Origin of the sequence: Kangiella japonica (genome assembly GCF_039523535.1) — a bacterium.
In the GTDB taxonomy this organism is placed as follows: Bacteria; Pseudomonadota; Gammaproteobacteria; order Enterobacterales; family Kangiellaceae; genus Kangiella; species Kangiella japonica.
This window is the reverse complement of the sequence record NZ_BAAAFM010000003.1, coordinates 519044-576461: the sequence shown is the minus strand read 5'-3', so window position 1 is coordinate 576461 and position 57418 is coordinate 519044. Positions and strand designations below refer to the sequence as shown.

Sequence of the window (57418 nt, the reverse complement as noted above, 5' to 3'; positions counted from 1 at the left end):
GTTACCGTTGGCAATTTAAAGGTATCGACTAGCTTTTTTAATAACGCCGAAGCTTGCGCAATGCCAACACCGCCTCCGGCATACACCAGTGGCTTGGCGCTAGAAGCTAATAGGCTTGCTGCTTTGCTGATAACCTCAGATGGCTGAACTAGGACTTGATGATCGTCTTGATGGGGCGAAGACTTTTCACAATAAGCTAAAGTTGCAGCCGGCATTTCCGCCATTTGTACATCCTTAGCGATGTCGATTAGAACAGGCCCTGGGCGACCACTCTGCGCCAAAGAAATTGCTTCGTTCAACATTCGCGGTAAATCCTCGATGTTGGTCACCAAGTAACTGTGCTTAACAACAGACAGCGATAAACCATAGGTATCAATTTCTTGAAATGCATCAGTACCAATAAGGTTTGAGGCAACTTGCCCAGTGATAGCCAGCAAGGGCACCGAATCCAACTGAGCATTTGCAATACCGGTAATTAGGTTAGTCGCTCCCGGCCCTGATGTTGCAATGCATACCCCGAGTTGACCACTAGAGCGGGCGTAACCATCTGCTGCGAACACGGCACCTTGCTCGTGTCGACACAGTATATGGCGAAGGCCACTTTCGTATAGAGCGTCATAAACCGGCATAATGGCACCGCCTGGGTAGCCAAAAACCGTTTCGACCTTATGGTCTTTTAAGGTTTTCACTAAATAATCTGCACCACGCATAATTCCACCCTTATTAATTTATGGCTTGATCAACCAGCGGTTTCTTCTTTATCCAAGGCATCATGTCACGAAGTTTTTCACCAACGGTTTCGATTTGATGCTTTGAATGAAAGTCACGAAGCTGGTGCAGTTTTTGGTAATTGTTGCGGCAGTCATCGACATACTCTTTTGCGAACTGGCCACTTTGTATTTCTGACAAAATACTCTTCATGGCTTGCTTGGTATCATCTGTGATTAAGCGGTTTCCACGAGTTAAATCGCCATACTCTGCGGTATTAGAGATAGAGTAGCGCATGGTGTTGATACCGCCTTCATACATCAAGTCAACGATCAGTTTTAGTTCGTGTAAGCATTCGAAGTAGGCCATTTCAGCAGAGTAACCCGCTTCCGTAAGTGTCTCGAAACCTGCCTGAACTAGAGCCGTAACGCCTCCACAAAGAACCGCTTGCTCACCAAACAAGTCGGTTTCGGTTTCTTCCTTGAAGCTCGTTTCTATCACACCTGCACGGCCGCCACCGATGGCACTAGCGTAAGCGTAAGCGAGCTCTTTAGTGTCGCCAGTGACGTCTTGGTGAACCGCCACTAAACAAGGCACACCACTGCCTTCGGTATGGGTTGAGCGTACGGTATGTCCCGGTCCCTTTGGCGCAACCATAAAAACATTAAGATCTTCACGCGGTTTGATTTGATTGAAATGAATATTGAACCCATGGGCGAAACCTAAACTGGCGCCAGGCTTTAGGTGTGGCTCTAGATACTGACGATAAACTTCGGGCTGGTTTTCATCTGGTAGTAGTAGCATCACCAAATCAGCATCTTTTACTGCTTCTTCAAGTTCTGCGCAGGCTAAGTTACTATGTTCTAGCTTACTGAAAGTGCTCGAGCCTTTTCGTAGCGCTACCTTAACATTGAAGCCACTGTCCTTCAGGTTGTTAGAGTGAGCGTAGCCTTGAGAACCATAGCCTATGACCACTATTTTTTTATCCTTTAAGACCTCGGTATTGATGCTGCTGTCGTATTGTACTTGCATAATTGCTCCTAAATAGTTGTTTAAATTAGATAAAAAAAGCCCCCGGACTTTTCAGTGCGGGGGCTTGAGTATTGGTATATTTTTTTAGCTCAATAGCGTCCCCCTTGCGGTAAAATAATCACCACAATAATGAAGACGATAATAATGCTGGTTAAAATATTCATAAGTAAAAAAGCTATATAAACATAGTCTTGGCGCCGCTTCGTGTTAGGTCTTGCTTTGCCATACTTTTTTAATTGTCAGTTAGCTTTTATCTCCTTAAGTTAAGTTCGTATTAATATTCATTAAGCCAAAAAAAGCCCCCGGACTTTTCAGTTCGAGGGCTTCGGTATTTTTTAAATTTATAAACTCACACGCGCCCTCGTTGCGGAATTAAAATGTCCACAATAATAATCACAACAGCAATAATTGATGTTGGGTTAATTGAAAATGTATTTAGGGCTTGTTTTATCATGTATAAATTCTGATTGAGTTTATCTCGAGGGGAATGCCCTCACTAATGCAGAAAGCCTACCACAGTGTTCTGGTACTGCAACTGTTTTTTATCATAAGCTTCGTGGTCAGAGGTGATGGTGAGTCCATGTTACTTTGTTGCTTCTGACTGATTCATTGTTATAAAAAGTTAAATTTAAAGTTGTATGCTTGTGTGAACTGGGTTGTAAAAGGTAGGCTATGATTTGCACTTGGCATCGACTATTCATAATAATGTTCGATAATTTTTAGTGGTGTGATGACAACGATAAGGAATGTATGGGACGTATTATAGGACTGTTGCTATTAGCGCTTAGTTTATCAGTGGCTGAGGCAGCTAAGAAAAGCAGTTATCGTATTAACGATATTAAAGTCGTGATTCACCCTATTTTCAGTGAAGAAGAACGGACTGGCTGGATCTATGAAACTGCCGATGAGCTCCATATTGATACTAAACCTTATGTTATAGAACGCTTACTACCTTTTAAGAAAGGGGAAACCGTCAATAAACGCTTATTGAAAGAAGCGGGGCGGATTTTAAGGCGACAAGGATTTTTACGTGATGCTAAGGTGAGTTGGAAGCCTGCAAGCAAAGGCGAGGGCATTGATGTCACTGTAGAGACTTGGGAAACCTGGACATTGGTTCCTACTGTCGATATTAGCCGTGAAGGTGGTGTTACTGAGTATGCTTATGGCATTGAGGATGACAACTTACTCGGTCATGGTATTCGAGCAACCTTAGAGTATTTTAAAGAAGACGACCGCTCCGGTTATACCTTTATCATGGCCTCGGATGTTTCCACCGAGCATCACATTCAAGCAGCGGTTGCCTTATCTAACAATTCCGATGGCGAACAATACTCTCTTTCTGTACGCAAGCCTTTCTACACCTTAGAAGACAAGTGGACGGCTGGTGTTTTTTACAATTCACAGCGCTTGAGAGATACCATTTATAGTAATGACGAGGCGGTCAATATCTTCGAACAGGAAGTGGATGAGTATGATTTGAGTTACGGTATATCGCATGGTTTACGGGGTGATCATTCCTTACGTTACTTATTTGGCTACAGCCATGAAGAGAACTATTTCGATCCTTTAACCAGCACCCAAGTATTGCCCTATGACCGTGGACTTGAGTATTTTTGGGCAGGACTTGAGTATCAGCAAGATAAATTTATTGAAACACAAAACTTGTACTTGATCGGGCGTAGGGAAGACGTCCAACTTGGCTGGTATCAGCGATTAAAGCTTGGTTATAACACTTCTGAGCTGGGCAAAGAAAAAGGTGCCGTAGGGGTTTGGAAAGGGCGCTACGTTTCTAAACCTAACGATAAACATTTAGTGCACCTATTCGCGAACTTGAGCGCAGAAGGTAAAAGTAGAGATAATCTCGGAAACTATTTGGGGCGTACTTCTTATTACAGCGCAGGTGTTGAGCATTTCTATCATTCTCGTCCAGAGCATATTTGGTACACAAAATTTCATTACCGTGGCGCCGATAATCCCTATATTGACAAGCCAATTTCATTAGGTGGTGAGTCTGGACTGAGAGGGTATCCTTTAGAGTATCAGCATGGTGAAAACAGTTACTTACTCAATCTAGAGCGCAGGTACTATCCAGGCACTACTTGGTTTAAGCTTCTTAACGTCGGTTATGCAGCTTTTGTGGATGTTGGACACGTCAGTGGTGAAACACCCTATCCAAATCAAGAGGACGGGGTACTAGCGAGTGCTGGTGTTGGCTTAAGACTCTTTATTGCTCGCTCAAGCGGTCGTAAAGTGATAAACGTTGATTTAGCCACGCCACTCAACTCAGACTACTTGAGTGGCATTGATGTAAGCATTACCCTAAAAACAAGCTTTTAACCTTAAAATAAATGCCTAAAACTTTGTGTTTTGACATATTTTGAAAGGGTTTGAGGCTAAGTGGTTGATTGTTTTCTCTAATGTAAGCGTGCGACACAGCTATTTACATTTATAAACACCCCCTTCACTAAAAATAGTGTTTGATGGATTCATGGACTGAAGAAACTAGGCAACACCTTCAGTAAATGTAATCATCAGTAGGGGATGACGTTATGAAAAACAAAAGCGAATTAGGTACTGAAATCGACCACGAATATGACGTAGAAGGAATCTTCCTTGATGTCTGTAAAGCGGTTATTGGGATCCTGTTAATTGGTATGGTGTTGTACGCAGCGCTTTAATTACTCAGGTCTTAACGGCTCAGCCTCTGGTTGCTCTAGCCCGTAAAAATCTATGGCCTGATCGATAAGTGTTTTGACTTGTTCAACACTGATAGCATCCATCAGGTTATCTCCCTTGAGGCGATAACCCCAAGGTATTTGTTGACGCTCCACGCCAAGCTCCTTGCAGGCAAGTGCCGTGAAAGCATCTGCGGTAAACCTTTGATAGAGGTAAGGCCCCGTGCGACTAGGGTTGCTGTGAGCATAGAGTCCAATGACTGGTGTGCTCTGTGTGACCGCCATGTGGGCTGGTCCAGAATCAGGCGCGATAACGAGTTGGGCTTTTTGCAAAGTTAGTAGCAACTGCTTTAAGTTTGTTTGACCTGCCAAATTAATCGTGTAGGCTCGCGATGCTTTAGATATGTCGGCGCACAACTGTTTCTCAAATGGAGTTGGCCCACCAGTCAGTAACACTTGGTAGCCAAGCTCGTGGCAATAGTCTGAAATAGCAGCGTATCGCACGGTCGCCCAGTTGCGTTCTGCTTTACTAGCTGCCGGTGAGATCACCACAAAGGGATCTTTCGGTAAAAAATTTGTCGCCCAGGCTTTCGCTTCATGCGGGATAGGAATATCCCACTCGGGCAATCCTTCATCCACACCAATAGCGCGCGCAAAGTCTCGAAAACCATCAAGCACGTGGAAGCCACGGCTATCACTGATGTGTTGATTGACGAAAATGGAGTGCAACTCTTTGCTACGGTTTTTGGCGAAACCTATTTTAGTTTTAGCGGGTATGAAAAAGGCAGCTAAGTTTGCTCGAAAAGCCAGTTGCATGTGAAGTAACACATCAAAGCGATGATTTTTCATGGACTGTCTGAGCTGACGGTAAGCCTTCCACCCCAAACTCTTGTCAAACACTATAAATTCAATTCCCGGTAAATCGCCAATCAACTTTTCTTCAACTTTACCAATGATCCAAGTGATTTTAGCCTTGGGATAGGTTCTTTGAATGGCTTGTACTGTCGAAACTGCATGACAAACATCGCCAATCGCGGACAGACGTAAAACACAAATGGAGTCTAGTGTGTTGGATGGTGGTGATGGCAATGTTGAGTCCAGGAGTTCATTGTGATTATTCGTATGTTATCACCGTCGCAAATAAAATAAAGTTAGAGCGTTATTTCTATTCTAAAAAAGCAATCTTGTTGAAAAAGGTTCTAGGCTGAATACAAGAGCTTCTAGGGATCACAAAGATTTTGCGGTATAGTATCCGCTAAACCAACCGCGTCATTGATTGAGTTTGAGTGAAAATTCAGCAAATTGATAACAACCATTACCTGGTAGCTATCAAAAAGTACCGTGACAGGATCACAAAGGATTGGTTTGACCCAAAAAAATTACAACAAAATAAAGAAGTTATCGGTCAATCTGTAGGACGCAGCACCACATACTTTTTTGAAAAAGAAGGTGAAGGTTTTGTATTAAGACAGTACTTTCGTGGCGGCCTATTATCAAAATGGGTCGAGGATAGCTATTTCTTCTTAGGGATCCGTAAGACGCGTGCGTATCGCGAACAAGCGATGTTGAAAAAAATGTATAACCTTGGTTTGCCGGTTCCACAGCCGGTGGCCATGCTGGTTCATAAAAAAGGTCTAGTATATCAAGCTTCGATCATTATACGCTTAATCAAAAACTCTAGAGACCTATTCCATATATTACGTGAGCGAGCACTTACTGATGATGAATGGGTTCGTGTCGGTGCCTTAATAAAAGAGTTTCACAATAAAGGCGTTTATCATTCAGACCTCAATATCCATAATATCTTACTTAGTGATTCAGGAAAGATGTGGCTCATTGACTTTGATAAAGGCCACTTTGTCGAGCCTAATGCTTCCCACTTGGAAGGAAATCTTAGCCGACTAAAACGTTCCTTGCTGAAAGAGAGCCGTAATCAGGCTCAATTTCATTGGCGTAGCCCAGACTGGGATTTGCTGATGAAAGGCTACGCGAGCGGATAATGACAGGCTAAGTCTTAAACAGTAATCATTGCCTTCATTAAGGCTAGAATCATAATAAAACTGAAGACGATGGCGTATATAGCGCTAAACACGACAAATTTAATTACTGTCCATAGGTGGCTTTGCTGATAAAGGCGTTTCATAGACAAATAGAGATAAACAACCGCCCATATCAATAGCGCCCAGCTTACTGGAATATATGCCAACCATTCGAAAGCTTCCTCGAGTTGATGCCAGCCTAGATAAGTCAAGATGGCTGCAAACATGAAGCTGTGAGAATGTATCAAAAGCACCAAATGTTCGACGTAAAGGTGATTGCGGCGTAAATAGAGAAGCTTTAGGGCTAGAGCCAATAGGGGGAGGGTCAATAAAAAGGCTTGCGGCAACGACTCAATAGCATTTTGTAGCAAAGTTAGGCCAAATTGTGCTTTTGCATGAGTTTGCTTGTAACGAGGTAGATAGCTGATATTGTCATAGGAGTCGCAAAGAGCAGCTATTTTTGCATCAAAGTAACTGTCTAGCCACCCTGGCCACGCGGCTAACAAATCCCCTGGATTATCACAGCCTCCAAATAACTCTCCATTTCCAGTAACCTCTGCGCTTTGCTCGATTGTGTTTGGCTCGCCATTTAAATTATCGTCAACGTCCTGGTCATTATCTAGCTTAAGATCAGATTTTGATGCTTCATCCAGTAATGGATTAGCATCTACTGCCTGATTGATTTCTTGTTCAATTTTATTGGCCGGCTGAGTTGTAATGTCGATAGAAGCAACATTCAGACCACCAAACGATGTTAGTAAGAAGAAAATAATGGATAAGAAGATATAGAGCCGAATTGGCGTGACGTAATGAATATGATGATGAGAGTTGCGAAAATAGTCTAATGTTAAGGCTGCGGGGCGGCAAAGGGCTCGCGCTGTTTTATAGGCTTTGGAATCATAACCAAACCAGTTTTCAACAAACTCCCATACCAATTCACGTACACTGCGGTGCGGACGAAAGTTTTTTTGCCCGCAGTGCTGACAATATTTTGTATTAGGAGTAATTTCTGACTTATCGAGGCTGTTGTTGCTCATCGTTTGGACTGTCTATAGTGGATTGTTGTTGTGTTTGGTCGACAGGAAGCACACTTTGACGTAGATTAATCACCTCAAAGTAGTGTAGCAGAAGAATGGTGATGAACAGTAAAGCACTGAGGCCGAGACGCCAGGCTAAACTTTTTAGAAGTTTTTTGCTGTTTTCTTCGCCGCCTTTTGTTAAAAAGAACAGTCCACGGAAAAGGCTGAATAATATAGCCAGTATTAATATAATAACGACAACTTTAATCCACATAACGATGCTCGAGGGCGATTAGAAACTTTGTGAGATTCATTATACGAGAAAAGATGGTGAGTGAAAGTGAATCTTAATAGGTCAGCCTTTTAGCGAACAAATAACGAAGGAAGTGCTTTGCGCAAACCCTCAGAAACACTGAAATTTTGGCAGAAACCGTTATTTACAATAACCCTAGGTGGTCGAACCTTTTCGCCAAGTATCGTACCGACGCTTGTCTTTCTGCTATTGCTTCCAGTATTGTTGCGCTTAGGAGTTTGGCAGCTCGATCGAGCTGAAGAGAAGCGACAGTTGATTCGCGATTTAGAAAAACAGTCCCAAGCGGAAGCTTTGCCACTAGTGACAGCGTTAAAGCAGGAAAAGCCTGACATGATGCCGGTGACAAGCGAAGGGCAGCTAATCTCTAACGTAACGTTGGTGACCGACAATCAAAACAAAAACGGGCGACTCGGCTATGAAGTCTATGGTCTGTGGCAAGCGAAGAATTTTAATAAGCCAATCATTATTAGTAGAGGTTGGTTACCGCGTAAAGATTTTTACCAAAAAGTGCCCGAGATACCTGAGTTTGAAGGTAACACAGTCGAAGGAAGTTTATATTATTCAAAAGGGCATAATCCGGTCGTAGCGAATAATGCCGTGTGGCAACAGTTCGAGGATGTTTGGCTTATCGGGCAGTTCGACTTTCAGACATTGGCAGAAAAAGTAAAGCAGATGGGGTATGATAGCGCCCCGTTTATCATCAGACTTAAAGCTGATGATAGGAGTGAGTTTGTGCGTCAGTGGGAGTTGATTGCGAGCCCACCAGAAAAGCATATTGCCTATGCAATTCAATGGTTTGCCATGGCTTTGGCCTTGGTCCTATTATTTATCATACTGAACTTGAAGCGAGTAAAGAATAATGAGTCAACAAGCAGTTGATCCAAAGCAACGAGCGCAGAATCGTCGAGTAGTATCGGGGTTAGTTTTACTATTTGCCGCGCCTGTAATTTTAGCTTATGTCGCCCACTACATGGGGTGGTTTAATGTTGCGACACAAAATCATGGGACCTTGTTAGAAGCTCCTTATCCACATTTTGAACAGTTTGAATGGGTCTCAGCAGAAGATGAGCAATTACACTTCCGTGATTTCGAAACTTTGTGGTGGTGGATTTATCTGCCTGAGTCTAATGAGTGCGCGGAAACATGTGATCTGACGGTAAAGTGGTTAACGCGTAACCATCTTGCCTTAGGTAAGAATGCCGATAAATTAAAACGGTTGGTGGTTTTCCCAACGGCCGTTAGTTATGTAGAAAAAGTTGAGGATGCGGAGAAAATCATCCTCGCCAAAGGGAGCGCGAAGGCTAGCCGCAACAGTCTTGAGCGCGGTAAGGTTTATCTGATGGATCCACATGGCAACGTGTTTATGCAGTATGAACCTGTGAACAATCAAGAAGAGGCGATTGCTAGAAGCAAAGGCTTGCGTGATGATGTGCGTAAAGCGATGAAGGTTACTGGACTTTAAGCGTTAAGAAAAATTGTCAGTGAACAAGTGGTGGGGTAGAAACAAGTAAATAACCCTAAATAATAAAAAAATAGAGTAAGCGGGAGAGCAATGCAAAAAAGAACATTACGCCGTTTGGCAATATTTGGCTGCTTCTTAGCCCTGTGCGTGATTCTATTAGGCGCATGGACACGCTTGAGTGATGCGGGGCTGGGGTGTCCAGATTGGCCTGGTTGTTATGGTCACTACACAGTGCCGAGCGACGCGGAGTTTATCAATGCCGCAGAATTAAAGTATAACCAGAAGTTTGAAGCGGAAAAAGCTTGGCCGGAGATGATCCATCGCTATTTTGCCTCAGGCATTGGGTTAGTCATTGTGATTTTATTTATTGGAACACTGATGGGGCGACGCAAAGATCCCAGTATTCCAGTTTTATTACCTTCTATTCTCCTACCCTTAGTTATTTTCCAGGGCCTGCTAGGCATGTGGACCGTTACTTTAAAGGTTCACCCTTTTATCGTCATGGCGCATTTACTTGGTGGTTTTTCAATTCTCAGCTTACTTTTCCTTTATGTGCTTCAGTTACGGCCAAAAATAGTGTCATTATCACAAGTCGTGGCTAAGAAGTTTAAAAAGTTTGCAATGGTTGGCCTAGTGTTGGTGATTGCACAGATCGCGCTTGGTGGCTGGACTGCTTCGAATTATGCGGCCACGGCTTGCACTGAGTTGCCCTTCTGTAACAGTGGATGGACGGATAATGCTGATTTTTCGGGTGGCTTTGATTTGTGGCAAAAAGGCTTCGACTTTGATGAATTTAAGCTTCATGAACTCGAAAAAATGGAGGCCGATTTAGCACATGCACGAGGCGAGTCCTTTATAAACTATGAAGGTGGTGTGCTTGATCATAGCGCCAAGGTAGCGATCCATGTGACTCACAGAATTGGCGCTTATGTTGTATTTTTGCTGGTTGGTCTACTTGCTATATTGCTTATTCGTGAGTGGGATAGTGTCTTGTTACGCCATATCGGACGTGCCGTTTTATTGGTATTGATGGCTCAAATGTTACTAGGTATAAGCAATATTGTATTTGGCTTACCGCTTTACGTGGCGGTGGCACATAATGGCGGTGGTGCCATTTTATTGTTGGCGCTTATCACCGTGAATTTTGTCGTCAACTGGCAATTTAGGGGGAAGAATGTCAGCTGAATTAAATTATCCAAATCCGCGTCCGATCACGTGGCGCGATTACTATGAGCTGACAAAACCGAAAGTGGTCTACCTGTTGGTGTTTACCGCTGTGGTTGGTATGTTTTTAGCGAATGATGTGACCCAGAGTTGGTTGCCACCTATTAATGCCTTGATCTTCGGCACCATTGGAATTGCTTTTGCTTCGGGTGCTGCGGCAGTGGTCAATCACGTGGTTGATGCGAAGATCGATACGCTAATGGCTCGAACTCAGCAACGCCCGGTGGCGCAAGGGCGCGTTAGTTCAGGAAAAGCGATTATCTTTTCTGCGACTTTGGCGGTTATTGCCATGGTGTTGTTGTGGTTTTTAGTTAACCCACTAACAGCGGTGCTGACGCTAGGTGGCTTGGTTGGTTACGCCTTTGTTTATACCATGTTTTTAAAACGTGCAACGCCACAAAATATTGTAATCGGCGGGCTGTCTGGAGCGATCCCACCATTGTTAGGTTGGACGTCCGTTACAGGCAGTGCGGATCCGCATGCATGGCTCCTGGTTTTAATCATCTTTACTTGGACTCCGCCGCACTTCTGGGCCTTGTCGATTCACCGCATCGAGGATTACGCTAAAGCAGAGATTCCGATGTTGCCCGTGACCCACGGCGAAGACTTCACCAAAACCTCGATTGTCTTGTACACCATACTACTGATTCTATCGACCTTACTGCCTTATTTGACGCAGATGTCAGGGATTATTTATTTGATTGGTGCGGTTGGGCTTGGTTTATGGTTCCTGTATTACACCATTATATTGAAGTACCGGGAGAAAGAAGGCGTGGCGATGAAAACCTTTGGCGTTTCTATCGGCTATCTGACGCTGCTGTTCGCGGTATTATTAATTGATCATTACGTCGATCCATTTATTTAATCGATTATATAGGCGAGTTTGATTATGAAAAAACAGCTAGGTTCTGCGCGTTTAATTATCATCCTAGTGGCGTTACTGTCGTTAGTGGCTGGTGTCTTGAGTTATCAAGTGCTGTTCGCTGAAAAGCGTATGGAGATTATTCGCACCTTTGATCAGGCGCGCTCAGTGGATGCATTTGAAGGGAAAACTCATAACGGTGAACGCTTCACTGAAACCGACTTTTTAGGCAAGTGGAGTATTGTCTTTTTTGGTTTTACCACCTGCCCAGACGTTTGTCCGACGGCATTAAGCAACATCAACGGCATGATGAAGAACATCGAGCCAGAGTACTTAAAAGATACTCAGGTAGTTATGGTCTCGGTGGATCCAGAGCGTGATACTCTAGATAAATTATCAAAATATGTACCAGCGTTTAACCCGGACTTTATTGGCATTAATGCAGGGCTTGAAGAAACTCAAAAGCTAACCAAGTCGATAGGCGTCAGTTTTTTTAAGGTTCCTGGCCACGACGATCCTGACAACTATCTGGTCGAGCATACGGCGCGTTGGTTCGTCATCGATCCACTAGGCCGTCGCTATGCGTATATTTCTCCAGACCAAACGCCTAAGCATAAAGATTTAGTCAAAACAGTTTCTGAAGATTACAACATCATGCGCGATCAAGCGGGCGACATCCACGCCGCTGGTCGCTAGACTTAAAGTACATCTAAAAAATCGTTAAGGCCTCAATGTGAGTATTTGGTCGCTGCGAGACATTAAGCATGATTTAAGCGACAAGCAGCAACATAGAAATACCTGGCGTATCGCGGCGCCTATGCTGTTGTCGAATATGACTGTGCCACTGGTGGGGCTTGTTGATTCTGCGGTTATGGGGCATTTGCCAGAGCCCTATCACTTAGCAGCCGTTGGCCTTGGCGCGGCCTTGTTTACCTTTATTGTCTGGACCATGGGCTTTTTGCGGATGATAACCACCGGTCTTGTGGCGCAGGCCTATGGTGCCGGTAACCATTACGACATTCGCCAATGGCTCTACCTTTCTTCAATTCTCGCCTTATCCGTAGCGCTCATCACTTTAGTATTTAACCCCTGGATAATTGATGCCATTTTATGGTGGGTCGATGGCTCGAGAGAGGTTGAACAAGGCGTATTAACTTATTGGAATACCCGTATTTGGGGTTTGCCATTTACCCTGCTTAATGCAGTGATGATTGGTTGGTTTATCGGTATGCAAAATGCGCGTATTCCTTTTGTTATGTTACTCATCATTAACTTATGCAACGTGGTTTTAGATTTGGTTTTTGTCTTAGGACTAGGCATGACAGTGGAAGGCGTCGCCATTGCTAGCGTCATATCTGAAATCCTTGGCTTTATTTATGCTGCGATTTGTCTAAAAAAGCTACTCAGCGAGCACCCCATAACTGAAAAGCTACAATTAGCATGGTTAAAACTTCGCAGGTTGCTCGGCTTAAATGGCGACTTGTTGCTAAGAACGCTATCGCTAGAGTTAGTATTTTTTACCGTACACGCGCGCGGAGCCGAGCTTGGTAACGAAGTGATGGCGGTTAACGCTGTGTTACTTAACTTCTTATTGGTCATTTCAAACGGTCTGGATGGTTTTGCAAACGCGGTAGAAGCACAGGTGGGACGAGCACTGGGACGCAATAAGTGGCAAGATTTCCGTGCCAGCGTTAATGTCGGTGGTTTTTGGTCGATTGTTACTAGCGTCTTATTCTGTGTGGTGTTTTTGTTGTTTACGGAAACATTCATTGGGTGGATCACCGACATTGAAGCAGTCAGACAACAGGCAGAGCCGTATCATATTTATATTATTCTCATTCCACTGGTTGCTATTTGGGGCTTTTGGCTAGACGGTATTTTCATTGGAGCTTCAGCCATAAAAACCATGCGTAACTCCATGATACTGGCTGTATTTATAGGCTTTGTCCCTTTGTACTTCTTAACTAAAGATTTTGGCAATCATGGACTCTGGTGGGCTTTTATCGCCTTCCTTGGTATGCGAGCGATAACCTCATTCTGGTTCCTGCGTCGCGGAATTCTAACTGGTGATTATATACCGTTAGAAAAGATTAGCCTGTATGTTAGGAGTCGATGATGAATATCTTGGTGGTGAGGCTCTCAGCGATTGGGGATTGCACCCTCGTATTGCCAGTTATTCGAGCAATTCTGGAGCAAAAGCCTGAGGTGACGCTTACCTGGTTAATCGGTAATGATGCCTATCAACTGCTCAAAGACTCGACACATCCTCGCTTGCGATTTATAGCCGTTGATAAACCAAAATCCATAAAGGATTATCGAGCTATCAAAAGCAAACTAAGTGAAACTTTCGATGTATTACTGGCAATGCAGGCCAGCACCCGTGCCAACTTGATCTATCCTATGGTCAAAGCGAGGCGAAAAATAGGCTTCGATAACACGCGTGCTAGAGAGCTGCATTGGCTGTTTACCAATGAAACTATCGACTTTAAGAATGAACATTTGCATGATAGCTTTTGCCAATTTGCACAAAAGCTCGGCGTTAAGACAACCGACTTAGATTGGAGCATTGTGTTATCCGAGAGTCACCAAGCGTTTAAGCTGCCTCAGCGGTATATAGCAATTAACCCCGCCGCCAGTAAGCTGGAAAGAAGCTGGCCTGCGCAAAGATATGCTGAGCTGATAGAGTACAGTGTTAAACAGTTAAACTTATCAATAGTCTTAACTGGGGGGCCCGCTAACTTCGAGCAAGAGCTCGCAAGAGAGATTGCTCGTCGATGCTCTACCGAAGTTATAAACTTAGTGGGGAAAACCAGTTTGCAGCAGTTAGCGGCTATTTTAGGTAACGCTCTGCTGTGCATTGCGCCAGATACAGGCCCTGCCCATATCGCCAATGCCATGGGGACACCTGTTATTGGACTGTATGCTGTGGCGCCAAGTCGCTTGTCTGGCCCCTATTTATCACGAGAGCTAACCATTGATAAGTTCGAATTCGCGGTTCAAGCCCTGATGAAAAAAGATCCTAAACAGGTGCCGTGGCGAACCCGGGTTCATGACCGACGGGCGATGGAGTTAATTACTGTGAGCGAGGTTATCGCTAAGATTAAGCAGGTGTTCGCTAACCTGCAATCCTTCTAGTCATTAGGGCTGTCAACTTGATTCAGTCGGTTTAATTGGTATTGCTCTCGGAACATTTGCTGGCTGGTTTCATCCTGTTGAATAAAGCCAATGGCGTTAATAAAGGCCACAATATCCTTTTCTCTTAAGGTCTCTTTAACTTCACGGTTGTAAAACTCGCAGTTACGAGGATTCAGTAAAATAGGACTACCGTTTGGGAGAAGCTGAATGTTGGCTTCTCGAATATCTCCAAGGCGAACCCCTTCATTATGCAGTTGTGCTAACCAGTTACCTAAAACGATGGCGGTCGGATGACGACGACTTTGTGGAATATGATGCAAAGCAACACCAGGCGCTTCTTGGTAGCGAATCATGTAAGCATTGCGCTCGGAGCAAAAAGTGAACTCTTTCGGTGATATGGTGTAAAAACCACGGAAAGTGAGCATGGCGCACTTGTCGAGCATGGTGCGGAGCTCTTTGCGCGTTAGGTCAATACCGAGACTGGTTCCACGATAAAACACATTCAGTAACTGACCATCCACGGTACGTACCAGTTTCGGCATACCGTCGTTTCTCGACAAAATTTTACCGGAGTACAAGGCTCCATCATGCTGCTTGCTATCGATAAACTTGAGTTTTGGCGGCTTCTGATAATAAATGCTGCGCTGACCTTCGGGTAAAGTTTTAAAACGTCGGTGAACCCAATAATACTGTTCTGGCGCTTGCATGATACAAGCCTCGAGAATCTTGTTAGTCATGGTGCAGTCGATATAGTCGTCACCGGTAAATTCAATTTCGGGAAGCACCTCGACCTTCATCACGCCTTTGTCATCTTTGTGATAACTAACAGGTAATACCTTGGCTTTGCCCAATTTAGCGATGCGCTGTGGCGAAGTAAGCGTGCTGGCGGGATTGCCAAAGAAGGGTGCAAACTCGGTGCTATGACGCCCCATATCTTGATCCGGCATAAGCCATAAGCCTTCACCACTTTTGAGCCACTTACCAATGGAGCGGATGTCATTGCGCCCCATGGTTTTGCTGCGGTTATTACGACCAGCTTGGATATGACCATCGAGCACAAGATTTTTATTGGGTCGATAAAAAGCAGCAAAATCTAAATAACGTGCCATGATGGCGCCAGCCAGCTCAAGGCTTGTAGTGTGGTAGCCTAAAAATAGGATTCCTTGACCACTTTCTTTAGCTTTTTGATAATGCTCTAAGCCTTTAATCTCATGATACTTTTCGAGCTTCTTAAAGGGTTTATACCAGGCCAGGGCTAACTCAGCGAAACCTTCGCCCAATGCTAAAAAGTGTTTTTTAGTCATCTCTTGGCGCTGGTTAAAGTCTTTTTTGCCAAAACAATAGCGCAGGTTAGCTTCGACAATCAGGCGTCGGCTCTTGATGCGATAGAGTAAACGTCCCAATAAACGACCGGTGGCTAGAACCACTGGATAGGGAAGTTTGGCAAATAACTTGAGGAGGCCGAATGCGAAGCCTAAGCCGATGCGCGAGCTGAGTGAACCTTTGGTGTTTGACAAAATAGGTAAAAAGTTAGTGTTTTCGCTATTTTACCGCGTAAGATGGCAATTACAACGACTGTAAATTTTGTCATAATGCGAGTCACTTTAAATCACCAGAAAACATCATGAAGAAGAACTTTTTGCTGCACGGCGCTATGTTCATGGCGTTAGCGGTGGCATTGGGGGCGATTGGTTCCCACGCGCTATCAAGTAAGCTAACCGAAAAGTCGATGTATCTGTTTAACCTTGGGGTTAATTATCAGGTATATCATGCGATTGGCTTATTGGCGATAGGCATCATCTTTGCGCAATTTCCTAACAAGAAAACCTTATGCTCGGGCTGGATGATGTTCGCAGGCATTGTGGGCTTTAGTGGTGGTTTGTATTTTTACGCGATAAAGCAAGAAGAATGGGTAAGAAGTATCATTCCGGTAGGTGGTGTCTTGCTTATTTCGAGCTGGATCGCTTTAATATGGGCAATTTTTGGGAAACAAGAAACAGCAAACCATGAGTAACCTGGATTTAGTACTCGAAGAAAAAAACATATCGGTGGCGGACTGGGCCGATGAGTTCTGGGATTGGACCTGCATCGTTTATTCTGATGGCGAAGTACAGACACTGTGTCTAGCGATGCAAAACCGTTTTAACTGTAACGTTAACTTCCTATTGTTAGCAATTTGGCTAGGACAGCGGAATTATCTAATTACAAAGACCGGCTGGCGACTCATCAGCAAACGGACACAAGCAATTCGCGAAGGTGTCGATAAATTGCGCCAACGTCGACGTAAAATCAAGCTTACCGATCGTCAAAAATATGAAGAATTACTTCAGTTAGAGTTGAAAGGGGAAAACCTTGTTCAATCCAGAGCAGTCGAAACTTTACTAGGATTTAACAATTCAATTCTTGAAAAAAATACCGTTGAGCCTAATCTAATTGCTTATGTACGCGCCACAAACGGTAGCGAGGAAGCGGAGCAAGATGCCATAATGCTTGGTGCTCTGGTTCAAAAGTTGAGCGATTAGATTCGCATTTTTAAGAATTCTATGCAGAATATGATGTTTTAATAATTAATTAACCATTTGGGGAATCGTCAATGACACAATTTACGATCAAGAAAACAGCAGTAGCGCTTGCTTTAGTGGGTGCCTTAGCCGCCTGTGATTCCGGTAATAAAGCCGAGAAATCTGATAAATCAGGTGATGTAAAAGTTGAAGCAACAAAGGCAGAGTTTAAAGATATGCACGAGAAAGCAGCCTACTCTATGGGCGTGCAGTTCTCTAAGCAAATGTCAGCAAACTTTGATTCGCTGAAAGAGTACGATATTAACATTAACAAAGAGCTTGTGGTTAAAGGTATGAGCGATGGTTTCGCTGGCGCCGCTCAGTTTAATGACGAGGAAGTTAAAGAAAATATTAATGCTTTCCAAAATGACTTAAACGAAAAGATTAAGCAACAGCAGGCTGAGTTAGCTGCCGAAGCTAAGAAAGCTGCTGAAGAAAACCTTAAAAAAGGCCAAGAATTCCAAGCTGAGTACGCTGAGAAAGAAGGCGTAACTAAAACAGAATCAGGCTTAATGTACCGTGTAATCGAAGATGCAGAAGGTACAGAAAGCCCAACAGCAGAAGACGCAGTGCGTGTTCACTATCGTGGTACCTTCATCGATGGTAAAGAGTTTGATAGCTCTTACAGCCGTAACAAGCCTATCGACTTCAACTTAAATGGCGTAATTCCAGGTTGGACGGAAGGTCTTCAGTACATGACTGTTGGCGATAAATATCAGTTTGTTATTCCAGCTGATTTAGCTTATGGCGAGAATGATCGTGCGCAGATCCCAGGTAACTCAACATTGATCTTTGACGTAGAGTTACTAGCCATAAACCCAACCGAGCCATACAAAGCACCAGAAACGGAAGCCTCTGTAGAAGAGAAGGTTGAAGCTGCGGAGGAAGCGGTTGAAGAAAAGGCGAGCGAAGCAGCCGCAGAGGCGAAAGCTGAGCTTAATGAGCTAAAAGAAAAAGCTGAAGAAGAGATTGAAGAAGCTACTGCTGATGATCAGTAGTCAGTAACCTCGAAACAGTTAGCGATAACTAGGCTACTATAGCTAAGTTAATATAAAATAATGGCTAATAAAGAAATTACCAGTTTCTCAGAGTTTTGGCCTTATTATCTGGGCGAGCACCGCTTGCCCAGAAATCGCATCCTGCATTATGTTGGAACTTTCGTTTCGATTACCCTATTAATTTGGCTGAGCCTTGCTCAAAAGTGGTGGTTGCTACCTCTAGTGCTGTTCGCGGGTTATGGCCCAGCATGGATAGGACACTTTTTAATTGAGAAAAACAGACCTGCTACTTTTACCTATCCCTTCTGGTCCTTAGCGGCCGATTACAAAATGTTTTATTACGCCTTAACAGGTCGACTGAAACATGAGTGGCCGAAATACTTTTGAGATGATTTATCTTTCCTTAACTAAGGCTCTTCATAAGTAAAAATTTCGTTTAGCGACTTACCAAAGATTTTAGAAATTTTAAAAGCAACCTCTAGCGACGGCGAGTATTTTCGTTGTTCGATTGCTGCCACTGTTTGTCGTGTCACGCCTAATTGCTCAGCTAAGTCTTGCTGGGTCATTTCGCCGGTTAAAAAGCGTAATGTCTTGATGTTGTTACTAATAGGGATTTGCTTCGCCATGGCTACACTCCACGACGGAATAAAATTAGTTGGGAGCTATAATTAACGATTTCAGCCACAACAAAAATAATAAAGACAAAATATATGTTTAGGAAAGGGATCTGAAAAAGCATACTGATGGAGAGATAACCGATCAGACAAAAGCCGAATAGGTGGCTAGAGTAGTAGTTCGACTTTAGCACGATCAAGCGCTCGCGTTCATCACCTTCTGCGTTAGCTTCTCTTTTGTTCCTAGCGGCGACAATGGAATGACCAATAATTTCTATCAAAATAAAAATCACCAGAGCGACCCAAAAGGGTTTGACCACCAAGATAGACTCTTCATAACCACTAAAGAATGGCCATATTTGCGCAAGGGTGAAAGCCAACAAAAGGCCTAGAGCCGTTATATGCACCAGAGCACTTTTTTCTCTAAACGTTAAGTCCTTGAACATCATAATAACCCTTTAAGTAAGTTAAATATAACATAATGTTAGTCATATTTAACATTAAGTCAATAAATATTTACCTTTGTGTGGGCTCGTTAAGTATGCAAGACATAAAAAAGCCGCTAAGAATCAACTCCTAGCGGCTGTATTTTATGAGCCAAGTTTTTGATATTAAATTAGTCTTTCTTAAGGTTTGTCGCTTCTAATACCATCACTTTTTCATCAGACTCGAGCAAAGGGCGCATTGCATCAAGTAAATCTTGACGTTCTTCGGACTCAGCCCATACCTCCCACGTTTCAAAAGAATCCCAGCAAGACATGACGATAACTTGACGAGGCTGATCTTTGATGTGAAAAATTTCACCGGATAAAAAGCCAGGTAAATTACTCGCTTTATTCTTAGCTTGGCGAATGAGTGCATGATAGTCATCGAGCTTACCATCGAGAATGTTACGCTCAATAATAATACGAACCATTGGGACACCTAATAAAGTAGAAAGTTAATAAGGTTTTGGTTTCTGGAAAGACCTAAAAAGTCTAAATCCAATGACCAAAGCTGCAATTATAAAAATAACTAGCATCCATTCAGGCATAGAAAGCCCTAAGAAGTTCCAACTTACTTTTGCACACTCACCGTCTCCAGACAGAACTGTTTGGATGACTTGTGTAAATGGCAGGACATCCATTAGTGTTTCTAACGGCGCACCACAGGCCGGAACTTCGTCGGCAGGCAGGTGTTGCAGATATACATGGCGACCGGCAATGATAGTGCCGCCGATTGTTGGTAGTAGTGCTAGAATTTGGTAGACCCTATTGGCCCAAGAGTGAATGTTAGGATTGTGGATTGCGTTGATGAGCAAAATAGCGCCCAAAGCAACCACCATCACTCTTTGGAAAATACATAAAGGACATGGTTCTAAGCCATCAACGTACTGGAAGTACAAGGCCGTAATGATTAGCTGGTAGCAGATAAATGCGCCAAAAAAATTCCAGCCACGATTGTTTAAATTCATTAGTTTAGACTCTTTCACAGGCTCTGTTTGAGCAAGCAATTTAGCGCACACTACATGGACTCGGTAAAAAGTGCAAGTGTTAGTGCCCTGACAGGGGTAGATAAAGGCTAGAGCAGGACGTCAACAAGGTCAATCCTGCTCTAACAAGCGTTCGACTAGTTTTTCTTGAGCGCGGCAGAAAGTGCGTCTGCAAAAGCGCCTTGAGGCTGCTTCTGAGTTTTTTTCTTGGCCGTTTTGTGCTGTCCTGACTTTTTGTGTTGAGTTGGAGCGCTTGATTTGGCTTGGCCTTCGGTGTTGGGGCCTATCATGGATAAGCTGATGCGCTTTCTTTGTAAGTCGACTTCATTAACCCATACGCGGACAATATCACCCGCTTTAACCACTTCGCTTGGATCTTTGATGAACTTATTGGCCATAACCGACAAGTGAACGAGACCGTCTTGATGAACACCAACATCAACGAAAGCACCAAAAGCGGTAACGTTGGTTACCACACCCTCAAGTTCCATATTGACCTTTAGGTCCTTAAGCGTCTCTACGCCGTCTTTATATTGCACCATACGGAACTCTGGGCGAGGGTCGCGCCCTGGCTTATCGAGCTCTTTGATAATATCGTTAATAGTATGTTCACCAAACTGCTCATCGGTGTAGTTTTCTGGCTTGATCTGTTTTAAGTGCTTGTCGTTACCGATTAGCTGGTGAACGTCTTGTAATTGCAGATCTTTGATAATCTTTTCAACGATTGGGTAAGTTTCAGGGTGCACGCCAGAGCTATCTAAAGCGTTGTCGCCATCTGTGATGCGCAAGAAACCTGCCGCTTGCTCAAAAGTCTTAGGACCCATGCGATCAACTTCTAATAATTGCTGACGCGAGCTGAAGCGACCGTTTTCATTACGCCAGTTATAGATGTTCTGCGCTAAGGTTTTGCTTAAGCCAGAAACTCGCGTTAACAAAGGAACCGACGCCATATTCAAATCAACGCCAACGGCGTTTACACAGTCCTCAACCACGCCATCTAGGCTTTTCGCTAATTGGCTTTGGCTGACGTCGTGTTGGTATTGGCCTACGCCAATGGATTTTGGTTCGATTTTAACTAGCTCTGCTAACGGATCTTGTAAACGGCGAGCGATGGAAACGGCGCCTCGATAGCTAACGTCCAGATCAGGGAATTCTTTAGCCGCTAACTCAGAAGCGGAATAAACCGATGCGCCAGCTTCGCTGACCATAATTTTCTGTAATTTAAGCTGTGGCGCTTTTTTCATCAGCTCAGCCACTAACTTGTCAGTCTCACGCGAAGCAGTACCGTTGCCAATACTAATCAGTTCGACTTTGTGCATTTCACACATGGTTTCAAGCTTACGCAACGACTGATCCCATTGCTTTTGTGGCGCATGTGGGAAAATGGTGCTGTGAGCTAGTAGCTTACCCGTATCATCAACAATCACAGCCTTAACGCCCGTACGTAAACCAGGATCGAGGCCCATGGTGGTTTTTGCACCAGCAGGCGCCGCCATTAATAGGTCGTTGAGGTTTTTAGCAAAAATACGAATGGCTTCGGCTTCACCTTGCTCACGAACCTTAGTTAATAACTCGGTTTCCATGTAAAGATGAAGCTTAATTTTCCAAGTCCACAGAGCCACTTGCTGTAACCACTTGTCAGCAGGGCGACCCTGGTCTTGGATATTGAAATGTTGCGCAATGGTACCTACGCAAGGATCAGCGCCGTCTTCGTCTTCAATCAGCTTCTTGTTCGACACCATCTGTAGCGACAAGATGCCTTCGTTACGGCCACGCAGTAGCGCTAAAATTCGGTGCGAAGGAATGGCGTTAAAAGCTTCGTTATGGTCGAAATAGTCTGAGTATTTAAGGCCTTCTTGCTCTTTACCTTCAACCACTTTGGCTTGAATATAAGCGTTTTCCCATAAATATTCGCGCAATTGCTTGAGTAAATCGGCATTTTCCGCAAACTCTTCCATCAAAATCTGACGCGCGCCATCTAGGGCATCTTTAGTGGTGGCGATGTTTTTATCTTTTTCGTCAGATTCGTTCAGGTATTTTTCTGCTTCTTGCTCAGGATCAAGCGTAGGATCTTGCCATAAGGCGTGTGCCAAAGGCTCTAAACCTGCTTCACGAGCGATTTGAGCCTTGGTGCGGCGCTTAGGCTTGTATGGAAGGTATAAATCTTCCAGTTCGCTTTTAGTGTCGGCGCTTTTGATCGACTTTTCCAGCTCTGGCGTGAGCTTTTCCTGCTCCTCAATACTTTTTAAGATGGCGCTACGGCGATCTTCTAATTCGCGCAAATAGCCCAGTCGCTGCTCTAAATCACGAAGTTGGGTATCGTCTAACGCACCAGTAACTTCTTTACGGTAACGCGCAATAAACGGTACGGTTGAGCCTTCATCGAGAAGCTTGACGGCCGCTTCAACTTGTTGAGGGCGGACATTAAGCTCTTGAGCAATTTGCTGGTTAATTTGTAACATCTTATTTTCGTGTATTGGGAAAAATATGGCGTCATAGTATAGTGCTTGTGGAAATATGAAAAAAGTCTAAATTCGACATTCCGCGGTTATTATCAGCAAATTGTCATATTTAGTGCTTATTGATAAAAAAACGTGACTTATTCGATATGTGATTGGTAAGGATGGGGAAAACCATGACTGAGGAAACACCGAAAATATTAGTGGTTGATGATGATGTGCGTTTACGCAGTTTGCTTGAGCGCTATTTGAAGGAGCAGGATTTTATCGTTCGTACGGTCGAAAGTGCTGAGCAAATGGATCGCTTTTTAGAGCGCGAAAACTATCATCTGATGGTTTTAGACCTGATGTTACCCGGCGAAGACGGTTTGTCGATTTGTCGTCGCTTACGCTCGAATAATAACCCGATCCCGATCATCATGTTGACGGCCAAAGGCGACGAAGTTGATCGAATTGTTGGCCTTGAAGTGGGCGCTGATGATTATTTGGCCAAGCCTTTTAACCCCCGTGAATTGTTAGCTCGTATTCGCGCCGTTCTAAGACGCCAAGCGAAACACATTCCAGGCGCGCCCAGTAATTCTGAGTCTATCGTTAGTTTTGGACGTTTTACGCTGAATCTTGCGACACGTGAGATGACTGATGATGGTAAGTCGATTTCTTTAACTAGTGGTGAGTTTGCGGTTCTAAAGTCTTTGGTTGAACATCAACGCCAACCCTTGTCACGAGATAAGCTAATGAATCTTGCGCGTGGACGTGATTATTCGGCGCTTGAGCGGAGTATTGATGTTCAGGTGTCGCGCCTGCGTCGCTTGATTGAAGAAGACCCAGCACACCCGCGTTATATCCAAACTGTATGGGGCGTGGGTTATGTTTTTGTTCCCGATGGGGGCGAAGCCTAGGCTTTGTTAGTGGCCACCTAACCTCATGCGAATTTTACCGAACAGTGCCTTTGGACGAATTGCCTTATTGGTCGGTGTGTTACTGCTGATTAATCAATGGGTCTCTTATTTGTCGATTTCGTGGTACGTAGCTCAACCTTCAATGAAACAACTGGTGCAGTTGTTAGCGTCGGATGTTAAAACTGCTATGAGCATGCAGGACCTTGAAATTGAAGGAAAAATGAGCAATGAGGTGCGCCTAGAAATCATGGATGAGCAACGCATCCAAATGGTCTCGACTAGGATGGGCGATCCTAAGCAGTTACGCGAAGCGCGGTTATATACGGTGCTAACTGCGCAATTGGCGGATAGCTTGGGGGTGCCAGAAGAGAGCACTGAAATGCGCGTGGAAGAGTCCGACAAAATTTATTACTGGATTAAGTCGCCGAAACATAACAACGTCTGGTTCCGTATTGCGATGGAGCCCTTCGAAGGCTTCTATATTCACCCGCCAATTGTATATTTTACGGCAATCCTGCTGCTTAGTTTATTAGGTGGTTGGATCTTCACTAAACAAATCAGTCGTCCTTTGCGGCGTCTAGAGTTTGCGGCCAGAGAAATCGGGCGCGGTGATAACCCCGGCCAACTAAAAGAAGAAGGCTTAGAGGAAATGGTTACTGTGACTCGGGCTTTTAACCAGATGGCGCGTAACGTACAGCAACTTGAAGAAGATAGGACTTTGTTACTGGCCGGTGTTTCTCATGACCTGCGTACACCATTGACGCGAATTCGTCTTGCTACTGAGTTTATGGGCGAAGATGAAGCGGAAGTCAAAGAAGGCATTGTGCGAGATACCGAGGATATGGATCAGATCATTGATCAATTTATCTCTTTTGTCCGTGATGGACGCGATGAACGCGATCAAGTAGGTGACTTAAACACCTTAGTCGAAGACTGCATCAAGTCAGCCAGAATCCAGACCCAAGATATCAGCTATGAGTTTGGCGAATTACCACCATTACCTTTTAAGCCAATGGCGATGAAGCGCTTGGTGACAAACCTTATCATGAATGGTCTAAAATACGCTGGAGCGCCTTTAGAGGTGAAAACTTCAGTGGTAGGAAATAGCGTAAGGGTTTCAGTGTTTGATCAAGGCCCTGGCATCGACGAAAAAGAAATGGAGCGTTTATTCCAACCGTTTTCGCGTGGCAATAGCGCGCGTAGCGGTGGTGGCTCTGGCTTAGGACTAGCTATTGTTCAGAGAATTGCTGAGTTACACCGCGGAAAAGTATCGCTTCATAATCGTAAAGAAGGCGGACTTGAAGCCCGCCTAGAGTTCCCAATTCTTACGAAAATTTAAAGCAATAGCTTTAGTTTATACTGTCGCTTGCGACGTTATTGCTTAATAAGGCCATAATATCTTGCTCGGTAAAGACTTCTTTCTTATTACAGAAGTCACAAGCGAGTTCTAGCTGACCATCACTTTCTTGCACCATCTCTATTAGCTCTTTGGGAGCGATGGTGCCGAGCGCTTTTTCATTACGCTCGCGAGAGCAAACGCATTGGAACTGCAGAGATTTTTCGGGATATAAAACCACTTCATCTTGGTGGAACAGTCGATAAAGCAAATCTTGATGGCTTAATTCTAAAGCTTCTTCAGCGCTAAGCGTTTCGGCTAAAGCTTTAACATGAGCAAAGGCTTTGCTTTTTTCTTCCGCTGAAACGTCTTGTTGTGAGTTGCCCGGTAACACTTGTAAAAATAAGCCAAATACTTTGCTGTCGCTGGCAAACAACTGGATATAGGTAGGCAATTGCTCAGAACGTACGAAATAGTCTTGAAGGCATTGTGACAGCTCCGGGCTTTCAAGCGGCACCACGCCTTGATAACGTTTACCTTTCTCCGGTTCAATGGTAATTGCCATCTGGCCTTTCTGAGTCCACTGCTGAAAGTTCAGTTGTTCAGTCGCCTGTTCCGCATCAATTTTAGCTAGTCCGCGTAGGTGACCTTTATGAGTGCATTCAGTTAACAAAAGCTTAACCGCTGACTGGCTCTGGAGCTGTAACGCAACCTTTCCGTCAATTTTGATCATCTCGGCTAACAAGGCGTTGGCTGCTAAAGCTTGACCCAGTAATTGGCGTTGAGCAGCAGGATACTGGTGTTGCTCGACAATAGTTTGGTAACTGGTTTCAAGAGTTACAATCTCGCCTCGTATTGGTAACTGAGAAAATGTGAATCTTTGAATCGAGTCTGACATATAAAAATCCGCTGTGTTTCTAATGAATTCAATGTGGTGGCTTTTAGCTATTATCGCGCTTAAATCTATGGATCTGGCGACGCTGGCGTTTGTCGGGTTTGCCTTCAGTCTTAGGCATGGACTGCCTTTGCACAGCTAAAGCCTCACGATTTTTGATACTTTCGGCCGTTTCTTGATAGAGTTCTTGAGCTACTTTCGCAGGTCCTCTTTTATCCGATAAGCTTTGGACTATGACTGTCTTTTCATGAGATCCTTGGCGAATCTTTAAGCTCATACCGAGGGTAACCGCACGGCTGGCTTTACCTTTAACACCATCGCAGTGGACTTTACCACCATCGATAGCATCTTTGGCGATTGACCGAGTCTTAAAGAATCGGGCCGCCCATAACCACTTGTCTAACCTCACAGAATTGTCAATTGTCATCTTGAACCTTACTTATCTTTACAGTATCTTGTCTTGCTTTTCCGCGTTTTGAGTGGGAATATGCCATTATAAGCTATCTCAGAGAAAGATGGCTAAAGAATATTTGAGGACTTTACTCAGGATTGTGCGGACACCCGTACAAATAATATAAATGAATTCAATAATGAACAATGTTACCCAATTCGTGCAACAACGGGGTAGGTTAATAGCACGAATTGTCGCCTTGGTATTGGCTATTATAAGCCTCTTTATCTTGGCTAAATTGGTTTGGCTATGGGTTGAATATTTTCAGCCACCGCCAGAGCGCGCGCCTATAAAGTCAGCACCAATTCCTACCCAAACTAAAAAAGTTAATGTCGAGCGTCTTGCTAGCATGCACTTGTTCGGACAGGCTAATGCGCCTATTGAAGAGCAAGTTGAAGCCGAAGAAACTCAATTAAACCTAAAATTATTAGGCACTTACGTTTCATCAGAAGATAAACTGAGTAGCGCCATTATCGAGGCTAATGGAAGCCAAGAAGGGGTCTACTTTATCGGAGATAAACTAAAAGTACGAGGCCAAGTCACCTTACATCAGGTAGACACTTTGCAAGTCATCCTTAAAAACGGTGGCAAGTATGAAACGCTTACGTTAGTCGAAAATTTAAACCAAGAGGTGATGTCTTCGACTAAACAGAGAAAGAAAGCGGCAAAGCCAATGCCTGATCGCACTATAGACAAACGCCGCGATGCTCGCCTCAGTCAAGAGTTGGCTGAGATGAAAGAGAAGGTTTATAGCAACCCTCAGGCGTTACAAGATATCGCCAATGTTCAGCCGGTGGTTGATGGCAGCGGTCAAGTGACTGGTTTTAAAGTGTCACCTGGTAAAGACCCTCGAATGTTCACTAGACTTGGCCTACGCCGAAATGATGTGATTACATCGGTCAATGGACAAGACCTTAATGGCCAAGGAATGATGGGGATATTAAACGAACTTAATAACGCTGAATCTGTAGAAGTGACAATTCAGCGTAATGGCCAGCCCGTAAAATTATTATTAGGGGTTTCAGGAAACGATAATGGGCGCTCAAGAGCAGACTCACCACCTCGCTCAAGACCAAATATAGAGCCGAACCTAGACAAGAGAGAAGGCAATGCAACACAAATTAAATAGTCAGGATAATTATCAACAAAATCGACTTAATTGGAAACAAGGCACAGTCATGGGGCTGTTCTCCTTGGTGCTACTACTGTCGTCTGTAATGGCCAAGGCTGAGCGTTTAAATGTACGTGACGCCGATATTCGGGAAGTCGTCGAGACGGTTGCGCGGATTACCGGCAAAACCATGATCGTTGACCCTAGAGTCAAAGGGTTAAAGGTAACGATTATCTCGAATAATGACTTCAGCAAAGATGAAATTTACAACATCTTTGTTTCGTCAATTCAGATCCATGGCTTCCAAGCGATAGAAAATAATGGCGTCATTAAAATCGTACAAGACCAAAAGGCACGTTACGAAGCCTCGCCGGTTAATGTCTCTAACCCAGGCGACTACGGTGATCAGGCAATTACTCAGGTGATTCCAGTACAAAATGTCGATGCACAACAGATCATGAACGTGCTGCGCCCTTTAGTTTCGCCGCAATCGGGTCACTTGTTTGCTGTCCAAGGCACTAACACTTTAATCTTGCACGATTCCGCATCAAACGTGCAGCGCATTACGAAAATTATTGAGCGCACCGATAAAGCAAACGATGAAGAAATTGAAGTTATCCCATTAAAGCACGCCTCAGCCAGTGAAATTGTACGAATCCTAGAAAGTTTAAACCGTGGCGGGCAACAAGAGCGTGTTAATCAAGTTAAGGCGCCAAAGTATGTTGCTGATGAGCGTACTAACAGTATTTTATTGAGTGCAGGTAATCGTCAGCGCGTTCGACTAAGAGCATTGATTCATAGTCTTGATCGTCAGTTAGATTCCACCGGCAATACCAAAACCATATTTTTAAAATACGCGAATGCAGAGCAAGTGGCTGATGTTTTGTCGGGCATTGGCGAAATTAAGCAAAAAGAAGAGGCTGCTAACTCAGGCCGTGCCGCTGGTGCTGGTGGCGGAGCTTCACAACGATCGCTCTATTCGGTTCAGTTCCACGAAGAGACCAACGCCTTAGTATTAACTGCTCCACCAGATATTATGCGTGAATTTGATTCGGTTATCCGTAGTTTAGACATTCGCCGTAAACAGGTTCATGTAGAAGCGATTATCGTTGAAATTTCAGATAACACGGCGAAAGAGCTCGGCATTCAATGGTTATTCTCACCAGCGGGTTCGGGTACACAGCCAGCGGGTATCATAAACTTCAATAACACCGGAACCAGCATTGGTCAGATTGCCGGTGGTGCGCTTGCAAACCGTGGTCAACAAGAAGAGGTTTTTACACGAGACCCTGAGACTGGAGAAATTACGGGGACAGAAACCCGGAATACCGGCGGTGACAATGGAGTTGCATTAGCTGAAGTACTAGGTGGCCTTCAAGGTGCCGGCCTTGGCATCGCCCGCATGAGTCAAACGGGCTTAAGCTGGGCAGCGTTTATTAAAGCGCTAGAAGGTGTAACCGACTCGAATACTTTGGCGCGTCCAAGTGTGACAACGTTGGATAATGTAGAAGCGATTTTCAAAGCGGGTCAGGAAATTCCGATTATTACAGGCTCAACGCTAGGCGATAATAATAACAACCCGTTCCAGAACGTTGATCGTAAAGATGTCGGTGTGATGTTAAAAATCACTCCACAAATTAACGAAGGTAACTATGTTCGCTTAAACATCGAACAAGAAGTGTCATCGTTAGCCGGTACCACGGCAGTTGACGTTGTTACTAACAAGCGTGAAGTCAAAACGTCAGTATTGGTTCCTGATGGCGGCCTGGTTGTTCTCGGTGGCTTGATTAAAGATGATATCCAGCAAAGCTCACAAAAAGTACCTTTGTTAGGCGATATCCCTATTTTAGGCCATGCTTTCAAGTCTGAGCGTACACAAAAAACGAAAAACAACTTGATGGTGTTTATCCACCCAAGGGTTTTGCGTGACGACAAAGATTTACGCGATATCAGTAATGCAAAATACAGTTACATGCGTGCGCAGCAACTGGAGCAGGCGAATAAAGGGATTAGCCTAATGCCAACTGTCGACTCGCCAGTGATGCCGACTTACGATGAGGCGCTAGTGTTGCCACCAAGTTTTGAAGCCTATATGGATAAAGAAAAGTTACTTGATCAAGGGCAGAGCACTGATTCGCAACCTGAAGAAGAGGCAAATGAAGACTAATGTCTGAGCAGCTAGAAACAGCAGAAGCATTAAGTTCAGAGTCTGAAAAAGCGGGTGAAATAGGTCGCTTTCGAACCATGCCGTTTAGTTTTGCTAAGCGACATGGCGTCTTTTTGCTGGAAACTGATGATGGCGTTAAATGCTTTATGCGTGAAGGAGCTTCGCCTCAAGCATTGCTCGAAGTCAGAAGGCATTATCCTCTAACTTTTAATCTTGAGTGGTTAGACGAAGAGGCATTTGAAAAAGAGCTAAGCGCTTATTACCAGTCAGGCGCCACCGATGCGCGCCAAACGATGGAAGACTTGGGCGATGAGATGGATTTGTTCCGACTGGCGGAAGAGTTACCAGAAACGGAAGATTTATTAGAAGCCGAAGACGACGCTCCAATTATTAAGCTGATCAATGCCTTATTAACCGAAGCAATAAAAGAAAATGCCTCGGATATTCACGTCGAAACCTTTGAGAAAACGCTATCGGTACGCTTCCGCGTTGATGGTGTATTACGCGAAGTGTTACAACCAAGTCGTAAACTCGCCCCTTTATTAGTTTCCCGTATCAAAGTTATGGGTAAGCTTGATATCGCAGAAAAAAGAATTCCGCAGGATGGTCGAATTGCACTTCGAATTGCAAATCGTGCGGTCGATGTGCGTGTTTCTACCATGCCATCGAGTCATGGTGAGCGAGTAGTACTGCGTTTATTAGACAAAGAAGCTGGTCGACTCGATTTTTCTCACCTCGGTATGCAGCCTGACACCATGGAACTGATGAGTGATTTACTGCATAAACCGCATGGCATCATATTAGTAACAGGCCCAACAGGTTCTGGTAAAACAACCACGCTGTACGCGGGCTTGTCCTTATTGAATAACACCTCGCGCAATATTCTTACGGTAGAAGATCCTATCGAATATTTGCTTGATGGAATTGGCCAGACACAGGTCAACCCTAAAGTAGACATGACCTTTGCTCGTGGTTTGAGAGCAATTCTACGTCAGGATCCTGATGTGGTCATGATTGGTGAGATTCGAGATTTAGAGACTGCTCAGATTGCGGTTCAGGCGAGTTTGACGGGACACTTAGTACTATCTACGTTGCACACTAATACCGCCATCGGCGCGGTAACTCGTATGCAAGACATGGGCGTTGAGCCATTCCTGCTTTCTTCGAGCTTACTCGGAGTATTAGCGCAGCGACTAGTGAGAAAGTTGTGTGACGAATGTAAGCAGCCTGCTACCGCGAACGCTAAAGAGTGTGAGCTAATGGGCTTTGATCCGCAAAACCCACCGACTATTTATCATCCCGTCGGTTGTGATGCTTGTAACCAGCAAGGATTCCGTGGCCGTCAGGGTATTTACGAATTAGTATTGATCGATGAGCAAATGCGCACCATGATTCACAACAATAATAGTGAACAAGAAATGGAGCGTCATGCAAGACAAACAACACCAAATATTCGGGCCGATGGACGCCATCGTATTCTCCAAGGGATTACCACTGTAGAAGAAGTTCTTCGGGTTACTAGGGAGGATTAATGGCAGCTTTTGAGTATCTTGCGCTTGACGCTAAAGGCAAGCAAAAAAAAGGTGTATTAGAAGGCGATACTGCAAGACAAATTCGGCAGCAACTGCGTGAAAAAGATCTGACACCGTTGGATGTCAATCATATCGGTGACGCGGGAAAAAAAAATGACAAAGGTGGCGCCAGTTTTTTCAGCCCTAAAATAAGTGTTTCAGAGTTAGCGTTAGTTACTAGACAACTTGCTACCTTGGTTAGGGCGGCGCTACCAATTGAAGAATCCCTAAAAGCCGTCGCCGAACAAACCGATAAATCTAAAGTTAAAACCATCCTTTTAGGCGTGCGTGCGAAAGTCATGGAAGGCCATACTTTAGCTGACGGTTTAGCCGAATTTCCAGCCGTGTTTAACGAGCTATTTCGATCGATGGTAGCTGCCGGTGAACGTGCGGGGCATTTAGATAAAGTATTAAACCGACTGGCCGACTACACTGAAAGGCGCCAAAAAATAAGTAGCAAAGTTTCAGCCGCAATGGTTTACCCCATCGTGTTAATTCTGGTGGCGGTTGGTGTTGTTGCAGGATTAATGGTTTTTGCTGTGCCTAAAGTGGTTGAGCAATTTCAGCACATGGGTGAGGAGCTACCAGGTATTACAAAAGTCCTGATTGGAATCAGTAACTTCACCATTTCGTATGGTTTATACGTTCTTATCGCAGCAGTTTTGGCTTTCGCAGGAATTAAAGTGTGGTTAAGAAAAGAAGAAAACCGTCTAAAGTGGCACTCCGCCATTTTGAAAATGCCAGTTATAGGTCGCTTGTCGAGTAACCTAAATACAGCTCAATTTACCAGTACATTAAATATTTTGCATTCGAGCGGCGTACCGTTACTCGAAGCAATGAAGATTGGTGGTAAAGTTCTGTCAAACTTGCGAATGCGGAAGGCGATTAACGAAGCCGCAATTAAAGTTCGAGAAGGTGGCAGTTTAAAGATGGCATTACAACAAAGCGGTCAATTCCCGCCGATGATGATACACATGATAGGAAGTGGCGAGGCGTCCGGTGAGTTGGGGCAGATGTTGGAGCAGGTGTCTGAAAACCAAGAGACACTATTTGAGAACAGTATTGATGTGGCTTTAAATATTATGGGGCCACTAATTATTTTGGCGTTAGGCGGTATGGTAATGTTTATTGTAGCGGCGATGATGCTGCCAATATTCCAGCTGACTAACTCTATTACAGGTTAATGATGGAGATTAATTCGATGAAAATACGACACACACATTCAATGAACAAAAAAGTTAAAGGTTTTACTTTGACTGAGATTCTAATTGCCCTTGCGATTGTGGCAATTATGGGAACTTTTGTTACCTTGAGCTTGATTGGTAACGTTGATAAAGCCAACTTACAAAAGCTTAAAGGTGATATTGGTACGCTTAAAACAGCACTACAAACTTACAAAATTGATAATGGGTATTACCCAACCACCGAGCAAGGGTTGCAAGCTTTGATTCAGCGACCTACAAGCGAACCAATCCCACAAAACTATCCAAGTTCTGGTTATTTAGGCTCAACGTCGATTCCTAAAGACCCATGGAAAAGAGACTATATTTATATTTACCCAGGCCGTCATGGCGACTTTGATTTATACACGTTAGGTGGAGATGGTCGTGAAGGTGGTGAAGGCGAAAATAAAGATATCGGTACTTGGAATCTCCATGAAGCGAACTTCAATACCGACAATCAATAAAGTAAATCATCATAAAGCACTTCAATCAGGCTTTACCCTGATTGAAGTGCTTATTGCGTTAGCCATTGCGGCACTCATGATTGCGGTCGCGACCATTGCGCTAAGCGATAATGAATTAGCAAAGCTAAAAAATAAATCTCGCCAATTTTATGGGTTATTACAGGTCGCTCAAGAAGAGTCCATTATTCGGGGGATTGAACTTGGCGTTAGGGTCGACTCTGATGGCTATTCTTTCCTAATATATAACGGCGGAAAATGGCAGCCACTAGAAGACCATCAACTATTACGCGACATTGAGCTTGAAGAGCCCATCCAAGCAAGTATTAATCTAGAAGGGCAGGAAGCGCTTCTGGCTAACGAACAAGAAGACGAGACTGATTCAGGACGTAGTAATAAGGGTTCGGGTGAGGCGGAGCAAGCTGATGAAACCAAAATATCGTCGCAAACACCACAGATTTACATGTTATCAAGCGGTGAAATGAATGACTTTGTTGTTACCATAGGGCTTGATAGAGATGAACCTGTATTTTATCGCATTACCGGTAACTATGTTGGTGAAATCAAGTTATCAAATGCCATAAAAGGTCACTACAGCCACGATTGGGACCTTGATTTAGAAGACGATGACGATGAGTAAACATGGGCAAAATGAAAAAGGCTTAAGTTTGTTAGAGCTGTTAATTGCTTTAGCAGTGCTAGCAATTTTTATTACCCCCATGTTGTCAGGTTTATTTGCTTCAAGTGTTGTTGCGCTTGGCAATTCTAAGGAGCGAACCTTAGCAAGCTATGTTGCGCAAAACCACTTTGCAGAGCTCGAGATAGAGGACGAATGGCCATCCATCGGCACCAAGCAAGGTGTTACGGAATACGCCGGACGAGAGTGGGAGTGGGAACAACAAGTCGTGGGCACAGAAGTCGAAACTATGCGCCGCGTTAGCTTTAGTATCAAGTTCGGTAGTGAAGGTATTTTCACCATGACTGGCTTTGTAGGAAAGAAGTCTGATAAAGAACGTGGTCAACGAAGATGAACAAAGCTGTAAATCAACAGAAGGGCTTTACCCTGACAGAAGTTTTGATTGCATTGTTTATTTTCAGTGTAGTATTAGCGGGTGCGCTACAGGTTTTTAACTTTATCCAAGTGACATCTGATGCTAACGAGAAGCAAATAGAGCGTTTAAGAGAAGTACAACTAGCATTTAGGCAACTAGAAGATGATATTCGACACATGGTTCCGCGTGATCGAAGAAACTCTTTTGGTGACCGCGCACCATTATTGAAATCTGAATCGCAGTCTGCCAATAACTATATTGAATTTACTCGTACAAACTGGCGCAACCCTGCAAAGTTAAAAAGAAGTAATCTACAGCATGTTAAGTACGAGTTTGTCGATGACCGCATTGAAAGGCATCATTGGCTATATGTTGACAGTGCCCGAGAAGGGCAAGAGATGAGTCGTGACTTCTTAACCCAAGTTGATGAATTTAAAATGGAGTTTCTGACTAACGATACATGGAAGAAAGACTGGTTAGTCGATGGTGACGAACGTTTAGCGATGCCAGAAGCAATTAAGGTCACCATCGCTTTAAAGGACTTTGGTGAGCTGCATCGTTTATTTCCGATGCCGAAGTTTGAAGTGGCTGCTGATGACGGTGGGGGTACGGGAGAACCACAAGAGCCTGGAGTTCCTGATAATCCTAGAGCAGGGCGTAACTAATGCTTAGGGTGAAATCATGAGGTTACAGAATAGTCGAGGCGTGGCTTTAATTACAGTACTGATAATCTTCTCCGTACTGAGCATTTTGGCCGTGCAAATTCTTAGCTCACAACAGATGCATGTTCAACGAACTGCAAATATCATCAATGGTGCTAGGGCATACCAGTATATGTATGGTGCTGAAGTGTTTGCTACGAATCAACTGAGTAACTACTTTAAAGAAAGCAAAGCCGAAAGAGTTCACCGCAACCAGCCATGGTCACAAGGTGCTATTTCTTTCGAGATTGAGCAAGGTCTCGGTCAATTAGAAGGTCAGATTCGTGATATGCACAGTTGTTTCAATATTAACAGTGTTTTGATGGAACCGCCTTCTACAGGGGAAGAAGAGACAGGTGGTAACCTTGGGGCTGGTAATAACTTAGGAAGCGACAGTGGAGGCGAGAGGCGTATTGAGGATGATAATGAAAGCGGTATGCCGGGTGTTGATTTATTTGCCAAGCTCATCGAGCCGCATATTGGTGAAGAAACCGTATCACCACAAGCTTTGGCCACAGCACTCAAAGATTGGATCGATGAAGATCAGGAGCCATCTGGGATTGATGGTGCTGAAGATTATACATATACGGGTTTAGAGGTTCCTTATCGAACTGCTGATACACTAATGGCGCACTCTAGTGAGTTGGTTGTCGTAAAGGGTTTTACACCTAAGATATACGATTCGATAAAAGAGCTAATTTGCGTCCTGCCAACAACTGAAGGCACTATTAATGTTAATACAGTGAAACCAGAACATGCTGAGTTGGTCTGGATCATGTTAGAGGACGTGGAACTGTCTCAGGTCAAACAAGCTTTAGATGAGCTCCCTGAAGATGGCTACGACGAGACTTCTTTTTTTGAAGCATTGGGTAGCGGGAAAGTATCCGAAAAGGGTAAAGAGCGATTAGTTTTTGATAGCAAGTATTTGTTATTGAGCGCTCGCGCAAGAGTGAATACAGGTACTGCGGTTGTGCATTCATTGATGTTGAAAAATGATTCTAATTTTCACGTGATAGCACGCCATATTGGAGAATGATTAATGAAAGAACGGTTATTTATACGGTTCACAAGCGATGAAAAATCGTTGCAATGGGGGGTTCTTTCAGCGTCTAGTGAAAAGCACGAAAGCTTTGAACAAGAGGGAGAGCTACTCCTAGAAGACGTTGAGGCTTTAGCGGAAGTAGTTGCAGAGCAGCAAATAGTTCTGATGATTCCTGCGCATCGTGTGAAGTGTTTTAATGTCAAGACGCCAACCAAGAATCGTAAGCATTTAGAAAAAGCGATACCTTATCAGTTAGAAGAACAGATCTTAGACAGTGTAGATAGTCAGCATTTTGCGCTCGGTGCTTTTGATGAGCAAGATAGACTCGGGGTTAATGTCATTGATAAAGACTATTTTTCACAACTCGTCACTTTGCTAAAAGACGCAGGTATTGAGCCGGACTTCGTTCTATCGGAAGCAGCTTGCTTGCCAAGTTTCAAAGATGCTTGGACTGCTTTGGTAGAAGATCAGGTACTGGTTAGGCAGGAGTACAATAATTATTGGTCTGCCGATCAGGGGCTTGTCGAGCAGTTGCTAAAGCTGGAGCTACAAACCGATGAACTCAGTGTCACTCAAGCAATTCGTATTGTTGTTACTGAGTCGAGTCAAATTGATTTAGAGGCTATACCTGGTTTGGCAACACAAAAGGAAAGTGTAGAGGATGCATTTTTATTTTTAGCGACAAACTTTGATGATAAATCGATTAATTTACTACAACAAGAGTTCGCATCTCAAAAGAAAACACAAAGAAACTATGGAGTTTGGAAGCTCCCTGCGATTGCGGCTTCGATACTTATACTGATGGGGGTTGTTTATACTGTCAGCCATATTATGTATTTGAACAAACAGCTAACCACTGTTGAGGAGCAAATACACGCTGAAACTAAAAAGCTATACCCCAGCTTACCACTGACAACAGCCGTCGTTCAGGTCAATAATAGCTATAGAACTATTGGTGGCGCTAGTGGCAGTTCAGTTAGTTTTGCTGGACTAATGAATCAATCAGTAACATCAATGGATACTAAAAATATTAGGTTCTCGCAAATAGAATATATTGCTAGCCGAGGACAACTAAGTCTGGATGTTACGGCTGACAACTATGACATTCTGACAAAGTCACAACGCAATCTTGAGGCTGCAGGTTTGAACGTTGATATGCGAAATGCTTCTGAAAATGGTGGTGTTTGGACCGCAAGAATTACAGTGGGGGACAAGTAATGGACTCTATCAAGCAGTGGTACACAGGACTTAACATCCGCGAAAGAAATATGGTTCTAGTTCTTGGCGTCATGATGGCTTTGCTGATTATATTTATTGCGATGGTTATGCCAGTGAAAAAACACATACACCAACTCAATGAAAGCCTTGTCTTGGCTAAGCGAGATTTACCAGAAATTACAAGTAAGGTCAGGGCTTTGCAGTCACGCTCAGGCGGCAAGCAAGTATCTCGACAGTCTTTAAATCAGTTAATTACCACCACTAGTAAACAATACGGACTAAAGTTTTCCCGAATTGAAGAACGGAAACGTGACGAAGAGATACAGGTGAGACTTGACGATGTTGAGTTTGACCAAGTATTAAGGTGGGTTGGTTCGCTAGAGCAAGAACAAGGACTTGTTGTGGATACTTTAAGAGTATCCGACACTGATACTATTGGAATGGTAGATGCTTCGATTAAATTTATTAAGCCATCATAGTGTTAGTATAGTTCGTTATGAAGAAAATGATTTTGGGGGCTTTATTAGTTCTCGTATTTTTTGTGGTTTTATTAATGGCGCTTGCACCAGCGAGAGTGGCAACGCCGTATATTAGTGATATTGTTCCCGGCGTGAGTTTTATTGGGGTAGAAGGCACTATCTGGTCATTCGAGGCTGCTAGTGTTGGCTATCGTCAATATCACTTAAGTCAGGTTAAGCTTGATACTAATCCTCTAGCCTTGCTCCTTGGCTCCCTGAACTCGGACTTACGAGTTGACGATAATCAAGTTAAAATAAGTGCAGAACTTAATTTATCAAATAAGGATTTCAAGTTTGATAATATTGCATTCGATATCGATGCTTCCTATATCCCTGAAAACTTCAACATAGCAATTGATGGGGCTAAAGGGCAAATTAGTGGTACGGTCGGCGTAGTACATTTTGCAAATAGTGAACTCGTGGCTTTAGATGGAAATGGTCACTGGCGTAACGCTATTATTGAGTACCCAAACAATAATTTAGAGCTTGGAAATATAGAGTTTAATCTGAGTAAGGTCGCGGAATCTACTGATACATTGAAGTTAACGGTCGTTGAAAATCAAGGTGTTTTAGATCTCAAAGGCTTTATCGAGCTTTCAATAGATAAAAGTTTCACTATGAAGTTACACACCAGCTCCACGCTACCGCCAAACCTTAAGGACTGGCTAACGCGCTGGGGACGAACACAAGGCGACAGGATATATCTAGAATGGGGCGGAAAATTACCTTAAGCCACAACGATTGGAGGTCTATCGATGCTATCTTGTTAGACATGGATGGCACCTTGCTTGATTTGGCTTTTGACAACCACTTTTGGAAAACTGAAGTGCCTAGTGTTTACGCAAAGGTAAATGGCATGTCGTTGGAAGAGTCCTTGGAGTTTTTAGGGCGGTGCTACCAAGATTATAGCGGCACTTTAAACTGGTATTGTACGGACTTTTGGGCAGAGAAATTAGGTTTTGATATTATTGAGCATAAGTCTAAACTCGCTCACCAAGTGAGCATTAGACCAGGAACCTTGGAGTTTCTAAAGAAAGTGCACGCAAGCAATAAAGATGTCTTCCTAGTAACCAATGCACACCCTGAAACATTACGTGTTAAATTAGAGCAGACGCGTATTGAGCAGTATTTCGATAAGCTATATACCTCTCATCAATTTCATAAACCTAAAGAATCCCCCCTGTTCTGGTCGCAATTAGAAGAGGATATAGGGACGTCACTTTCTCAATGTTTATTTATTGATGATACGGAATCAATTTTAATACAAGCGCAACAATCGGGTGTTAAACATATAGCCATTATTGAGCAGCCTGATTCAAGCCAACCTCCAAAAATAGATACAGGATTACCGAGCATTAACTACCTTGATGAACTGCTTGATAATTTCGTTTAGCTATCTTTGTATACTTAGAGAGATTTGTTGGCTAGCATAAAAAATTTAGAAGAGACATTACATGACATCTAAAACACCAAAAATAAAGAATCAAAAAATCATAGCCCAAACTCGAATCTTCGCTGTCGAAGAATTAGAGCTAGAATTTTCTAATGGTGTTTTTCGAATCTATGAGCGCCTAAAAGCGGGTCAGCATGGCGCTGTCATGATTATCCCTATGCTTGATTCCGAGACTTTTCTTTTGATTAAAGAGTATGCGGCAGGATTAGAGCGTTATGAGTTAGCGTTTCCTAAAGGGTTGATAGACCCTGGGGAGTCAGCGTTGGAGGCTGCAAATCGAGAATTACAAGAAGAAGCTGGCTATGCGGCGAAATCACTTTCGGAGCTTAAAAAAATTACATTAGCGCCGGGTTACTTAAGTCATGAAATGCACTTAGTGGTCGCTGAAGACTTGTTCGAGAGTAAGTTAGAAGGCGATGAGCCAGAGCCCATAGAAGTGGTTCCATGGAAACTTTCAGACATTGATAAGCTATTAGACGTAGAAGAGTTTAGCGAAGCGCGTAGTATTGCTGCAATCTATTTACTGCAGCGCTATTTGGCAGAGAAATAATCTAGGAACAGCTCTTGAAGCTAATAAAAAAGCCGCATAAAGCGGCTTTTTTTATGGCTTAGTTTTATCGCTCTTCAGCTGGCATCGAGATGATTTTTTCACCATTTTCATCAATCTCAAGCTGGCCATTTTGCTGTAAGTATTCTTCAATAGGCTTGTCGCCAGCAACGATTCTAATTGCAAAAGGCTTTGTATGTGACTGCTGTACATCCTCAGCAATGACCGTCACTAAGTGGATGCCCTCAGTCATTGGCGTGACACTAAATTTATGTTGGCTATTGCTCCCTGACTTTTGCATCTGAATTGTAGTATCGCCATGTAGCACAAGCTGTTCGCTAGTTTTTAATTTAGCGCTGCTAGGTTTAACTTGGCCTTTAAAGTTGAATTGAATATCAACCGTTTCGCCAACTGCAACGCGTTCTTTTGAGATTTGGTAGTCCATATCGACCTTCATCGATGGTTTACCTGGACTTTTGTAAGCGCTTTTGCTTTCCGCTTCCTTCGCTGTCGTTGCTTGGTTGTTGCAAGCTACTAACGGAATAGCGACTAATAGTGATAATAATAATTTCATGGTTGTTCCTCGGTATTCATTAATTCTGTATTAAGGCGACGTTAAAACAAGAGTCCGTTTGATAGGCTGAAACATCTGCTACGTAAGTGCCGGCCGTAAAGTTGTGGGTGATGTTTACACTGGATGAACCGCCAGCGTCATCAAAAACAACTAGATTGCCTTGTTGATAGATATAACCATCTAGGTCTTCGCCACTTGATGGCGTTAAGCGTAAGGTATAACTACCAGAAGCTGGGATGTTAAGCTTCAGGAATTTACGGTTGCCGAGTTTATTCATGCTTGTTGTTGATGAGTTAAAGGTTCTGATGGTACACAGTTGTTGTGCATCGCCAGGATTAAACTCGTTGTAAACGGGAATAACGCTTGGTTCACCTTCATCGTCGGTTTCAGTCGAGCCCCAAATATCAATATTTTGCTGGATGTTCTGATCGCTAAGAAGTTGATTTAGCCCCGCAACTTCGGGCGGATTATTCTCTTTTATGAAGGTCATAAAGGTGAAAATACTGGTAAAAGCCTCCGTATTTCTTTGTTTTCCCACCAAGACATCGTAAATCGGACCGAGTCCTAGAGCTACGGTGTCGTCATTGCCGGCATCGTAAATGTCATAAAGAATCGATTGCACCGAGCCTTCACTAAACCAGCCAGGGTTACTCACATTGTTTGCCTCAATATTTATACTAAAGCCCTGAGACTGTCCAGAATTCAAAGAGTCTCGATATATGGGATCGTCGGTAATCATGGCCGACCAAGCGTTACCAAAACCTTCTCCAAAAGCAACGCGCATATCGAGACGATCGCCACCACCGTGAGAGCCACCGATGCTATCGGAGCGCGAGTTGTTATCTTCGAAATAATGGCCCCATTCGTGAATTATAACGTGACCATCGTATTCGTCCGTGTCAGTGTCCGCGGCACCTAACAGATAAATCTTGTCAGCGCTGTAGAAGGAAGTGCCGATTCGACCTGTATTTAAACTGCCACTTTGTGGAATATTGTTTGGGCTCCAGTTTATGACCAGCTGGTCAAGTTGTAGGTTTGTGTCAACTACTCTTAGCTTATCAATGACATCGTAAACGCGGTCAAGAATGTGGAAGGGCGCCGCCGCTCTGGTGCTGGTGTAGGAGCTACCACCCCAACCAGACGCTGCGTTAAGGTTTCGCGTAAAGTTGGTGGAGTCCACTTGGAAACTGCTTGAATCTAAGACGTATTGCGCGTTGTTACTGGTATTATCGACGACCACGACATCCCAGGACTGAGTACCGGTTTGTTTAAGTTCCGCACGTACACGCAAGGTATAAGTAGCACCAGTTTCGCCAGTTAAACTGTAGTCACCGCTGTTGTCAGTGGTTGTAGTATCGACAACAGTGCTGCCTTGGATTAGTTGAACAGTCACACCACGAGCAGGGTCTTGAGTCGTCGCGTTATAATTTAAACCATTGGTTGAGGGGTTATGTGGAACATTATCATAGGTGATCTTTCCTGAAATAGTGGCACTTTCGCCACTACCGCCTCCACCCGGTCCCGGAGTTGCTGAGTCACCGCCGCCGCCACTGCACCCATAAGCAAGTGCCGATAACGACAGCATTAACATTAGTTTTATGGCTTTCATGAGTTCTCCTCAGTTATCAAACTCTTAGTTGAGCTGAAACTCCGCATCAAAACAGGTCGCAGCTACACTGGTGCCTTCTTCGTTATATCCAATAGTATCAGCAATGCTGATTCCTTGCTCTAGGTCAAAGCTGAGCACCGCTGGTTCAATGCCTGGAGCTTCGTCACGGGCAATCTCAACGCCATTGATGAAAATATAAGCGTCAATATCATTTTGACGCGATGGCGTAAGAGTTAAAGTATAATTTCCAGCCACTGGCGCGTTCAATTTTAAGAAACGGTGGTTTGCCAGCTTATTTCCAGCGTCGCCCTGTGAGGTGCTGGTGCATACTCGCAGATTATCGCGCGGAAATAGCTCTAAATATACCGGCAGGCCTTCTGGTAAAGAACCATTGTTATCTTCATTGCTTCCCCAGATATCAACCGCTGGATTGATATTTTGGGCTTCCATCAAATTATCAACATCAGTCGCGTATTCAGGATAACTTTCCTTAAAATAGGTCATAAAAGTGAAAATACTGGTTAATGCCGGCGTATCTTTTTGCTGATTAGTAAGAATGCTGACAATCGGCTCTAAACCTAAGTGCAGAAAGTCTTGTCCATCAGCAGCTTCGTCATAAATATCATATAACAAGGATTGCACTGAACCTTCGCTGAACCAGCCTGGGTTGATAACATCGTTATCTTCAATGGCTATCGAGAATCCTAAGGCTTGGGCTTGATCAAACGAATCCTGATAAAGCGGTCTGTCAGTAATCATAGCCGACCAAGCGTTACCAAAGCCTTCACCAAAAGCCACACGCAGGTCGAGGTAGTCACCACCAGCATGTGGACCGCCGATACTGTCCGAACGCGCCAGGTTGTCTTCAAAAAAGTGGGCCCACTCGTGAATAATGACATGATCATCATATTCATCAGTATCAACATTTTCAGCGCCCAACAAGTAAATTTCATTATTACTATAGTGTGATGTAATAATCTTACCCGTCGCGTAGTCCAATTCTTGTGAAGGAATGTTGTTTGGACTCCAATTCATGGTCAGAGTTGGCAACTGAACTTCGCCAACTTCATCCAGCTTAAGTAGGGTGTCGTAAACTTTATCCAGAATATGGAAAGGGGCTGCCGCACGGGTGCTCGTGTAACCGTTATCGCCCTGCCAGCCCGAAGCCGCATGAAGGTTTACTTCCATAATTTCACGCTTAACTTCAAAAGTGTCGGTACTGAGGGTATATACGGCTTTGTCGTTGGTATTGTCTACAACTCTAACGTGCCATTCGTTGCCGTCATCGCTTGTAGTGTCGTTAATTAATTCTGCGCGAACACGCAGCTGCACGAAGGTATCCATCTTTTTGATAAAACTGTAGCTACCTTGGTTGTCGGTTATATCCGTTTCGATAACTGTACCATCTTCGATCAGCTCTACTTTCACGCCACGAAGAGGCACATCGTATGAATTCTTGTAATCTAGTCCATTGGTATCGCTGTTATGAGGAACTTTTTCGTATGTAACTTTACCTTTAATCTCGGCATTTGGAATATCGCAGCCTGCTAAAACGGCAAAAGATAAACCGACTAAAAGGAGTCTCCAGAGATGCATATACTACCCCGATTCTATTGTGTTGTTTTATTTATAGAGCTTAAGTCTAATATAAGCTCACAATTTGATCGAGGTGATATGTCTTAATTTGTAGCGTTTTTGATGTGTTTTATTGCAGCCATTACCTGATTATCGCGTCGATAGTCTTGATTTTCAGTGGTTTGGTCTGATACCTGGTTTTTTGTATCATTTTGTAGCTTTTCGGCATCCGAATCATTGCTAGCCTCTATCGGCTCAAAAGGAACCTCAATATCGGGAGTAATCCCTGAATTTTGGATCGAGCGATCCTTTGGAGTGTAGTATAAAGAGGTCGTTAGTTTTATCGCATTGCCCCCATGGATTGGTAGAATGGTTTGAACCATGGCTTTGCCGAAAGATTGAGTACCAATTATGGTTGCTCTTTTTTGGTCCTGTAAAGCGCCGGCTACAATTTCTGAAGCTGAAGCTGATCGACCATTGAGTAAAACAACGAGTGGTTTGTTGCGTAATATATCGCCATAAGAAGCGTTGTGGACTTCATTACTTTCCTCGAGGCGCCCCTTGGTTTGTACAATAACGCCTTCGTTTAAAAATAAGTCACTAACCTCTGTAGCACCATCCAATAGCCCACCAGGGTTATTTCGTAAGTCGAGAATAAGTCCCGCTAAAGGTTTCTTATTCAGATACTCCATGTTACTGATGGCCTGGCTAAGATCATTAGCGGTGCGCAGCTGGAATTCCGTAATTCTGGCGAAACCAATGTTATCTTCTAATAGTTCGTAATTAACACTGGTGGTATGAATGATCTGACGGGTAATCACAAGAAGCTGTTCATCACTATTAGTATCGATATAGGTTAATGACACTTTACTTCCAGGGGCGCCACGCATTAGCTTCGAGCCTTCTTCTGGTGAGAGACCTTTGGTCGAAACCCCGTTGACTTTTATTACTAGGTCCCCTGACTTTAAACCAGCTCTCTCGGCCGGCGAGTCTTTGACCACGTTTACGATTTCGATGCCGTCATCAGTGTGGCTTGCTTCAACGCCAATACCAGCATAATCGCCCGTGGCGCTTTCTTGAAGAGCTGCGAACTGTTCAGCCGTTAAGTAACTGGAATAGGGATCTAAGTTATTGAGCATGCCACGAATTGCGGCATCTAAAATTTCTTTGTCGGTTAATTCTTTGACGTAGGACTTTTTAATCTGGGCGTAAGCATCGGCAAGAGCTGCAAGCTCATCTAAGGGCAGTGTTTCAACTTTTTCTGATGTACCAGACTCTTGCTGTTGGATCTTTTCCTCATCCTTGACGTTGCTTTGATTATCAGTCGGGGTGTCAGCGAGCGCTGAGGTGGCTAAAAAGACACTCAGTAAACTTACCAAAAAAAGATGTGATTTCATTCTTTCTTGTTCCCTTATTAAAGCCTAAAAGCTCTTACTTATTTTTACTTTATCCACCTGATGGGATTTTGTGGTTTACCCTTATAGCGTATTTCGAAATACAAACCAGGTTCACCACTACCACCACTTCCGCCGGAAATCGCAACCGGCTCGCCGGCCTCGACCCAGTCCCCTGGTGATTTTAGCAACGATTGGTTTTGTCCGTATAAGGAGAGATAGCCCTGACCGTGATCGACAATAACCAACAACCCATAACCTCGTAACCAGTCTGAAAACACTATTTGCCCATGATGGATTGCATGAACCGAGGTGCCCTCTTTGGCGCCGATTAGGATGCCATTCCACTTTAATCGGTTTCCGAGTTTATTGCTACCATAGCGATAGACTAGGGGGCCACTCGCGGGCCATTGCAGCTTCTTTTTATGTTTAGCTAAACCGCTTAGCGATTGTTTCGGAGCAAACTGACGTAACGTTTGCTCAATCGAACGAATGACTTTCGCCAGCTCTTCTTCATCACGTTTTAGTTTGTTGAGGCGCGAGTTTTGGTTATTGTAGCTGTCTTTAAGCTCTTGTAATGCGATCTGTTGCTGTTCTTTGAGTGTTTGCTGTTGTTTTTGTTGATTTTTTTGGGATTGCTCAAGCTCCGCCAAAGACTCTAAGGTGGTTTGAATATCTTGTTCAATCACTTCTAAGCGCTGTAGGGTTTGCTGTAATTTTTCAATATCATCAATCCGCGCTTGGTTTAAATAGCGAAAATACTCCAGCATTCGTGATACTTTAGTCGGATCTTCTTGGTTCAAAAGAAGCTTAATATATTCCTGACGACCTGAAATATAGGCGCTTTTGAGCTGTGCTGCGAGTCGCTGCCGTTGCTTTTCTCGTAACTCAACTTTCTGCGTTTGCTCAATCTTTAAATCAGCGAGCTTGTGCTTTTCAGACTCTAATTTAGCTTGTGTTGAGCGCAATGCACTGCTGGCTGCTGCGAGCTTTTTATCAATAATTTGTATCTTTTGCTGTGCTTGGCTTTGCTCTGTTAGATTAGATTGCAGCTCTTTTTGGATATCAGAAATAGCCGCTTTAAGAATCTTAAGCTCTTTTTCGGCCTGGGCTTTATTGTTCGCGGAATACGAAGGAAAAGAAAAAGTCACCAAGAAAACGAACAGGCATAGAAGAAGTTGTCTTGGTGACGTCATTTAGTAAACCTTGATTATAGTTTGAATATTGGTCTGCCCGTCATTTCATCAGGAATCGGCAAATCCATCAAGCTTAATAATGTAGGCGCTAAATCAGACAAGACGCCATCAGCAACCACAGGCTCGGCCTTACGACCAATATATAATAACGGCACCGGCTTGCTGGTGTGTGCGGTATGAGCTTGACCAGTCTTAGCATCCGCCATTTTCTCGGCATTGCCGTGATCCGCGGTAATTAAAGCTTCGCCACCAACTTCTTCAAGCGCCTCAACAATTCGGCCGATGCACTCGTCTAATGCCTCAATAGCTTTAACCGTAGCTTCAAAATTACCGGTATGACCGACCATGTCAGGATTGGCAAAATTACAGATAATAGCGTCGTATTCTTTATTTTTTATCACTTTAACCAAGTGATCCGTCACCTGTTTCGCGTTCATTTCAGGCTGTAAATCATAAGTCGCCACATCTGGAGAAGGGATAAGCTCACGATCTTCGCCGGCGAATGGAGTCTCAACGCCACCGTTAAAGAAAAAGGTCACATGCGCATACTTTTCTGTTTCGGCTATTCGTAATTGCTTTTTGCCGAGCTTCATTAAATGCTCGCCAAGCACATTGTTCATGCTAATTGGTGGATAGGCAACCGATGCATCAATATCTGTAGCGTACTGAGTTAGCATCACAAAATCCGCCAGATTAGGGCGGCTTTTGCGTTCAAAACCGTCAAACTCATCGTTAACAAATGCTTTACTGATCTCACGCGCACGATCGGCACGATAATTCATAAAGATAATACTGTCGCCGTCTTCAATTGGAGCTGCTTCGCCAATGATGGTCGCTTTGACAAACTCGTCATTTTCATCGCGTTCGTAAGCTGCTTTTAGTGCGCTTACGCCATCAAGGTATTGGTATTCAGATTCTGAACGAGTCAACATATCGTAAGCCAACTCTACGCGTTCCCAGCGGTTATCACGATCCATGGCATAATAACGACCGACCATACTGGCTAGGCGACCGACGCCAACTTCTTGGCAGACTTTATCCAGCTTGACCAGGCTCGCTTCTGCACTACGCGGTGGCATATCGCGACCATCTAAGAAAGCATGGATATAAACTTTTTTCGCGCCACGCTGTTGGCAAAGCTTAATCGCCGCATGAATATGGTCTTCATGGCTATGAACGCCACCCGGTGATAAAAGGCCCATCAAATGTACTGCTTTGTCTTTGCTCACGGCCTTATCGATAGCCTTCACAAGAGCTTCATTATCGAAGAATTCACCCGTTTCAATGGCCTTGCTGATGCGTGTGTAATCTTGGTAAACCACACGACCTGCGCCAAGGTTAAGGTGACCGACTTCGGAGTTGCCCATTTGACCTTCAGGCAGACCAACGTCGGTGCCTGAGCCAGAAATCAGGGTATGGCTATAGTGATCCCAATATTTGTCCCAGTTGGGGGTATTGGCTGCCATGATGGCATTATCTTTTGGATCTTCGCTATATCCCCAACCATCGAGTATGATCAGGGCAACAGGTTTTGGGCTATTACTCATGAAGTTAGATAAAATGACGAACTTATAAGCTATTGTATCGTGCAAGCCTTATGGAAGCTAGGGCAATAGAGACTGGGAAGAGTCCAATCAGCCCTCGAGCCCGCTACAGCTTGTTACAAAATCTAGAAAAAATAGATTGAACGAAGACTAGCGTTCATTCTATATTGAAAGCTTACAATTATTTTAATAACGAAATATTTAAGTCCAAATATTTAAAAATCATTATTTAAAACATAGAAAAGAGGAATCTATTAATGTTCATGGAACTTGTCATTGCGCTTGTCGCGCTAGTTGTCATCGGTATTTTCTTAGGCGTCAAAACCGTCACCCAGGGTAACCAATATACCGTTGAGCGATTTGGTAAATATCGTAAAACGCTACCGCCAGGCCTACATGTCATCATGCCAATCATTGACCGCATCGGCGCCAAGGTAAACATGATGGAACAAGTGCTAGATATCCCAGCACAACAAGTGATTTCACAAGATAACGCGACGGTGACTATCGACGCCGTATGTTTCTATCAGGTTGTCGACCCAGTGAAAGCGACTTACGAGGTGAATCAGCTTCACCGTGCCATGCAAAACCTGGTTATGACCAACATCCGTACCGTTCTAGGTAGTATGGACTTAGATTGGATGTTGTCGAAGCGTGACGAAATCAATGCGCGTATTTTGACTATCGTGGATGAAGCAACAAATCCGTGGGGGGTGAAAGTTACACGTATCGAAATTAAGGACATACTACCACCACATGACTTAGTAGAAGCCATGGGGCGTCAGATGAAAGCGGAACGTTTGAAGCGTGCGCAGATTCTAGAAGCTGAAGGCACCAAGCAGGCGGAAATTCTAGAAGCAGAAGGTGAAAAACAAGCACAAATTTTAACCGCCGAAGGTGCCAAAGAAGCTGCCTTCCGTGAAGCAGAAGCGCGCGAGCGTCAAGCCGAAGCAGAAGCTAACGCAACGACTATGGTATCGAAAGCAATTGCTGAAGGTAACGTGCAGGCGGTTAACTACTTCGTCGCGCAAAAATACGTCGATGCACTGGGCAAGATTGCCACTTCTGACAACCAAAAAGTCCTAATGCTACCGCTTGAAGCTTCATCGGTGATCGGCTCGGTTGCCGGTGTCGCTGAGATTGCTAAAGAAGCATTCAGCAAAAATAAATAACGACAACGATTAAGTTATAGATTAGCCACAAGGGGATACTATGGAGTTCTTCTCAAACGCAGAATATTGGCACTGGATGGTGTTCGGACTGGTGCTACTCATTCTAGAAATGTTCGCGCCTGGAGCAATTTTATTATGGTTAGGAATTGCCGCCTTAGTGGTCGGTACCTTGCTATTGTTTTTAGGAGAACACTTTAGCCCCGAGTGGCAGTGGATAGTCTTTTCTATCTTCTCCGTGGTCAGTATCGTCGTATGGCGCAGCTACAGTAAAAAACACAAACTTAACGAACCAGAAGACGACAGCTCGCTGAACAACCGCGGCAAATCACTTATCGGCCAAACCTTCACCCTCGCCACCGCTATCGAAAACGGCGTCGGCAAAGCAAAAGTTGGCGACACCTACTGGCGCGTAACAGGCCCGGACACACCCCAAGGTGAAAAGGTCAAAGTCGTTGGCTTTGAAGGTGCGACCTTAAAGGTAGAGCAGTTGTAGTAAAAGTGTTTCTTGTTTTTATTATTTCTGCAGTCATCTAGGCGTTCTTGATTGCCTGGGTCAGAGTTAATTATTTAGAAGAGAAATATATTCTGTCCCCTCCATTACTTATGAAAAAAATTATTATATTAATATTATGTGTCCCCTTTGCTGGCGGTTTTTGCCACAGAAGGGGCTGAAGGATTAGATTGTCACAATTCTTACATATTGAGTGAAAGTAAAGAAAGCCTAAATTGTGCTGTGGCCTACTATGAGAAAAAAGTAGAAAATCATAACAATAATGATGACAGGCTTACATTAGGAAGCTTATATTTCTTATCAAATCAAAAAGATAAAGCGATAGAGTTATACGAGCAAGTGAGAGGTGATGAGAAGAGTGGAGATGCCTCCTATAATTTGGCTCAAGTATATTACTCAGAAAGTAAAGGTAATAAAGACTTGAATAAGGTTAAAATGTATCTGAAGGAGGCGGCGGATGCAGGAATAGCGCAGGCTCAACTAGAGCTTTCATATATGTACTCTACGTATTTAATGAATAAGGACTTTAGCAAAGCAGTTAAATACTTGACTGATGCTGCAGAAAACAATGAAAAATATGGCGATGGATATGTTAGTGAAACAGTAATTAAGGCTCAGTTTATTTTAGGGAAGATCTATCTTGATGGAATGTGGGGTGTTGAAAAGAACAAAAACAAAGCAAGTTATTGGATAGAGCTTTCCTCAAAAAATCAGGCAAATAAAGATTATGGAGTGAAATAAGGGGAGTAAATTTAGAAATAAATGGGCAGAGTTAATTATTTAGAAGAGAACCGTACTCTGACCCTATAGCTACTGACCCTATTGCTCCATTACTCGGAGTAAACTCATAAATGTACTCTGATCCCATTATTCCAAGAGAAAATATACTCTAACCCCATTATTCGAAGAGATATAGGTAGGTCTACAATAAAAGTAGTTAGGTAAATTTTAGTTACTTTGATCCTTTTGTATATAAAAAAATGTAGTTTTCTCTATGCGTTTTTGAATTAACTATAATTTTTTAATTGCAGGCCTGCATAGAAGTTGTGAGCTTCATTACAAAATTAAGATTTGTCTTTGAAAAAATGGAATTTTCCTGATTAGTATACCTTGGTCCAACATTGGGCTTAATAATTAGAATATTGAAGAAGGAAAATGAGAAATGAAAAAAACACCATTAGCTTTAAGTGTCATGATGGCGGTTGGATTTGGTTCTGCACAGGCAGGTGAGTTCATTGCTGCGAGTAACTCTAGTAATGCAATCAAAAATCAATACATCGTTGTTCTGAAAGATTCTGCGGTAGAAAAGCAGCAGGAAAATTTTGGCGCCAAGTCAATTTTTAACGCTGTTGACTATATGAATACAACGCTGAGTAATCGTTACAATGCTAGAGTTGAGCGGACTTTCAAAAATGTATTAAACGGTGGGGTTTTCAGTATGACTGAAGCACAGGCAAAGGGCTTGGCTAAACACCCTGAAGTTGAGTATGTTGAGCAAGACCAAAAGGTGAGCATCAGCGCTTCGCAAAGTAACCCTACGTGGGGACTTGATCGAATTGATCAAAGAGACTTGCCTTTGAACAATGTTTATAACTATAGCACTACTGCCTCTGGTGTACACGCTTATGTGATCGATACGGGTGTTTACACAGCGCATAGTGACTTTGGTGGAAGAGCATATAACGGCTATGATTTTGTGAGTAATGACAATATTGCAAATGACTGTAATGGCCACGGTACACATGTCGCTGGAACAATCGCTGGTTCAACTTATGGTGTTGCGAAACAAGCCAAAGTTTATGGCGTAAGAGTTCTTGATTGTAATGGTAGCGGTAGTTGGTCAAATGTCATCGCTGGTATGGACTGGGTTGGTAACAACCACAATAATCCTGCTGTAGCGAACCTTAGCCTTGGTGGTGGTGCTTCAAGCAGTATCGACAATGCGGTTCAAAACCTCGTTAATGATGGGGTAACAGTAGTTGTTGCAGCAGGTAATAGTTCAGCCAACGCATGTAACTACTCACCAGCAAGAGCCGCTAACGCAATCACAGTAGGTTCTACAACATCAAGTGACTCACGTTCTAGTTTCTCAAACTACGGTAATTGCTTAGATATTTTTGCACCAGGTTCAAACATTAAGTCTGCATGGCACAATGGTGGTACTAATACAATTAGCGGTACCTCTATGGCTGCTCCTCATGTTGCCGGTGCTGCAGCGTTGTATTTACAAAATAATCCAAGCGCCACTCCTAGCCAAGTCACGAACCATATTACTAGTAATGCGAGCTCAGGTAAGGTAAGCAATGCTGGCTCTGGTTCACCAAATCTATTGTTGTATACAGGTACAGGGGGAAGTACTCCGAGTGGGCCAACAATTACTTCCATGCATACAGTGTTTATGAATTGTCAGGCTTATCAGTCACAACATGAAGTGATGTGGGAGTCTTCGCCTTCAAACGGCATCTTAGAGTATGATGTTGATGTAAGACATAACGTTAGCAATACATGGCTTGACCACTCCAATGGTAAATATGGTTTCACCGTTGTTACAGCTAATAATAATAGCTACGTTGAAGTTCGGGTCCGTGGCCGTAATGCCAATGGATGGGGTGATTACAAGTCAACATATACTCGACGAATTGACTGTAACGGAAACACACACCCGTTCTAAATCTTGTAACTATTCAGAACAAGAAAGGCCACTTTATGTGGCCTTTTCTCGCGACTTAAAAAGTCGATAATGTTGAGTATTGGTTGAACAAAAAGAGTTGAGGCTGGCACAGTACAATATAACTTCCTAATATAGAAAAAGCCCTCTTGCGAGGGCTCTTTTTTAAGCGGCGTCTTTTTGACGTAGGCTTGTTTGACTTTCTTCGTATATCTTTTCGAGCTTACTTGAATTAGCAAGTAAGTATTCGAACGATGCTAGCGATGCTTTAGAGCCTTCGCCCATGGAAACGACGATTTGTTTGTAAGGCACAGTGGTGACGTCGCCGGCGGCATAAATACCTGGCTGGGACGTTTCGCACTTTTCGTTAATCACGATTTCGCCAAACTTAGTGGTTTCGACGACTTCGCCTAAGAACTTAGAGTTAGGCACTAAGCCAATTTGCACAAAAACACCATCAAGTTCAACACTGTGGTTAGTTTCCGTCGCTCTATCGGTGTATTCGATAGAGGAAACCTTGCCATTGGTCGCGTGAATCTCTTTAGTTGCGACGTTCTTTAAAATGGTAATATTATCTTTTGCTTCGGCTTGGTCGACGAGTACTTTGTCGGCTTTAAGCTCTGGCATAAATTCAAAAACCGTAACGGATTTTACAATACCGGCTAAGTCTAGTGCCGCTTCGATACCTGAGTTACCGCCACCAATTACTGCAACATCTTTGCCTTTAAAGAATGGTCCATCACAGTGTGGGCAGTAGGCCACGCCATTACCGACGTTTTCTTTTTCGCCAGGAATACCCAGCTCTCTCCATTTAGCACCAGTGGCGATAGTCATGGTTTTACTGTCGATGACTTCACCTGACGATAGCGTTATGGTTTTGATGTCGCCTTGCTGAACATCAGTCACTCGTAAGTGCTCTTTAACGGTAATATCGTATTCGTTTAGATGTGCCTGTAATGCGCCTGATAATTCAGGACCTGTAGTTTTTGGCACAGATATGAGGTTTTCGATACCCATAGTGTCTTTCACCTGACCACCAATGCGATCAGCGATTAAGGTTACTTTTAAGCCTTTGCGTGCGCTATAAATCGCTGAGCTGACGCCTGCTGGTCCGCCACCAATAACGACCACATCTTGTAAAGGTAGCTTCTCAGCGGAATCCGCTTTTGCAATCGATGGATCTTGCTCTAGCAATTTATCAATGAGTTCTGCCGCGGTAACTTTACCGTTGGCAAACAATTCACCGTTCAAGTAAACACTAGGTACGCCCTGAATATCGCGCTCTTCGATAACGTCTTGGAACAAGCCGCCGTCGATCATTTCTGCTGAAATGTTAGGGTTAATCACAGCAAACTGGTTTAAAGCTTGCACCACGTCTGGACAGTTATGACAGCTAAGGCTGACAAAAACTTCGAACTTCATATCTTGGTCAATATTTTTGACCATGTTTTGTAATGAGCTGTCGAGTTTAATTGGAGATCCTGCTGCTTGCAGAACCGCTAATACTAGCGAGTTAAACTCGTGGCCCGATGGGATGCCTGAAAACTGGATCCCTGAATTTTCACCATCAACTTCAATTAGGAAGCTGATTGGACTGCGAACTTGCCCCTTTAGGTCACGTTCTTCAAATTGAACCTTGTCGCTAACGCTAGCAAAGCTCTGCAAAAAGTCTTTAAGTTCATCACGCTTGGAATGCTCACCAGTTTGCAAGACGAAAGTCACCGTCTTCTGCAAATCTGCGGTATAGCCTTTCAAAGCTTCTAATATTTGTTTGTTTAGCATAGTGTGTTCCTGCCTTGCAAAATTGACTGAGGAAGTTTTGATGTTAATGATAAAACTGAGTCAGTCGCGAGTGATTTAGGATGCTTGGTGAGCAGCGGAGCTCACCAAGCTTTTACAACAATTATCTATAAGTAGATGTGTTGGAGACTTGGGTCGGTTTTAGATTTAACCGACCTAGATCTTACCGACTAGATCTAACGAAGGAGCTAAAGTTTCTTCGCCTTCTTTCCAAGCCGCTGGACATACTTGACCAGGGTTGTCGCGTACATACTGAGCTGCTTTAATCTTACGAACCAACTCTTCAGCATCACGACCAACACCTTCAGCAGTAATTTCCATAACCTGGATGACACCGTCTGGGTCTACTACGAATGTACCGCGATCTGCAAGACCTTGGCCTTCGCGCATAACGTCGAAGTTACGAGTAATTTCGCCTGTTGGGTCACCAATCATGGCATAGTTAATTTTGCCAATGGTGTCTGAAGTTTCGTGCCATGCTTTGTGCGTGAAGTGGGTGTCTGTTGATACAGAGAAAACTTCCACGCCGCGGCTCTTAAGTTCTTCATAATGATCCGCTAAGTCGCCTAACTCAGTAGGACAGACGAATGTAAAGTCTGCTGGGTAAAAGAAAAATACTGCCCACTTGCCTTCGATGTCTTTGTTAGAAACTTCAACGAACTCGCCGTTTTTAAATGCTGTTGCTTTAAAAGGTTTAATTTCTGTGTTGATAAGTGCCATGTATGGCCTCCTATTCGTTAATATTGGGTTCTTTGTGAGTACGGGGAAGAGTATAGGAATTGCTGGTGGTTTAGTAAATTTGAATAAGTTGAAGATGATGTTCTATAATTGTGAATTATGGTTATCGGTGGGATAAATACTAATGGTGTCATTTAAACAGTTGGTTTACGCGTTAACCGTTGAGGAGACGCTACATTTCAAGAAGGCCGCGGAGCGATGCAATATCAGCCAGTCAGCGTTGAGTACCGGCCTGAAGCAGTTGGAAGAGCATCTGGGTTTGCAAATCTTCGAGCGCGATAATAAAAAAGTTTTAGTCACGCCATTAGGGCAAGAAGTGTTAAAGCGCGCTCGAGAAATCATGCTACAGGTAAATTCTCTTGATGAACTTGCTGAAGGAATCAAGCAACCACTGAGCTTCCCGATATCCGTTGGTGTTATTCCTACTATCGCGCCTTATTTGCTGCCAAAGATCTTCCCTTTATTGCACGAGCAATATCCAGAAGCGGAGTTGCGTATTGTCGAAGAACAGTCCCATGTGCTGGTTGATATGGTGCGAAAAGGGGAGCTCGACACTGCTATCCTTGCGTTGCCTTATGCGCATGAAGGCTTGTTGGCCTTGGAGTTTTGGCAGGAAGACTTTTATTGGGTAACGCTAAAAGGCGATCGGTTTAGTGGTAAAAAAGAGGTGACCAGCGACGAGCTAATGCAAAGTAACTTGATGTTGCTAAAAGAAGGACACTGCCTAAAAGATCATATCCTAGATGCATGCAAGCTTACGGATAAGCAGGCGGAGCATGGTTTTGGCGCAACCAGTCTTAATACTTTGATACAAATGGTATTAGGCCGCTTAGGCACAACTCTGATTCCCGCCATGGCAATGGAGCAGCTCATATCGCAAAACAAAGAACTCATTGCTGTGCATTTAAGCGAGCCTGGTCCTCATCGACGTATTGCCTTTCTCATACGACCGAATTTTACAAGAATGGGCAGCGTGGAGGCTCTAAAACAAATCTGTAAGCAGGCGCTTAGTGGAAAGTAAGTAGAGAGGCTCTAAATAAAGGGCAAATAATGTGCAAAAAATAGTCACTTTAAGCCGGCTCAATGGAGTGACTTCAAATATCATTAGTGCAAAAGGCTCTTAAGCTATATAGATACTGGGCGAATGGATAGTTTTGTGTATAATGCAATGTTCTAATTTCCAGTATCATTTTGACTTAGGTTTTCTGGCAAATGCAGCAATTATTTGAATTTTTTGGCAATCATCCGTTTCTAGGCTCGGCCTGGTTAGCGTTCGCACTATTACTTCTGATTAGTATCATCAAAACCCTGACCAGTGGCTCTAAGTCATTGACTCCTCTACTAGCTACGCAAATGATTAATAAAGAAAATGCGCAGGTGGTGGACTTGAGATCTGTTGCTGACTTTAATAAAGGCCATATCCACGGTTCGGTAAACATACCCTTCACCAAGGTCAAAGATAGCGTTAAGGACCTTGAAAAATATAAGCAGGTCCCCATAATTATGGTCTGCAACACTGGAATACAGTCTGGAAGCGCAGCGATTACGTTACGCAAGTTTGGCTTTAACCAGGTGCACAAACTCAAAGGCGGTATTCAGTCTTGGAGTGGCGATAATTTACCACTAGTTAAAGGGTAATCAATCAATGGCAACAGTCGAAATGTACACCAAGCAGTTTTGCCCATTTTGTGTGCGAGCAAAACATCTGCTTGAGAAACTAGATGTCGATTACAGCGAAATTGCAATTGATGGCGACAGTGAATTGCGTGACAAAATGATTGCAATTGCGGGTGGCCATACGGTTCCGCAAATTATTATTGACGGCAAGCCAATTGGTGGATGTGATGATCTATATGCATTGCATGCCGCAGGTAAACTAGAGCCAATGTTGGAAAGTTAGATCCATTATTAAAATAAAACATTAAATATCAAAGAGAGTACAGTTATGGCAGAGAACGAAAATGCAGCAAACCAAGGCGAGCAGAAAGTAGAAACTCCTGAAGGTATGCAGTTAATGGTGCAAACTATTTATGCAAAAGACATTTCTTTTGAAGCACCAAATTCACCAGAAATCTTTTTAGAGCAGTATAAGCCTGAAATCAACGTTAATCTAAATAACCGCGTTAAAGATTTAGAAAACGACAGCTACGAAGTTGAGTTGCAAGTGACTGTAACTTCAAAAGTTGGCGAGAAAACTGCTTATATCGCAGAAGTTAAGTACGGCGCTGTTTATGGCATTAAAGGTATCGAAGACGAAGTTAGAGCACGTTTATTGAGAACTTTCTGCTGTGAGCAGTTGTTCCCATATGTACGTGAAGCTATCTCTGAAGCCGTATCGCGCGGTGGCTTCCCACGCTTCGTATTACAGCCAATTAACTTCAACGCTTTATATGAGCAGGCGCAACAGCAAGCTGCTCAGCAACAAGGTGAAGCAAACGCTTAATGGGCACTCCTAAGTCTTTTGCGGTTCTCGGCGCTGGGTCGTACGGAACCGCATTAGCTATTGTCCTAGCGGGTAATGGCCATCAGGTAAAGATGTGGGCGCGTGATGCTTCTCAAGCTGAGCGAATGCAAAGTGATTGCGAAAATGCTCGTTATTTACCTGATACCAAATTTCCTGAATCATTAGTGGTTTCTAGTGATATTGAGGAAGTCATAAAGGATTCTTCTGTAGTTCTAGTGGCGGTGCCGAGCCATGCTTTTCGGGCTGCTTTACTAACTATCAAGCCTTACTTAGATGGCACCACGCCTATCATATGGGCCAGCAAAGGCTTAGATCCCGATACCGGTGACTTGCTTGGTAATGTTCTAATCGAAGAGTTAGGCGCTGACCAACCTCATGCGATTTTATCAGGTCCCAGTTTCGCCAAAGAAATGGCCAACGGGATGCCAACGGCAATCAGTTTAGCCTCAAACGAAAGAGCTCTAGCTGAAGAATTAGCCCTAGATTTTCACAATGACCGATTCAGAGTTTATACCAGCACTGATGTGATAGGTTTGCAAATCGGCGGCGCAGTAAAAAATGTTGTGGCGATTGGTGCAGGTATAGCCGATGGTTTGGGCTTTGGTTCAAACGCACGTACCGCTTTGATTACTCGTGGACTAGCCGAAATGAAGCGCTTAGGTGTGGCTTTAGGCGGCAAAGCTGAATCGTTTAACGGTATGGCTGGCATGGGCGATCTGGTATTGACCTGCACCGATGATCAATCACGAAACCGCCGTTTTGGTCTGGCATTAGGGCAGGGGGGCGATCGAGAAGGTGCTGAAAAAGCGATCGGCCAGGTAGTGGAAGGCGTGCGTAACGCCCATGAAATTCACATGTTGTCTGAGCGTGTAGGTGTTGAAATGCCGATTTGTGAGGCGATTTATAAGATTATTTATGAGGGCGCCGATCCTAAAGCTGCCGCACACGAACTTCTC

The 57418-nt window shown here is 43.7% G+C and carries 60 protein-coding genes (2 of these 60 cut by a window edge); 39 read left to right on the top strand and 21 right to left on the bottom strand.

The window, feature by feature from the left end; all coding sequences use genetic code 11:
- Together ilvG and ilvC are read right to left on the bottom strand one after the other, a co-directional pair.
- Positions 1–710, bottom strand: partial view of an acetolactate synthase 2 catalytic subunit gene (gene ilvG / locus ABD128_RS06100; RefSeq protein WP_343988042.1) — the start only. It extends 1030 nt beyond the left edge of the window; the window shows 710 of its 1740 coding nt (coding positions 1–710); its start codon is at positions 708–710; its stop codon lies beyond the left edge, outside the window.
- Positions 711–723: 13 nt separating this feature from the next.
- Complete coding sequence (gene ilvC, locus ABD128_RS06095) at positions 724–1740, bottom strand: ketol-acid reductoisomerase (protein ID WP_343988038.1); 1017 nt, start codon at positions 1738–1740, stop codon at positions 724–726.
- Positions 1741–2490: 750 nt separating this feature from the next.
- Here ilvC and ABD128_RS06090 point away from each other — a divergent pair.
- Positions 2491–4077, top strand: coding sequence for a BamA/TamA family outer membrane protein (locus ABD128_RS06090; protein ID WP_343988035.1), 1587 nt, complete (start codon positions 2491–2493; stop codon positions 4075–4077).
- A gap of 212 nt (positions 4078–4289) precedes the next feature.
- The gene (locus ABD128_RS06085; RefSeq protein WP_343988031.1) at positions 4290–4418 is read left to right on the top strand and encodes a hypothetical protein; all 129 of its coding nucleotides are present in this window, start codon (positions 4290–4292) and stop codon (positions 4416–4418) included.
- On the opposite strand, the gene ABD128_RS06080 is transcribed toward ABD128_RS06085, so the two are convergent.
- Positions 4419–5504, bottom strand: a complete 1086-nt coding sequence (locus ABD128_RS06080; RefSeq protein ID WP_343988028.1) for a glycosyltransferase family 9 protein — start codon at positions 5502–5504, stop codon at positions 4419–4421.
- 197 nt (positions 5505–5701) lie between these two features.
- Between ABD128_RS06080 and ABD128_RS06075 the strand changes: the two genes are divergently transcribed.
- On the top strand, positions 5702–6415 hold the full coding sequence (locus tag ABD128_RS06075; RefSeq protein WP_343988025.1) for a 3-deoxy-D-manno-octulosonic acid kinase: 714 nt from the start codon (positions 5702–5704) through the stop codon (positions 6413–6415).
- 14 nt (positions 6416–6429) lie between these two features.
- Here ABD128_RS06075 and ABD128_RS06070 read toward each other — a convergent pair whose 3' ends face one another.
- Both ABD128_RS06070 and ABD128_RS06065 read right to left on the bottom strand, forming a co-directional pair.
- Positions 6430–7491, bottom strand: coding sequence for a hypothetical protein (locus ABD128_RS06070; protein ID WP_343988022.1), 1062 nt, complete (start codon positions 7489–7491; stop codon positions 6430–6432).
- Positions 7469–7747 (bottom strand): twin transmembrane helix small protein, encoded by a 279-nt coding sequence (locus ABD128_RS06065; protein ID WP_343988020.1) that lies wholly within the window; start codon positions 7745–7747, stop codon positions 7469–7471. The genes ABD128_RS06070 and ABD128_RS06065 overlap by 23 nt, the downstream gene beginning before the upstream one ends.
- Before the next feature lie 117 nt (positions 7748–7864).
- On the opposite strand from ABD128_RS06065, the gene ABD128_RS06060 reads away from it, so the two are divergent.
- The 7 genes from ABD128_RS06060 to ABD128_RS06030 all read left to right on the top strand — a co-directional run bounded on the left by ABD128_RS06060 (position 7865) and on the right by ABD128_RS06030 (position 14469).
- On the top strand, positions 7865–8665 hold the full coding sequence (locus ABD128_RS06060; protein WP_343988017.1) for an SURF1 family protein: 801 nt from the start codon (positions 7865–7867) through the stop codon (positions 8663–8665).
- Positions 8646–9248 carry a hypothetical protein gene (locus ABD128_RS06055; RefSeq protein WP_343988014.1) on the top strand — a complete coding sequence of 201 codons (603 nt, stop codon included), beginning with the start codon at positions 8646–8648 and terminating at the stop codon, positions 9246–9248. The genes ABD128_RS06060 and ABD128_RS06055 overlap by 20 nt, the downstream gene beginning before the upstream one ends.
- A gap of 90 nt (positions 9249–9338) precedes the next feature.
- On the top strand, positions 9339–10433 hold the full coding sequence (locus ABD128_RS06050) for a COX15/CtaA family protein (RefSeq protein WP_343988011.1): 1095 nt from the start codon (positions 9339–9341) through the stop codon (positions 10431–10433).
- Complete coding sequence (cyoE, locus tag ABD128_RS06045; RefSeq protein WP_343988009.1) at positions 10423–11337, top strand: heme o synthase; 915 nt, start codon at positions 10423–10425, stop codon at positions 11335–11337. Before ABD128_RS06050 ends, cyoE begins: the two co-directional genes overlap by 11 nt.
- A gap of 24 nt (positions 11338–11361) precedes the next feature.
- Positions 11362–12030 carry an SCO family protein gene (locus ABD128_RS06040; protein WP_343988006.1) on the top strand — a complete coding sequence of 223 codons (669 nt, stop codon included), beginning with the start codon at positions 11362–11364 and terminating at the stop codon, positions 12028–12030.
- 37 nt (positions 12031–12067) lie between these two features.
- Positions 12068–13450 (top strand): MATE family efflux transporter, encoded by a 1383-nt coding sequence (locus tag ABD128_RS06035; protein ID WP_343988003.1) that lies wholly within the window; start codon positions 12068–12070, stop codon positions 13448–13450.
- Positions 13447–14469: a glycosyltransferase family 9 protein gene (locus ABD128_RS06030; RefSeq protein WP_343988000.1), complete on the top strand. Its 1023-nt coding sequence runs from the start codon at positions 13447–13449 to the stop codon at positions 14467–14469. Before ABD128_RS06035 ends, ABD128_RS06030 begins: the two co-directional genes overlap by 4 nt.
- On the opposite strand, the gene ABD128_RS06025 is transcribed toward ABD128_RS06030, so the two are convergent.
- Positions 14466–15986: a lysophospholipid acyltransferase family protein gene (locus ABD128_RS06025; RefSeq protein ID WP_343987997.1), complete on the bottom strand. Its 1521-nt coding sequence runs from the start codon at positions 15984–15986 to the stop codon at positions 14466–14468. The two genes, ABD128_RS06030 and ABD128_RS06025, sit on opposite strands and share 4 nt — an antisense overlap.
- Before the next feature lie 107 nt (positions 15987–16093).
- Between ABD128_RS06025 and ABD128_RS06020 the strand changes: the two genes are divergently transcribed.
- The 4 genes from ABD128_RS06020 to ABD128_RS06005 all read left to right on the top strand — a co-directional run bounded on the left by ABD128_RS06020 (position 16094) and on the right by ABD128_RS06005 (position 18415).
- A complete protein-coding gene (locus ABD128_RS06020; RefSeq protein ID WP_343987995.1) occupies positions 16094–16483 on the top strand; it encodes a DUF423 domain-containing protein in 390 nt (129 codons plus the stop codon).
- Positions 16476–16991 (top strand): TIGR02444 family protein, encoded by a 516-nt coding sequence (locus ABD128_RS06015; protein WP_343987992.1) that lies wholly within the window; start codon positions 16476–16478, stop codon positions 16989–16991. Before ABD128_RS06020 ends, ABD128_RS06015 begins: the two co-directional genes overlap by 8 nt.
- Positions 16992–17062: 71 nt before the next feature.
- Positions 17063–18028 (top strand): FKBP-type peptidyl-prolyl cis-trans isomerase, encoded by a 966-nt coding sequence (gene fkpA / locus ABD128_RS06010; RefSeq protein ID WP_343987989.1) that lies wholly within the window; start codon positions 17063–17065, stop codon positions 18026–18028.
- A gap of 60 nt (positions 18029–18088) precedes the next feature.
- Positions 18089–18415, top strand: coding sequence for an Mpo1-like protein (locus ABD128_RS06005; RefSeq protein WP_343987986.1), 327 nt, complete (start codon positions 18089–18091; stop codon positions 18413–18415).
- 20 nt (positions 18416–18435) lie between these two features.
- On the opposite strand, the gene ABD128_RS06000 is transcribed toward ABD128_RS06005, so the two are convergent.
- The 5 genes from ABD128_RS06000 to ABD128_RS05980 form a co-directional block, all read right to left on the bottom strand.
- Positions 18436–18654 (bottom strand): helix-turn-helix transcriptional regulator, encoded by a 219-nt coding sequence (locus ABD128_RS06000; protein WP_343987983.1) that lies wholly within the window; start codon positions 18652–18654, stop codon positions 18436–18438.
- Between the two features lie 2 nt (positions 18655–18656).
- Positions 18657–19091, bottom strand: a complete 435-nt coding sequence (locus ABD128_RS05995) for a hypothetical protein (protein ID WP_343987980.1) — start codon at positions 19089–19091, stop codon at positions 18657–18659.
- Positions 19092–19258: 167 nt separating this feature from the next.
- Entirely contained in the window at positions 19259–19558 is a 300-nt protein-coding gene (locus ABD128_RS05990) for an antibiotic biosynthesis monooxygenase family protein (protein WP_343987977.1), read from the bottom strand.
- Between the two features lie 24 nt (positions 19559–19582).
- Entirely contained in the window at positions 19583–20095 is a 513-nt protein-coding gene (locus ABD128_RS05985) for a disulfide bond formation protein B (RefSeq protein WP_343987973.1), read from the bottom strand.
- A 155-nt stretch (positions 20096–20250) separates the two neighbouring features.
- On the bottom strand, positions 20251–22575 hold the full coding sequence (locus ABD128_RS05980; RefSeq protein WP_343987970.1) for a Tex family protein: 2325 nt from the start codon (positions 22573–22575) through the stop codon (positions 20251–20253).
- Positions 22576–22748: 173 nt separating this feature from the next.
- Between ABD128_RS05980 and ompR the strand changes: the two genes are divergently transcribed.
- Positions 22749–23471: an osmolarity response regulator transcription factor OmpR gene (ompR, locus tag ABD128_RS05975; RefSeq protein ID WP_110199668.1), complete on the top strand. Its 723-nt coding sequence runs from the start codon at positions 22749–22751 to the stop codon at positions 23469–23471.
- Positions 23472–23496: 25 nt separating this feature from the next.
- Positions 23497–24810: a two-component system sensor histidine kinase EnvZ gene (gene envZ, locus ABD128_RS05970; protein WP_343987965.1), complete on the top strand. Its 1314-nt coding sequence runs from the start codon at positions 23497–23499 to the stop codon at positions 24808–24810.
- A 10-nt stretch (positions 24811–24820) separates the two neighbouring features.
- Here envZ and hslO read toward each other — a convergent pair whose 3' ends face one another.
- Entirely contained in the window at positions 24821–25705 is an 885-nt protein-coding gene (gene hslO / locus ABD128_RS05965) for an Hsp33 family molecular chaperone HslO (RefSeq protein ID WP_343987962.1), read from the bottom strand.
- Positions 25706–25748: 43 nt separating this feature from the next.
- On the bottom strand, positions 25749–26129 hold the full coding sequence (locus ABD128_RS05960; RefSeq protein ID WP_343987958.1) for an RNA-binding S4 domain-containing protein: 381 nt from the start codon (positions 26127–26129) through the stop codon (positions 25749–25751).
- 163 nt (positions 26130–26292) lie between these two features.
- On the opposite strand from ABD128_RS05960, the gene gspC reads away from it, so the two are divergent.
- The 14 genes from gspC (at position 26293) to nudE (ending at position 39220) form a co-directional block, all read left to right on the top strand.
- On the top strand, positions 26293–27282 hold the full coding sequence (gene gspC, locus ABD128_RS05955) for a type II secretion system protein GspC (protein ID WP_343987955.1): 990 nt from the start codon (positions 26293–26295) through the stop codon (positions 27280–27282).
- On the top strand, positions 27263–29431 hold the full coding sequence (gspD, locus tag ABD128_RS05950) for a type II secretion system secretin GspD (protein ID WP_343987952.1): 2169 nt from the start codon (positions 27263–27265) through the stop codon (positions 29429–29431). Before gspC ends, gspD begins: the two co-directional genes overlap by 20 nt.
- On the top strand, positions 29431–30963 hold the full coding sequence (gene gspE / locus ABD128_RS05945; RefSeq protein ID WP_343987949.1) for a type II secretion system ATPase GspE: 1533 nt from the start codon (positions 29431–29433) through the stop codon (positions 30961–30963). The genes gspD and gspE overlap by 1 nt, the downstream gene beginning before the upstream one ends.
- The gene (gene gspF / locus ABD128_RS05940) at positions 30963–32186 is read left to right on the top strand and encodes a type II secretion system inner membrane protein GspF (RefSeq protein WP_343987947.1); all 1224 of its coding nucleotides are present in this window, start codon (positions 30963–30965) and stop codon (positions 32184–32186) included. Before gspE ends, gspF begins: the two co-directional genes overlap by 1 nt.
- A 17-nt stretch (positions 32187–32203) precedes the next feature.
- Complete coding sequence (gspG, locus tag ABD128_RS05935; protein WP_343987944.1) at positions 32204–32689, top strand: type II secretion system major pseudopilin GspG; 486 nt, start codon at positions 32204–32206, stop codon at positions 32687–32689.
- Complete coding sequence (gspH, locus tag ABD128_RS05930; RefSeq protein ID WP_343987942.1) at positions 32658–33326, top strand: type II secretion system minor pseudopilin GspH; 669 nt, start codon at positions 32658–32660, stop codon at positions 33324–33326. The genes gspG and gspH overlap by 32 nt, the downstream gene beginning before the upstream one ends.
- Positions 33313–33717, top strand: a complete 405-nt coding sequence (gene gspI / locus ABD128_RS05925; protein ID WP_343987939.1) for a type II secretion system minor pseudopilin GspI — start codon at positions 33313–33315, stop codon at positions 33715–33717. The genes gspH and gspI overlap by 14 nt, the downstream gene beginning before the upstream one ends.
- Positions 33714–34403 (top strand): type II secretion system minor pseudopilin GspJ, encoded by a 690-nt coding sequence (gene gspJ / locus ABD128_RS05920; protein ID WP_343987936.1) that lies wholly within the window; start codon positions 33714–33716, stop codon positions 34401–34403. Before gspI ends, gspJ begins: the two co-directional genes overlap by 4 nt.
- A gap of 16 nt (positions 34404–34419) precedes the next feature.
- Positions 34420–35475 (top strand): type II secretion system minor pseudopilin GspK, encoded by a 1056-nt coding sequence (gspK, locus tag ABD128_RS05915; protein ID WP_343987933.1) that lies wholly within the window; start codon positions 34420–34422, stop codon positions 35473–35475.
- A 3-nt stretch (positions 35476–35478) separates the two neighbouring features.
- Complete coding sequence (gspL, locus tag ABD128_RS05910; protein ID WP_343987931.1) at positions 35479–36699, top strand: type II secretion system protein GspL; 1221 nt, start codon at positions 35479–35481, stop codon at positions 36697–36699.
- Positions 36699–37178 (top strand): type II secretion system protein GspM, encoded by a 480-nt coding sequence (gene gspM / locus ABD128_RS05905; protein WP_343987928.1) that lies wholly within the window; start codon positions 36699–36701, stop codon positions 37176–37178. Before gspL ends, gspM begins: the two co-directional genes overlap by 1 nt.
- A 17-nt stretch (positions 37179–37195) precedes the next feature.
- Positions 37196–37948 carry a type II secretion system protein N gene (gene gspN, locus ABD128_RS05900; protein ID WP_343987925.1) on the top strand — a complete coding sequence of 251 codons (753 nt, stop codon included), beginning with the start codon at positions 37196–37198 and terminating at the stop codon, positions 37946–37948.
- Entirely contained in the window at positions 37927–38610 is a 684-nt protein-coding gene (gene yrfG, locus ABD128_RS05895) for a GMP/IMP nucleotidase (protein WP_343987922.1), read from the top strand. The genes gspN and yrfG overlap by 22 nt, the downstream gene beginning before the upstream one ends.
- A 61-nt stretch (positions 38611–38671) precedes the next feature.
- Entirely contained in the window at positions 38672–39220 is a 549-nt protein-coding gene (nudE, locus tag ABD128_RS05890) for an ADP compounds hydrolase NudE (protein WP_343987919.1), read from the top strand.
- 64 nt (positions 39221–39284) lie between these two features.
- Here nudE and ABD128_RS05885 read toward each other — a convergent pair whose 3' ends face one another.
- From ABD128_RS05885 to gpmI, 6 genes are all read right to left on the bottom strand, one after another.
- Positions 39285–39791 (bottom strand): hypothetical protein, encoded by a 507-nt coding sequence (locus ABD128_RS05885; protein WP_343987916.1) that lies wholly within the window; start codon positions 39789–39791, stop codon positions 39285–39287.
- A gap of 19 nt (positions 39792–39810) precedes the next feature.
- The gene (locus ABD128_RS05880) at positions 39811–41400 is read right to left on the bottom strand and encodes a hypothetical protein (RefSeq protein ID WP_343987913.1); all 1590 of its coding nucleotides are present in this window, start codon (positions 41398–41400) and stop codon (positions 39811–39813) included.
- 24 nt (positions 41401–41424) lie between these two features.
- Complete coding sequence (locus tag ABD128_RS05875; protein WP_343987910.1) at positions 41425–42996, bottom strand: hypothetical protein; 1572 nt, start codon at positions 42994–42996, stop codon at positions 41425–41427.
- Positions 42997–43079: 83 nt separating this feature from the next.
- Positions 43080–44372, bottom strand: a complete 1293-nt coding sequence (locus ABD128_RS05870) for a S41 family peptidase (RefSeq protein ID WP_343987908.1) — start codon at positions 44370–44372, stop codon at positions 43080–43082.
- Positions 44373–44416: 44 nt separating this feature from the next.
- Positions 44417–45565: a murein hydrolase activator EnvC family protein gene (locus ABD128_RS05865; RefSeq protein WP_343987905.1), complete on the bottom strand. Its 1149-nt coding sequence runs from the start codon at positions 45563–45565 to the stop codon at positions 44417–44419.
- A gap of 14 nt (positions 45566–45579) precedes the next feature.
- Positions 45580–47112, bottom strand: coding sequence for a 2,3-bisphosphoglycerate-independent phosphoglycerate mutase (gene gpmI, locus ABD128_RS05860; protein ID WP_343987903.1), 1533 nt, complete (start codon positions 47110–47112; stop codon positions 45580–45582).
- Positions 47113–47366: 254 nt separating this feature from the next.
- Between gpmI and ABD128_RS05855 the strand changes: the two genes are divergently transcribed.
- The 4 genes from ABD128_RS05855 to ABD128_RS05840 all read left to right on the top strand — a co-directional run bounded on the left by ABD128_RS05855 (position 47367) and on the right by ABD128_RS05840 (position 51463).
- The gene (locus ABD128_RS05855) at positions 47367–48281 is read left to right on the top strand and encodes an SPFH domain-containing protein (RefSeq protein WP_425545676.1); all 915 of its coding nucleotides are present in this window, start codon (positions 47367–47369) and stop codon (positions 48279–48281) included.
- A 40-nt stretch (positions 48282–48321) separates the two neighbouring features.
- Entirely contained in the window at positions 48322–48774 is a 453-nt protein-coding gene (locus ABD128_RS05850) for an NfeD family protein (RefSeq protein ID WP_343987900.1), read from the top strand.
- A gap of 138 nt (positions 48775–48912) precedes the next feature.
- Entirely contained in the window at positions 48913–49533 is a 621-nt protein-coding gene (locus ABD128_RS05845; protein ID WP_343987897.1) for a tetratricopeptide repeat protein, read from the top strand.
- A 421-nt stretch (positions 49534–49954) separates the two neighbouring features.
- A complete protein-coding gene (locus tag ABD128_RS05840; protein WP_343987894.1) occupies positions 49955–51463 on the top strand; it encodes a S8 family peptidase in 1509 nt (502 codons plus the stop codon).
- A 162-nt stretch (positions 51464–51625) separates the two neighbouring features.
- On the opposite strand, the gene ahpF is transcribed toward ABD128_RS05840, so the two are convergent.
- Positions 51626–53242: an alkyl hydroperoxide reductase subunit F gene (gene ahpF / locus ABD128_RS05835; RefSeq protein WP_343987891.1), complete on the bottom strand. Its 1617-nt coding sequence runs from the start codon at positions 53240–53242 to the stop codon at positions 51626–51628.
- A gap of 174 nt (positions 53243–53416) precedes the next feature.
- Positions 53417–53980, bottom strand: coding sequence for an alkyl hydroperoxide reductase subunit C (gene ahpC / locus ABD128_RS05830; RefSeq protein ID WP_343987888.1), 564 nt, complete (start codon positions 53978–53980; stop codon positions 53417–53419).
- A gap of 142 nt (positions 53981–54122) precedes the next feature.
- Here ahpC and ABD128_RS05825 point away from each other — a divergent pair, with 142 nt between their 5' ends.
- From ABD128_RS05825 to gpsA, 5 genes are all read left to right on the top strand, one after another.
- The gene (locus tag ABD128_RS05825; protein WP_343987886.1) at positions 54123–55019 is read left to right on the top strand and encodes a hydrogen peroxide-inducible genes activator; all 897 of its coding nucleotides are present in this window, start codon (positions 54123–54125) and stop codon (positions 55017–55019) included.
- A gap of 191 nt (positions 55020–55210) precedes the next feature.
- Positions 55211–55636, top strand: a complete 426-nt coding sequence (locus tag ABD128_RS05820) for a rhodanese-like domain-containing protein (RefSeq protein WP_110199617.1) — start codon at positions 55211–55213, stop codon at positions 55634–55636.
- Between the two features lie 7 nt (positions 55637–55643).
- Positions 55644–55898: a glutaredoxin 3 gene (gene grxC / locus ABD128_RS05815; protein ID WP_343987881.1), complete on the top strand. Its 255-nt coding sequence runs from the start codon at positions 55644–55646 to the stop codon at positions 55896–55898.
- A 45-nt stretch (positions 55899–55943) separates the two neighbouring features.
- On the top strand, positions 55944–56441 hold the full coding sequence (gene secB, locus ABD128_RS05810; RefSeq protein WP_343987878.1) for a protein-export chaperone SecB: 498 nt from the start codon (positions 55944–55946) through the stop codon (positions 56439–56441).
- Positions 56441–57418, top strand: partial view of an NAD(P)H-dependent glycerol-3-phosphate dehydrogenase gene (gene gpsA, locus ABD128_RS05805; protein WP_343987875.1) — the 5' portion only. It continues 27 nt past the right edge of the window; the window shows 978 of its 1005 coding nt (coding positions 1–978); the start codon lies at positions 56441–56443; its stop codon lies off the right edge, out of view. The genes secB and gpsA overlap by 1 nt, the downstream gene beginning before the upstream one ends.

Coding starts and splice junctions, on each gene's coding strand:
- ABD128_RS06055 (WP_343988014.1), top strand. CDS start 8,646: ATGAGTCAACAAGCAGTTGATCCAAAGCAACGAGCGCAGAATCGTCGA.
- gspI (WP_343987939.1), top strand. CDS start 33,313: ATGACGATGAGTAAACATGGGCAAAATGAAAAAGGCTTAAGTTTGTTA.
- ABD128_RS05995 (WP_343987980.1), bottom strand. CDS start 19,091: ATGATGTTCAAGGACTTAACGTTTAGAGAAAAAAGTGCTCTGGTGCAT.
- ABD128_RS05820 (WP_110199617.1), top strand. CDS start 55,211: ATGCAGCAATTATTTGAATTTTTTGGCAATCATCCGTTTCTAGGCTCG.
- yrfG (WP_343987922.1), top strand. CDS start 37,927: ATGGGGCGGAAAATTACCTTAAGCCACAACGATTGGAGGTCTATCGAT.
- ABD128_RS06040 (WP_343988006.1), top strand. CDS start 11,362: ATGAAAAAACAGCTAGGTTCTGCGCGTTTAATTATCATCCTAGTGGCG.
- ABD128_RS05855 (WP_425545676.1), top strand. CDS start 47,367: ATGTTCATGGAACTTGTCATTGCGCTTGTCGCGCTAGTTGTCATCGGT.
- cyoE (WP_343988009.1), top strand. CDS start 10,423: ATGTCAGCTGAATTAAATTATCCAAATCCGCGTCCGATCACGTGGCGC.
- ompR (WP_110199668.1), top strand. CDS start 22,749: ATGACTGAGGAAACACCGAAAATATTAGTGGTTGATGATGATGTGCGT.
- gspD (WP_343987952.1), top strand. CDS start 27,263: ATGCAACACAAATTAAATAGTCAGGATAATTATCAACAAAATCGACTT.
- ABD128_RS05960 (WP_343987958.1), bottom strand. CDS start 26,129: ATGACAATTGACAATTCTGTGAGGTTAGACAAGTGGTTATGGGCGGCC.
- ABD128_RS06070 (WP_343988022.1), bottom strand. CDS start 7,491: ATGAGCAACAACAGCCTCGATAAGTCAGAAATTACTCCTAATACAAAA.
- nudE (WP_343987919.1), top strand. CDS start 38,672: ATGACATCTAAAACACCAAAAATAAAGAATCAAAAAATCATAGCCCAA.
- gspN (WP_343987925.1), top strand. CDS start 37,196: ATGAAGAAAATGATTTTGGGGGCTTTATTAGTTCTCGTATTTTTTGTG.
- ABD128_RS06015 (WP_343987992.1), top strand. CDS start 16,476: ATGAGTAACCTGGATTTAGTACTCGAAGAAAAAAACATATCGGTGGCG.
- ABD128_RS05990 (WP_343987977.1), bottom strand. CDS start 19,558: ATGGTTCGTATTATTATTGAGCGTAACATTCTCGATGGTAAGCTCGAT.
- ABD128_RS05865 (WP_343987905.1), bottom strand. CDS start 45,565: ATGACGTCACCAAGACAACTTCTTCTATGCCTGTTCGTTTTCTTGGTG.
- gspH (WP_343987942.1), top strand. CDS start 32,658: ATGAAGCGAACTTCAATACCGACAATCAATAAAGTAAATCATCATAAA.
- secB (WP_343987878.1), top strand. CDS start 55,944: ATGGCAGAGAACGAAAATGCAGCAAACCAAGGCGAGCAGAAAGTAGAA.
- ABD128_RS06030 (WP_343988000.1), top strand. CDS start 13,447: ATGATGAATATCTTGGTGGTGAGGCTCTCAGCGATTGGGGATTGCACC.
- gspC (WP_343987955.1), top strand. CDS start 26,293: ATGAACAATGTTACCCAATTCGTGCAACAACGGGGTAGGTTAATAGCA.
- gpmI (WP_343987903.1), bottom strand. CDS start 47,112: ATGAGTAATAGCCCAAAACCTGTTGCCCTGATCATACTCGATGGTTGG.
- ABD128_RS05985 (WP_343987973.1), bottom strand. CDS start 20,095: ATGAATTTAAACAATCGTGGCTGGAATTTTTTTGGCGCATTTATCTGC.
- gspJ (WP_343987936.1), top strand. CDS start 33,714: ATGAACAAAGCTGTAAATCAACAGAAGGGCTTTACCCTGACAGAAGTT.
- gspF (WP_343987947.1), top strand. CDS start 30,963: ATGGCAGCTTTTGAGTATCTTGCGCTTGACGCTAAAGGCAAGCAAAAA.
- envZ (WP_343987965.1), top strand. CDS start 23,497: ATGCGAATTTTACCGAACAGTGCCTTTGGACGAATTGCCTTATTGGTC.
- ilvC (WP_343988038.1), bottom strand. CDS start 1,740: ATGCAAGTACAATACGACAGCAGCATCAATACCGAGGTCTTAAAGGAT.
- ABD128_RS05980 (WP_343987970.1), bottom strand. CDS start 22,575: ATGTTACAAATTAACCAGCAAATTGCTCAAGAGCTTAATGTCCGCCCT.
- ABD128_RS05870 (WP_343987908.1), bottom strand. CDS start 44,372: ATGAAATCACATCTTTTTTTGGTAAGTTTACTGAGTGTCTTTTTAGCC.
- ahpF (WP_343987891.1), bottom strand. CDS start 53,242: ATGCTAAACAAACAAATATTAGAAGCTTTGAAAGGCTATACCGCAGAT.
- ABD128_RS05875 (WP_343987910.1), bottom strand. CDS start 42,996: ATGCATCTCTGGAGACTCCTTTTAGTCGGTTTATCTTTTGCCGTTTTA.
- ABD128_RS06090 (WP_343988035.1), top strand. CDS start 2,491: ATGGGACGTATTATAGGACTGTTGCTATTAGCGCTTAGTTTATCAGTG.
- ABD128_RS05825 (WP_343987886.1), top strand. CDS start 54,123: ATGGTGTCATTTAAACAGTTGGTTTACGCGTTAACCGTTGAGGAGACG.
- fkpA (WP_343987989.1), top strand. CDS start 17,063: ATGACACAATTTACGATCAAGAAAACAGCAGTAGCGCTTGCTTTAGTG.
- ABD128_RS05880 (WP_343987913.1), bottom strand. CDS start 41,400: ATGAAAGCCATAAAACTAATGTTAATGCTGTCGTTATCGGCACTTGCT.
- ABD128_RS05885 (WP_343987916.1), bottom strand. CDS start 39,791: ATGAAATTATTATTATCACTATTAGTCGCTATTCCGTTAGTAGCTTGC.
- gspE (WP_343987949.1), top strand. CDS start 29,431: ATGTCTGAGCAGCTAGAAACAGCAGAAGCATTAAGTTCAGAGTCTGAA.
- gspM (WP_343987928.1), top strand. CDS start 36,699: ATGGACTCTATCAAGCAGTGGTACACAGGACTTAACATCCGCGAAAGA.
- ABD128_RS06005 (WP_343987986.1), top strand. CDS start 18,089: ATGGCTAATAAAGAAATTACCAGTTTCTCAGAGTTTTGGCCTTATTAT.
- hslO (WP_343987962.1), bottom strand. CDS start 25,705: ATGTCAGACTCGATTCAAAGATTCACATTTTCTCAGTTACCAATACGA.
- gspL (WP_343987931.1), top strand. CDS start 35,479: ATGAAAGAACGGTTATTTATACGGTTCACAAGCGATGAAAAATCGTTG.
- ABD128_RS05840 (WP_343987894.1), top strand. CDS start 49,955: ATGAAAAAAACACCATTAGCTTTAAGTGTCATGATGGCGGTTGGATTT.
- gspG (WP_343987944.1), top strand. CDS start 32,204: ATGAAAATACGACACACACATTCAATGAACAAAAAAGTTAAAGGTTTT.
- ABD128_RS06000 (WP_343987983.1), bottom strand. CDS start 18,654: ATGGCGAAGCAAATCCCTATTAGTAACAACATCAAGACATTACGCTTT.
- grxC (WP_343987881.1), top strand. CDS start 55,644: ATGGCAACAGTCGAAATGTACACCAAGCAGTTTTGCCCATTTTGTGTG.
- ahpC (WP_343987888.1), bottom strand. CDS start 53,980: ATGGCACTTATCAACACAGAAATTAAACCTTTTAAAGCAACAGCATTT.
- gspK (WP_343987933.1), top strand. CDS start 34,420: ATGAGGTTACAGAATAGTCGAGGCGTGGCTTTAATTACAGTACTGATA.
- ABD128_RS06050 (WP_343988011.1), top strand. CDS start 9,339: ATGCAAAAAAGAACATTACGCCGTTTGGCAATATTTGGCTGCTTCTTA.
- ABD128_RS06085 (WP_343988031.1), top strand. CDS start 4,290: ATGAAAAACAAAAGCGAATTAGGTACTGAAATCGACCACGAATATGAC.
- ABD128_RS06065 (WP_343988020.1), bottom strand. CDS start 7,747: ATGTGGATTAAAGTTGTCGTTATTATATTAATACTGGCTATATTATTC.
- ABD128_RS06020 (WP_343987995.1), top strand. CDS start 16,094: ATGAAGAAGAACTTTTTGCTGCACGGCGCTATGTTCATGGCGTTAGCG.
- ABD128_RS05850 (WP_343987900.1), top strand. CDS start 48,322: ATGGAGTTCTTCTCAAACGCAGAATATTGGCACTGGATGGTGTTCGGA.